At 71.0% G+C, this 55,130-nt stretch carries 56 protein-coding genes and 2 pseudogenes (2 of these 58 running past the window's edge); 35 read left to right on the top strand and 23 right to left on the bottom strand.

From position 1 onward, the window contains the following. On the bottom strand, positions 1 to 1,191 hold the 5' end (the start) of the coding sequence (locus tag ACSMTC_RS11150) for an ATP-binding protein (RefSeq protein WP_436559506.1). The gene continues 1,953 nt to the left of window position 1, outside the view; only the first 1,191 of its 3,144 coding nucleotides appear in the window; it begins with the start codon at positions 1,189 to 1,191; its stop codon lies off the left edge, out of view. Between the two features lie 101 nt (positions 1,192 to 1,292). Further along, on the bottom strand, positions 1,293 to 2,519 hold the full coding sequence (locus tag ACSMTC_RS11155) for a cytochrome P450 (protein WP_436559507.1): 1,227 nt from the start codon (positions 2,517 to 2,519) through the stop codon (positions 1,293 to 1,295). Positions 2,520 to 2,864: 345 nt separating this feature from the next. Here ACSMTC_RS11155 and ACSMTC_RS11160 point away from each other — a divergent pair, with 345 nt between their 5' ends. After that, on the top strand, positions 2,865 to 3,227 hold the full coding sequence (locus ACSMTC_RS11160) for a hypothetical protein (RefSeq protein WP_436559508.1): 363 nt from the start codon (positions 2,865 to 2,867) through the stop codon (positions 3,225 to 3,227). Between the two features lie 168 nt (positions 3,228 to 3,395). Here the strand turns inward: ACSMTC_RS11160 and ACSMTC_RS11165 are convergent, their stop codons facing one another. Next, positions 3,396 to 4,448 carry a hypothetical protein gene (locus ACSMTC_RS11165; protein WP_436559509.1) on the bottom strand — a complete coding sequence of 351 codons (1,053 nt, stop codon included), beginning with the start codon at positions 4,446 to 4,448 and terminating at the stop codon, positions 3,396 to 3,398. Positions 4,449 to 4,513: 65 nt separating this feature from the next. Further along, positions 4,514 to 4,870, bottom strand: coding sequence for a WXG100 family type VII secretion target (locus ACSMTC_RS11170; protein ID WP_436559510.1), 357 nt, complete (start codon positions 4,868 to 4,870; stop codon positions 4,514 to 4,516). Positions 4,871 to 5,112: 242 nt separating this feature from the next. Between ACSMTC_RS11170 and ACSMTC_RS11175 the strand changes: the two genes are divergently transcribed. Further along, entirely contained in the window at positions 5,113 to 6,537 is a 1,425-nt protein-coding gene (locus tag ACSMTC_RS11175; RefSeq protein ID WP_436559511.1) for an endonuclease/exonuclease/phosphatase family protein, read from the top strand. Positions 6,538 to 6,547: 10 nt separating this feature from the next. Continuing rightward, positions 6,548 to 8,518 (top strand): phosphocholine-specific phospholipase C, encoded by a 1,971-nt coding sequence (locus ACSMTC_RS11180; RefSeq protein WP_436559512.1) that lies wholly within the window; start codon positions 6,548 to 6,550, stop codon positions 8,516 to 8,518. A gap of 155 nt (positions 8,519 to 8,673) precedes the next feature. On the opposite strand, the gene ACSMTC_RS11185 is transcribed toward ACSMTC_RS11180, so the two are convergent. The 4 genes and pseudogenes from ACSMTC_RS11185 to ACSMTC_RS11200 all read right to left on the bottom strand — a co-directional run bounded on the left by ACSMTC_RS11185 (position 8,674) and on the right by ACSMTC_RS11200 (position 10,227). Next, on the bottom strand, positions 8,674 to 8,877 hold the full coding sequence (locus tag ACSMTC_RS11185) for a DUF397 domain-containing protein (protein WP_436559513.1): 204 nt from the start codon (positions 8,875 to 8,877) through the stop codon (positions 8,674 to 8,676). Beyond that, positions 8,874 to 9,488: a DUF5753 domain-containing protein gene (locus ACSMTC_RS11190; RefSeq protein ID WP_436564651.1), complete on the bottom strand. Its 615-nt coding sequence runs from the start codon at positions 9,486 to 9,488 to the stop codon at positions 8,874 to 8,876. Before ACSMTC_RS11190 ends, ACSMTC_RS11185 begins: the two co-directional genes overlap by 4 nt. A gap of 12 nt (positions 9,489 to 9,500) precedes the next feature. Next, positions 9,501 to 9,701: pseudogene (locus ACSMTC_RS11195) on the bottom strand (helix-turn-helix domain-containing protein); the annotation flags it as partial. 265 nt (positions 9,702 to 9,966) lie between these two features. Continuing rightward, a complete protein-coding gene (locus ACSMTC_RS11200; protein ID WP_436559514.1) occupies positions 9,967 to 10,227 on the bottom strand; it encodes a hypothetical protein in 261 nt (86 codons plus the stop codon). 32 nt (positions 10,228 to 10,259) lie between these two features. On the opposite strand from ACSMTC_RS11200, the gene ACSMTC_RS11205 reads away from it, so the two are divergent. The 8 genes from ACSMTC_RS11205 (at position 10,260) to ACSMTC_RS11240 (ending at position 16,440) form a co-directional block, all read left to right on the top strand. Further along, positions 10,260 to 10,634 carry a hypothetical protein gene (locus ACSMTC_RS11205; RefSeq protein ID WP_436559515.1) on the top strand — a complete coding sequence of 125 codons (375 nt, stop codon included), beginning with the start codon at positions 10,260 to 10,262 and terminating at the stop codon, positions 10,632 to 10,634. Positions 10,635 to 10,639: 5 nt separating this feature from the next. After that, positions 10,640 to 11,140, top strand: a complete 501-nt coding sequence (locus tag ACSMTC_RS11210; RefSeq protein ID WP_436564652.1) for an NUDIX domain-containing protein — start codon at positions 10,640 to 10,642, stop codon at positions 11,138 to 11,140. Positions 11,141 to 11,573: 433 nt separating this feature from the next. Then, positions 11,574 to 11,729: a hypothetical protein gene (locus tag ACSMTC_RS11215; RefSeq protein ID WP_436559516.1), complete on the top strand. Its 156-nt coding sequence runs from the start codon at positions 11,574 to 11,576 to the stop codon at positions 11,727 to 11,729. A gap of 439 nt (positions 11,730 to 12,168) precedes the next feature. After that, a complete protein-coding gene (locus ACSMTC_RS11220) occupies positions 12,169 to 12,405 on the top strand; it encodes a putative ATP-grasp-modified RiPP (RefSeq protein ID WP_436564653.1) in 237 nt (78 codons plus the stop codon). Continuing rightward, entirely contained in the window at positions 12,405 to 13,367 is a 963-nt protein-coding gene (gene tgmB / locus ACSMTC_RS11225; RefSeq protein WP_436559517.1) for an ATP-grasp ribosomal peptide maturase, read from the top strand. The genes ACSMTC_RS11220 and tgmB overlap by 1 nt, the downstream gene beginning before the upstream one ends. Further along, positions 13,364 to 14,506 (top strand): ATP-grasp peptide maturase system methyltransferase, encoded by a 1,143-nt coding sequence (gene tgmC / locus ACSMTC_RS11230; protein ID WP_436564654.1) that lies wholly within the window; start codon positions 13,364 to 13,366, stop codon positions 14,504 to 14,506. The genes tgmB and tgmC overlap by 4 nt, the downstream gene beginning before the upstream one ends. 103 nt (positions 14,507 to 14,609) lie before the next feature. Then, the gene (locus tag ACSMTC_RS11235) at positions 14,610 to 15,452 is read left to right on the top strand and encodes an IS5 family transposase (RefSeq protein ID WP_436559518.1); all 843 of its coding nucleotides are present in this window, start codon (positions 14,610 to 14,612) and stop codon (positions 15,450 to 15,452) included. A 139-nt stretch (positions 15,453 to 15,591) separates the two neighbouring features. Further along, positions 15,592 to 16,440 carry an IS5 family transposase gene (locus ACSMTC_RS11240; RefSeq protein WP_436557617.1) on the top strand — a complete coding sequence of 283 codons (849 nt, stop codon included), beginning with the start codon at positions 15,592 to 15,594 and terminating at the stop codon, positions 16,438 to 16,440. Positions 16,441 to 16,546: 106 nt separating this feature from the next. Here ACSMTC_RS11240 and ACSMTC_RS11245 read toward each other — a convergent pair whose 3' ends face one another. Continuing rightward, positions 16,547 to 16,840, bottom strand: coding sequence for a GntR family transcriptional regulator (locus tag ACSMTC_RS11245; protein ID WP_436559519.1), 294 nt, complete (start codon positions 16,838 to 16,840; stop codon positions 16,547 to 16,549). 156 nt (positions 16,841 to 16,996) lie between these two features. Here ACSMTC_RS11245 and ACSMTC_RS11250 point away from each other — a divergent pair, with 156 nt between their 5' ends. The 4 genes from ACSMTC_RS11250 (at position 16,997) to ACSMTC_RS11265 (ending at position 20,811) form a co-directional block, all read left to right on the top strand. Further along, positions 16,997 to 17,335, top strand: a complete 339-nt coding sequence (locus tag ACSMTC_RS11250) for a hypothetical protein (protein ID WP_436559520.1) — start codon at positions 16,997 to 16,999, stop codon at positions 17,333 to 17,335. Between the two features lie 326 nt (positions 17,336 to 17,661). Next, the gene (locus tag ACSMTC_RS11255; RefSeq protein WP_436559521.1) at positions 17,662 to 18,093 is read left to right on the top strand and encodes a DUF732 domain-containing protein; all 432 of its coding nucleotides are present in this window, start codon (positions 17,662 to 17,664) and stop codon (positions 18,091 to 18,093) included. A gap of 96 nt (positions 18,094 to 18,189) precedes the next feature. Further along, entirely contained in the window at positions 18,190 to 19,419 is a 1,230-nt protein-coding gene (locus tag ACSMTC_RS11260; RefSeq protein ID WP_436559522.1) for an alkaline phosphatase family protein, read from the top strand. A gap of 501 nt (positions 19,420 to 19,920) precedes the next feature. Then, positions 19,921 to 20,811: a nitroreductase family protein gene (locus ACSMTC_RS11265; RefSeq protein ID WP_436559523.1), complete on the top strand. Its 891-nt coding sequence runs from the start codon at positions 19,921 to 19,923 to the stop codon at positions 20,809 to 20,811. A gap of 20 nt (positions 20,812 to 20,831) precedes the next feature. On the opposite strand, the gene ACSMTC_RS11270 is transcribed toward ACSMTC_RS11265, so the two are convergent. Then, complete coding sequence (locus ACSMTC_RS11270; protein WP_436559524.1) at positions 20,832 to 21,899, bottom strand: Scr1 family TA system antitoxin-like transcriptional regulator; 1,068 nt, start codon at positions 21,897 to 21,899, stop codon at positions 20,832 to 20,834. 147 nt (positions 21,900 to 22,046) lie between these two features. Here ACSMTC_RS11270 and ACSMTC_RS11275 point away from each other — a divergent pair, with 147 nt between their 5' ends. After that, on the top strand, positions 22,047 to 22,295 hold the full coding sequence (locus ACSMTC_RS11275; RefSeq protein WP_436559525.1) for a hypothetical protein: 249 nt from the start codon (positions 22,047 to 22,049) through the stop codon (positions 22,293 to 22,295). A gap of 163 nt (positions 22,296 to 22,458) precedes the next feature. Then, positions 22,459 to 22,668, top strand: a complete 210-nt coding sequence (locus ACSMTC_RS11280; protein WP_436559526.1) for a hypothetical protein — start codon at positions 22,459 to 22,461, stop codon at positions 22,666 to 22,668. A gap of 167 nt (positions 22,669 to 22,835) precedes the next feature. Here ACSMTC_RS11280 and ACSMTC_RS11285 read toward each other — a convergent pair whose 3' ends face one another. From ACSMTC_RS11285 to ACSMTC_RS11305, 5 genes are all read right to left on the bottom strand, one after another. After that, the gene (locus ACSMTC_RS11285) at positions 22,836 to 23,516 is read right to left on the bottom strand and encodes a phosphonatase-like hydrolase (RefSeq protein ID WP_436559527.1); all 681 of its coding nucleotides are present in this window, start codon (positions 23,514 to 23,516) and stop codon (positions 22,836 to 22,838) included. Between the two features lie 14 nt (positions 23,517 to 23,530). Next, positions 23,531 to 24,652 carry a TIGR03364 family FAD-dependent oxidoreductase gene (locus ACSMTC_RS11290; protein ID WP_436559528.1) on the bottom strand — a complete coding sequence of 374 codons (1,122 nt, stop codon included), beginning with the start codon at positions 24,650 to 24,652 and terminating at the stop codon, positions 23,531 to 23,533. Positions 24,653 to 24,796: 144 nt separating this feature from the next. Next, positions 24,797 to 25,312, bottom strand: coding sequence for a pyridoxamine 5'-phosphate oxidase family protein (locus tag ACSMTC_RS11295; RefSeq protein ID WP_436559529.1), 516 nt, complete (start codon positions 25,310 to 25,312; stop codon positions 24,797 to 24,799). Between the two features lie 274 nt (positions 25,313 to 25,586). Beyond that, the gene (locus ACSMTC_RS11300; protein ID WP_436559530.1) at positions 25,587 to 26,237 is read right to left on the bottom strand and encodes a phosphatase PAP2 family protein; all 651 of its coding nucleotides are present in this window, start codon (positions 26,235 to 26,237) and stop codon (positions 25,587 to 25,589) included. Continuing rightward, positions 26,234 to 26,857 (bottom strand): DedA family protein, encoded by a 624-nt coding sequence (locus tag ACSMTC_RS11305; protein WP_436559531.1) that lies wholly within the window; start codon positions 26,855 to 26,857, stop codon positions 26,234 to 26,236. Before ACSMTC_RS11305 ends, ACSMTC_RS11300 begins: the two co-directional genes overlap by 4 nt. A 140-nt stretch (positions 26,858 to 26,997) precedes the next feature. Here ACSMTC_RS11305 and ACSMTC_RS11310 point away from each other — a divergent pair, with 140 nt between their 5' ends. The 4 genes from ACSMTC_RS11310 (at position 26,998) to ACSMTC_RS11325 (ending at position 31,230) form a co-directional block, all read left to right on the top strand. Then, positions 26,998 to 27,366, top strand: coding sequence for a BlaI/MecI/CopY family transcriptional regulator (locus ACSMTC_RS11310; protein WP_436559532.1), 369 nt, complete (start codon positions 26,998 to 27,000; stop codon positions 27,364 to 27,366). Further along, positions 27,363 to 28,343: a M56 family metallopeptidase gene (locus ACSMTC_RS11315; protein ID WP_436559533.1), complete on the top strand. Its 981-nt coding sequence runs from the start codon at positions 27,363 to 27,365 to the stop codon at positions 28,341 to 28,343. Before ACSMTC_RS11310 ends, ACSMTC_RS11315 begins: the two co-directional genes overlap by 4 nt. 297 nt (positions 28,344 to 28,640) lie before the next feature. Continuing rightward, entirely contained in the window at positions 28,641 to 29,657 is a 1,017-nt protein-coding gene (locus tag ACSMTC_RS11320; RefSeq protein ID WP_436559534.1) for a carbohydrate kinase family protein, read from the top strand. Positions 29,658 to 29,916: 259 nt separating this feature from the next. After that, on the top strand, positions 29,917 to 31,230 hold the full coding sequence (locus ACSMTC_RS11325; protein ID WP_436559535.1) for a helix-turn-helix domain-containing protein: 1,314 nt from the start codon (positions 29,917 to 29,919) through the stop codon (positions 31,228 to 31,230). Between the two features lie 10 nt (positions 31,231 to 31,240). Here the strand turns inward: ACSMTC_RS11325 and ACSMTC_RS11330 are convergent, their stop codons facing one another. Beyond that, positions 31,241 to 31,738, bottom strand: a complete 498-nt coding sequence (locus ACSMTC_RS11330) for an SsgA family sporulation/cell division regulator (protein WP_436559536.1) — start codon at positions 31,736 to 31,738, stop codon at positions 31,241 to 31,243. Positions 31,739 to 32,119: 381 nt separating this feature from the next. Between ACSMTC_RS11330 and ACSMTC_RS11335 the strand changes: the two genes are divergently transcribed. After that, positions 32,120 to 33,103, top strand: coding sequence for a hypothetical protein (locus ACSMTC_RS11335; RefSeq protein WP_436559537.1), 984 nt, complete (start codon positions 32,120 to 32,122; stop codon positions 33,101 to 33,103). Positions 33,104 to 33,211: 108 nt separating this feature from the next. On the opposite strand, the gene pepN is transcribed toward ACSMTC_RS11335, so the two are convergent. Beyond that, a complete protein-coding gene (gene pepN, locus ACSMTC_RS11340; RefSeq protein ID WP_436559538.1) occupies positions 33,212 to 35,725 on the bottom strand; it encodes an aminopeptidase N in 2,514 nt (837 codons plus the stop codon). 188 nt (positions 35,726 to 35,913) lie between these two features. Here pepN and ACSMTC_RS11345 point away from each other — a divergent pair, with 188 nt between their 5' ends. Both ACSMTC_RS11345 and ACSMTC_RS11350 read left to right on the top strand, forming a co-directional pair. Further along, entirely contained in the window at positions 35,914 to 37,041 is a 1,128-nt protein-coding gene (locus ACSMTC_RS11345) for a TerD family protein (protein WP_436564655.1), read from the top strand. Positions 37,042 to 37,215: 174 nt separating this feature from the next. Beyond that, positions 37,216 to 38,280: a protein kinase family protein gene (locus ACSMTC_RS11350; protein WP_436559539.1), complete on the top strand. Its 1,065-nt coding sequence runs from the start codon at positions 37,216 to 37,218 to the stop codon at positions 38,278 to 38,280. A 337-nt stretch (positions 38,281 to 38,617) separates the two neighbouring features. Here the strand turns inward: ACSMTC_RS11350 and ACSMTC_RS11355 are convergent, their stop codons facing one another. Beyond that, positions 38,618 to 39,517 carry an AraC family transcriptional regulator gene (locus ACSMTC_RS11355; RefSeq protein WP_436559540.1) on the bottom strand — a complete coding sequence of 300 codons (900 nt, stop codon included), beginning with the start codon at positions 39,515 to 39,517 and terminating at the stop codon, positions 38,618 to 38,620. Positions 39,518 to 40,031: 514 nt separating this feature from the next. Here ACSMTC_RS11355 and ACSMTC_RS11360 point away from each other — a divergent pair. Continuing rightward, positions 40,032 to 41,312 (top strand): VanZ family protein, encoded by a 1,281-nt coding sequence (locus ACSMTC_RS11360; protein WP_436559541.1) that lies wholly within the window; start codon positions 40,032 to 40,034, stop codon positions 41,310 to 41,312. A gap of 59 nt (positions 41,313 to 41,371) precedes the next feature. Here ACSMTC_RS11360 and ACSMTC_RS11365 read toward each other — a convergent pair whose 3' ends face one another. Both ACSMTC_RS11365 and ACSMTC_RS11370 read right to left on the bottom strand, forming a co-directional pair. After that, entirely contained in the window at positions 41,372 to 42,142 is a 771-nt protein-coding gene (locus ACSMTC_RS11365; RefSeq protein WP_436559542.1) for an ABC transporter permease, read from the bottom strand. Further along, positions 42,132 to 43,032 (bottom strand): annotated as a pseudogene (locus ACSMTC_RS11370) (ATP-binding cassette domain-containing protein). Before ACSMTC_RS11370 ends, ACSMTC_RS11365 begins: the two are co-directional and overlap by 11 nt. A gap of 170 nt (positions 43,033 to 43,202) precedes the next feature. Between ACSMTC_RS11370 and ACSMTC_RS11375 the strand changes: the two are divergent. Beyond that, complete coding sequence (locus ACSMTC_RS11375) at positions 43,203 to 44,417, top strand: sensor histidine kinase (protein ID WP_436559543.1); 1,215 nt, start codon at positions 43,203 to 43,205, stop codon at positions 44,415 to 44,417. Beyond that, entirely contained in the window at positions 44,414 to 45,067 is a 654-nt protein-coding gene (locus ACSMTC_RS11380; RefSeq protein WP_436559544.1) for a response regulator transcription factor, read from the top strand. The genes ACSMTC_RS11375 and ACSMTC_RS11380 overlap by 4 nt, the downstream gene beginning before the upstream one ends. Positions 45,068 to 45,383: 316 nt before the next feature. Here ACSMTC_RS11380 and ACSMTC_RS11385 read toward each other — a convergent pair whose 3' ends face one another. Beyond that, on the bottom strand, positions 45,384 to 46,106 hold the full coding sequence (locus ACSMTC_RS11385; RefSeq protein ID WP_436559545.1) for a class I SAM-dependent methyltransferase: 723 nt from the start codon (positions 46,104 to 46,106) through the stop codon (positions 45,384 to 45,386). Between the two features lie 66 nt (positions 46,107 to 46,172). On the opposite strand from ACSMTC_RS11385, the gene ACSMTC_RS11390 reads away from it, so the two are divergent. Next, positions 46,173 to 46,571, top strand: coding sequence for a hypothetical protein (locus ACSMTC_RS11390; protein WP_436559546.1), 399 nt, complete (start codon positions 46,173 to 46,175; stop codon positions 46,569 to 46,571). Further along, a complete protein-coding gene (locus ACSMTC_RS11395; RefSeq protein WP_436559547.1) occupies positions 46,546 to 47,064 on the top strand; it encodes a DUF6879 family protein in 519 nt (172 codons plus the stop codon). The genes ACSMTC_RS11390 and ACSMTC_RS11395 overlap by 26 nt, the downstream gene beginning before the upstream one ends. Before the next feature lie 222 nt (positions 47,065 to 47,286). On the opposite strand, the gene ACSMTC_RS11400 is transcribed toward ACSMTC_RS11395, so the two are convergent. Then, positions 47,287 to 48,213 carry a hypothetical protein gene (locus ACSMTC_RS11400; protein WP_436559548.1) on the bottom strand — a complete coding sequence of 309 codons (927 nt, stop codon included), beginning with the start codon at positions 48,211 to 48,213 and terminating at the stop codon, positions 47,287 to 47,289. A 295-nt stretch (positions 48,214 to 48,508) separates the two neighbouring features. On the opposite strand from ACSMTC_RS11400, the gene ACSMTC_RS11405 reads away from it, so the two are divergent. The 4 genes from ACSMTC_RS11405 to ACSMTC_RS11420 all read left to right on the top strand — a co-directional run bounded on the left by ACSMTC_RS11405 (position 48,509) and on the right by ACSMTC_RS11420 (position 50,273). Next, positions 48,509 to 49,318 carry a helix-turn-helix domain-containing protein gene (locus ACSMTC_RS11405; RefSeq protein ID WP_436559549.1) on the top strand — a complete coding sequence of 270 codons (810 nt, stop codon included), beginning with the start codon at positions 48,509 to 48,511 and terminating at the stop codon, positions 49,316 to 49,318. After that, a complete protein-coding gene (locus ACSMTC_RS11410; protein WP_436559550.1) occupies positions 49,315 to 49,566 on the top strand; it encodes a DUF397 domain-containing protein in 252 nt (83 codons plus the stop codon). The genes ACSMTC_RS11405 and ACSMTC_RS11410 overlap by 4 nt, the downstream gene beginning before the upstream one ends. Positions 49,567 to 49,644: 78 nt before the next feature. Continuing rightward, positions 49,645 to 49,866, top strand: a complete 222-nt coding sequence (locus tag ACSMTC_RS11415) for a type II toxin-antitoxin system VapB family antitoxin (RefSeq protein WP_436559551.1) — start codon at positions 49,645 to 49,647, stop codon at positions 49,864 to 49,866. Next, positions 49,863 to 50,273, top strand: coding sequence for a PIN domain-containing protein (locus ACSMTC_RS11420; protein WP_436559552.1), 411 nt, complete (start codon positions 49,863 to 49,865; stop codon positions 50,271 to 50,273). Before ACSMTC_RS11415 ends, ACSMTC_RS11420 begins: the two co-directional genes overlap by 4 nt. 27 nt (positions 50,274 to 50,300) lie before the next feature. Here the strand turns inward: ACSMTC_RS11420 and ACSMTC_RS11425 are convergent, their stop codons facing one another. Further along, a complete protein-coding gene (locus ACSMTC_RS11425) occupies positions 50,301 to 51,638 on the bottom strand; it encodes a cytochrome P450 (RefSeq protein ID WP_436559553.1) in 1,338 nt (445 codons plus the stop codon). 507 nt (positions 51,639 to 52,145) lie between these two features. On the opposite strand from ACSMTC_RS11425, the gene ACSMTC_RS11430 reads away from it, so the two are divergent. Continuing rightward, complete coding sequence (locus ACSMTC_RS11430) at positions 52,146 to 52,880, top strand: ABC transporter ATP-binding protein (protein ID WP_436559554.1); 735 nt, start codon at positions 52,146 to 52,148, stop codon at positions 52,878 to 52,880. Next, a protein-coding gene (locus tag ACSMTC_RS11435) for an ABC transporter permease (protein ID WP_436559555.1) crosses the window boundary here: on the top strand, positions 52,877 to 55,130 show its 5' portion. 50 nt of this gene lie beyond the right edge of the window; only the first 2,254 of its 2,304 coding nucleotides appear in the window; its start codon is at positions 52,877 to 52,879; the stop codon falls past the right edge of the window. Before ACSMTC_RS11430 ends, ACSMTC_RS11435 begins: the two co-directional genes overlap by 4 nt.

A 55,130-nucleotide genomic window follows, 5' to 3' on the forward strand; every position in this document is an offset into this window, starting at 1 on the left:
TTCCCTGCTCGTCGCCAGGATCCGCAGCCGCCGGCACTCCCCGAGCACCCGGTGGGCGAACACCGCCGCGGACTCGATCACGTGCTCGCAGTTGTCCAGGATCAGCAGCGTCTCCCGCTCGCGGATCGCGGCGATGAGCCGGTCGGTCAGCTCCGTGTTCGGGGCCCCGCCGAGCAGGGAGTCCCGCAGGCCCAGGCCGGCGAGCGCCGACTGCGCCACGTCGCCGTCCGCGCCGATGGCGGCGAGTTCCACCAGCCAGGCCCCGTCCGGCAGGTCGCCGAGCAGCGTGCGCGCGGTCTCCGTGGCCAGCCGGGTCTTCCCGGAGCCGCCCGGTCCGATGACGGTGGTGAGCCGGTGCTCGGCGATGAGCTCACGGACCGCGGCGACATCGGCGTCCTTGCCCACGAAGCTGGTCAGCTCGGCGCGCAGGTTGGTCTTGCGGCTCTCCTCGCGCCGCCCCAACTCCCCTCGCAGCAGCGCGACATGCAGAGCGGACAGCTCCGCCGAGGGGTCGACGCCCAGCGCGTCGGCCAGGGCCTCCCTCGCGCGCTGGAAGACCAGCAGCGCCTCGCTGTCGCGACCGGCCGCGGCGAGGGCGCGCATCAGCGCGGCGACGAGCCGCTCCCGCACCGGGTGCGCGGCCACCAGGTCGGTCAGCTCGGTGACCAGCTCCGCACCGTGCCCGAGGGCGAGCTCCGCGTCGAACCGCTCCTCCGTGGCGGTCAGGCGCAGCCCCTCCAGCCGGACGGCCGCGGCGTCGAACGCCTCGCTGTCCTGCAGACCGACGTCCTGCATGGCCGCGCCGCGCCACAGTTCGAGGGCCTCGCGCAGCAGTCGCACCCGCCCGGAAGCGTCCTCGGTGCGGGCCTGTCCCGCGTTGACCAGGCGTTCGAACCGCACGGCGTCGACGGCGTCGGGCTCCACCGTCAACCGGTAGCCGTCCGGCTGCCCCTCGACCGCACCGTCCGGCAGTGCCTTGCGCAGCCGGGAGACCAGGCGCTGCAGGGCGTTCGTCGCGTCGGCGGGCGGGTACTCCCCCCAGATCCAGTCGACGAGCGACGCTTTCGGGACCACGTGACCCGGCCTGAGCGCGAGGGCGATCAGCAGTCCGCGCAGCCGCGCCCCCGGCACCTCGGCCGCTTCCCCGTCGTCCGTTCGAACCTTCAGCGGCCCCAGTATCCCGATCTGCACCCGCCGATTTTGTCATGGCCGTTTGACGGTCAGCCAGTTGCCCGGGCGCTGGGGGCGGTTGTCGCGGCGATGAGCCCCTGTTCCGGCTCGCCGGTCCACTCCTACGGGGCCGTTTTGGTCCAGGTGACCGGCAGTTCGTGGACGCCGTAGATGTTCATGTCGGTCCTGAGCTTCACCTCGTCGGCGGGGACGGCGAGTTCGAGGGTCGGGAAGCGGCGCAGCAGTCCCCTGAAACCGGCGCGCATCTCGATGCGGGCCAGCTGCTGGCCGAGACACTGGTGGATGCCGTGGCCGAAGGACAGGTGGCCGCGGGCCTCGCGGCGGATGTCCAGGGTGTCGGGGTCGTCGAAGCGCCGGGGGTCGCGGTTGGCGGCCAGCAGCGAGACCACGACGGTCGATCCCTCGCCGATCGTCTCACCGCCGAGTTCGATGTCCTCCGTGGCGTAGCGGTAGAGGATGTCGACGACGGAGAGGTAGCGCATGAGTTCCTCGACGGCACCGGGCAGCAGATCCGGCTCGGCACGCAGTTCGGCCATCTGCCCGGGGTGCTCCAGGAGCGCGAAGGTGCCCAGCGCCAGCATGTTGGCGGTGGTCTCGTGGCCCGCGAGCAGCAGCAGGAAGGCGGCGCCGGTCAGCTCCTCGACGGTGAGGTCCTCGTGGCGGGCCAGGTCGGACAGTATGTCCTCGCCGGGGGTGGCCCGTTTGCGCGTGACCAGTTCGCCCAGGTACGTGGCCAGCGCACCGTACGCGGCCGCCTTCTCGTCCAGCGGGAGGTCCCTGACCAGGAACTTGGCGGAGTCGGCCTGGAAGCCCTCCCGGTCCTCGTAGGGGACACCGAGCAGTTCGCAGATCACCAGCGAGGGCACCGGCAGCGCGAACTCCCTGACCAGGTCGACCGGCGGGGCGAGGCGCGCCAGTTCCTCCAGCTGCCGCTCGACGATCTCGGCGATGTGCTCTTCGAGCTGCTTCATGCGCCTGACGGTGAAGGCGCCGGTGAGCCTGCGCCGCAGCCGGGTGTGGTCCGGCGGGTCCATCGCGATGAACATGCCCGGCACCTGCGGGGACGGTTCGGTGACGGCGGGCATGCCGGGGATCTCGTACGGCACGTGGAGGACGCCGATGTCCTGGCGGGAGCTGAACCGGGTGTCCGCCATGAGCCGGCGGACCGCGTCGTAGCCGGTGACGAGCCAGCCCTCGTGGCCGTCGGGGAAGAGCATGGGACTGACCGGGCGGGCCTCGCGCAGCCGGGTGATCCGGCGGGGCGGGTCGAAGGGGCCCGCATCGCGCTCCATGGGCAGGCCGTGCGGGACGGGAGCCGTCTGACTCATCGGATGTCCTTCCGTGGCGGTCGTTGCGACCACGTTCGCCGACGGACCTGACATACGACTGACACGGCTCTGACACCGGCCGTACCGAAGGCGTGGCCGGCCGTGGCCTCGCGACGGCTCGGCGCGGCTCGGCGGCGGACGAGTTCCGGGGGAAGGGGCCCGACGATCCGTCATATCTGCGCCATCGACAGGGAAAGTCCCGGTACACGAATCCCGTTAAAAAGTCCGTACAGGGATCATGTGCCGGATAGCGTTGGGCCGTCACCCGGACACCATGGGTGACATCTCCCCCCGACGAACGGATCCCGCATGCGATACCGTGCCATCCGGCTTGCTGTCATGGCCATGGCTACCGTTGGCCTTGCCGCCACCACCGCCTCGACGGCCGGCGCCGACCCCGCGAACGGCGAACTCACCTGCGAGAAGGGCTACTTCTGCCTCTTCGAAGGGCCGCACCAGAGCGGCCGGGTGCTTCTCGCCGAGGACGCGCACGTGACGAAGACCGGCTTCGGTCTCCGCGAGCTGGACGACCTCGGGCCGGCCGTGCGGCCGAAGTCGGTACGCAACCCGATCCCCGACGGCTTCGGCTGCATAGTCCGCCTCAACGACCGGCCGCACTTCGCCGGCGACGAGCAGGAGGTCTCCGGCTTCGGCGACCACGAGCTGGACGGCCGCCCGGTGGGCTCGCTCACCTCCGACTGCGGCTGAGCCCGCCGGGCCGGCCCCGTCCGGCGGTCACGCACGGCCGTCCGCCGCCGGGCGGCGGGCTCGCCCGGCGGCGGAATCGGCATCAGCGGCCCGTGGAGGACCAACCGGGTTGTGCGTCAGGTGACTTGAGCGGAACCGCGTCCGCCGGCGCCGCCGTGCGGGTGGCGGTCAGTACCCCTTCGCCGGCCGGCTGGAGTCCGCCTGCTGGACGTTGTGGGTGAGGTTCGAGCCGTCGCGCGAGACGTGGTAGGTGTCCATGATGTAGTTCATGGACGCACAGCAGTTGGCGACCGGGTCGTAGATGTCGGTCGACGTCCCCGGCTGGTGGTACGCGGCGAAGGTGGTCGGGATGCACTGCCAGCCACCGCGCGAGCAGTCGGCCGGTGCGCCGTCCGCCACCCGCTCGCCGCGGGCGTTGGTGTCCCAGGTGCAGATCTGCGAGTGCGGGGCGTTGTAGCTGGACTCGCGCTCGGCGATGGTGAGCATGCCGCGCATCCAGTTGGCCCTGGCCTGCGGATCGGTGATGCCCATCTTGTCCAGCGCCTGGTTGATGTAGTCCTCGGTGGCGTCCTTGCCGCCCTTCCACGAGCCCGCGCCGCCGTAGGTGACCTCGGAGACCTTGATCTCGCTGGCGGTGCTGACCTGGCCGTCCGGCGCGCCGTGGCCGCCACCGCCGCCGCTCTCGTGGCCACCGCCCTCGTGACCGCCCGAACCGCCGCTCTCGTGGCCGCCCGAGCCGCCGTGGCCGCCGGTGCCACCGCCCTCGTGACCGCCCTCGTGACCGCCCGAGCCGCCGCCGTGGCCGCCGGAACCGCCGCCGGACGGCTGCGGCTTCGGGGCGGCGGGCGGCTGGTGCTGCTGATCGTTCTTCTTGAGGTCTTCCTCGATCCGCTTCTCGGTCGCCTCGTACTCGGCCCGTACCGCCTTCATCCGCTCGGCGCCGTCGGCGATCTGCTTGGCCAACTGCTCCTTGTCGGCCTTCAGGCGGTTGGCCGCGGCCGCTATCCGCTTGACGTCACCGGCCACCTCGAAGGCGATTCCGAAGCCGGCTATCCCGGCCAACGGGCTCGCGGCGAGGTCGACCTCGGTCGCCCTGGCCAGCGTCTGCGAGATCTGTGCGAGCTGCTGGTTGAGCTGCTCCATCCGCTCACCGACCGAGCGCCAGTCCTGCTCGATCTTGGCGAGTTCCTGCATCTGGTAGCCGAACTGGTCATTTTCCATGTCGGACCGATACCCCCGTGATTTCTTCGTGCTGTTGCTGGAGAGAGAGTCCGCCGACCGCCGGCTCAGTACGCCTTGGCCAGGCGGTCGACCGACTGGCTCAGCGAGGACAGGTCGTCGGAGACCGTGTTCATCTCGCCGACCCGCGCCTGGGCGTAGCCGACGAAGGCGTCGGAGGCCGGTCCGTGCCAGGTCAGCTGGCCCAGGGCGGCGCCGATCTCCTTGGACAGCCCGTCCATCTGCTTGCTCAGCTCGGACAGCTCGTTCGCGATCCGGTGCAGATCGGCCTCACCGCCGCCGAACATCTGGGTCAGCGCCCAGTGCGCGATCTCCGCAGGTGCCATGACGATGTCCTCGCCGACCTTGACGGCGTCACCGGCCAGGCTCTTGGCATCGTTCCAGGCTTCTCCGAGGAAACTCATTTCCCACTCCCCCATACGTTCTCGGCTGATAGCGCGTCAAGAGGCTATCGAACACAAAACCGCTCGACGAGACCCCCCTTTCGCCTGGAATACGCACCGGCCACCGGCCGAGTTCCGCATCCTCCCGACGGCATGTCACGCCCTGTTCATGTGAAGGCCGCCGCGCTCGGAGTGAATTGGCATCAGTTGTACAGCCAACTCGACCCAGCCGCACCAGCGTTGGCGCGGCGGACAGGATCTCCGTGGCGACAGGCTCCACCCTCGTCCTCGGCACTTTGGCCAACCCCACCGAAGGCGACAGGCTCACCTTCCACTGGACCACCGACACGCCCGACCCCAAGAACTGGGTCGGGATCTACGACGGCACCCGGCAGCCCGGCAACGGCGCCTCGCTGGTGTGGAAGTACACCGCCGGTGACGCCGGTGACGTCCAGCTGGACACCTCCGCGCTGACCGGTGGCCCGTACACCGCGTACCTGCTGGCCAAGGACGGCTACGGCGTCCTGGCGCGGACCACGCCGTTCAGCTTCCGGCCGAAGCCCGTGCCCGTCCGCGGGCACCTGGCCGTCGACGCTCTGACGGCCACCGCGGTGACACCGGGCGCGGCGGTGGCCGCCAGGCTGGGCGGCCTGTGGACGCACGGCACGGGGGCGGTCGGGTACCGCCGTACGGGCGGGGACTCCTGGCTGGGCGTCGATCCGGACGGGACCGTCAAGGGCACCGCGCCGCACACCGCGCCCGCGCACCCGGGCACCGTCACCGTCCAGGCCAAGGACGCCTCCGGTGCCGTGGACACCCTCACCGTCCAGGTGCCGGTACGGGCCGCCGACCACCCGGTGCGGTTGAAGGTGGCCAGCTGGAACCTGTGGGACGCGGGCACCCACAGCACCGACGGCTTGGAGAAGCAGCTGCGGGTGATCCTCACCCAGGGTCTGGACGTGGTCTCGCTCCAGGAGACGGCGGGCACGGCGGCCAAGGCGCTGGCCGACGCGCTCGGCTGGTACGCGTACCAGAGCGCGGGCAGCATCGGCGTCCTCAGCCGCTACCCGCTGACGGCGGTCACCGGCACCACCGCCGAACTGCCGGCCGCCGCGGTCACCGTCCGGCTGCCCGGCCGGCGCGACGTCAGGCTGTGGGCCGCGCACCTGGACGAGAACGACTACGGCCCGTACGCGGTCCAGGACGGCAGGAGCGCCGCCGAGGTGGAGGCGGCCGAGACGGCCTCCGTGCGCGGCCGACAGGCGAAGACGCTGGCGGCCGCGGTGCGGGCGGACATCAGGGCCGGGCACCGGGTGATCCTGGCCGCCGGCCTCTCCTCCCCCTCCCACCTGGACTGGACGGCCGCCACCGCCGCGGCCCACTCCGGCGTCGGCCCGCTCAAGTGGCCGGTCACCGTGGCGCTTCAGGACGCCGGACTGACCGACGCCTACCGCCGGGTCCACCGTGATCCGGCGGCCTCGCCCGGCAACACCTGGTCGCCGACCCGCCGGCAGCGCGGCGGCAAGCCGGAGCCGCAGGACCGGATCGACCAGGTCCAGTACGCCGGAGCGCTCACCCTCGTCGAGGCGCACACCCTGGCCGTCGGCTGGCCGCAGGCCGAACCGAACGCCGCCGCCAACGAGTGGCCGTCCGACACCGCCGCCGCCGTCGCCACCTTCACCCTCTGAGAGGCAGTCCATGTCCAAGTTCAGCCGCCGCGGTTTCGTCGGCGCCACCGCGGCCGCAGGCGCGGCCGCGGTGGTCGGCCTCCCGTCCAACGCCTCCGCCGAGCCGGCCGCCGAGGCCGCCGCCAAGCGACACTCCGGCACCGTCAGGGACGTGAGGCACGTGGTGATCCTGATGCAGGAGAACCGCAGCTTCGACCACTACTTCGGCACCCTCGGCGGAGTCCGGGGCTTCGGCGACAGGCAGGCCCTCCAGTTCCCCGACGGCGGCAACGTGTTCCGCCAGCCCGACGCCGGGCGCGCCGACGGCGGCGTGATGCTGCCGTACCGGATGGACACCACCAGGTACAACGCGCAGAACGCCGGCGGTCTCGCGCACGACTGGGCCACCGGTCACCAGGCGATCAACAACGGCGCGATGAACAAATGGGTCGCTGCCAAGGGCGAGCGCACCATGGGCTACTTCACCCGCGCCGACATCCCCTACCAGTACGCCCTGGCGGACGCGTTCACGCTCTGCGACGCGTACTTCTGCTCGCTCGCCGGCCCGACCGACCCCAACCGGCTCTACCTGTGGACGGGTACCTCGGGCCCGGGCCGCGACGGCACCACCGGACCGTGGATCGACAACACCCCGGTCACCAACAACCCCGTCGCGGACTGGACGACCTACGCCGAGCGGTTGGAGTCGGCCAAGGTGAGCTGGCGCGTCTACCACAACCCGAGCGAGGACGAGCGGACCGGCGACTACGACGACAACGCGCTCTCCTATTTCAAGCAGTTCCACAACTTCCCCAAGGACGACCCGCGTTACCTCAACGCCATGACCAAGTGGGACCTCACCGCCTTCGACCGGCACTGCAAGGACGGCACCCTCCCCACCGTCTCCTGGCTGGTGGCGCCGTACCTGTTCTGCGAGCACCCCAACGCGAGCCCGGACTACGGCGCGCACTGGGTCGACACCGCGCTGCAGTCGCTGATGTCCAATCCGGACGTGTGGCGGCACACCGTCTTCCTGGTGATGTACGACGAGAACGACGGCTACTTCGACCACATGGTCCCGCCCGTCCCCGAGCCGGGCACGCCGGAGGAGTACACCCAGGGGCGGGCGATCGGGCTCGGCAACCGGGTACCGCTGTGGGTGGTCTCGCCGTGGTCGCGCGGCGGCTGGGTCAACTCGCAGGTGTTCGACCACACGTCGGTGCTGCGCTTCCTGGAGGTGGTGACCGGCGTGCACGAGCCGAACATCTCCGCCTGGCGCCGGGCCGTCTGCGGCGACCTGACCAGCTGCTTCGACTTCACCAAGCCGGACTTCTCGATACCGGGGCTGCCGGACACCGTCGCACTGATGGCCAAAGCGGACGCGGGGGCCTCGCTTCCGGCAGTCGCCCTGCCCTCACCCGGCGCCCAGGCTATGCCCGTCCAGGAACCGGGCAGCCGCCCGCACCGCAGGCTGCCGTACCGGCCGTCCGCCGACGCGGTGGTGGACCGCACGACCGGCGCGGTGACCTGCACACTCGCCAACTCCGGTACGGTGGCGTTCCCCTACACCGTCTACCCCAACATCGCGTACGCCTTCGCGGGCACCCCGTACACGGTCGCCCCCGGCACCACCGCCGGCTACACCTGGGACGCCTCGGCCACCGACGGCCGGTACGACTTCACCGTGCACGGGCCGGACGGCTTCGTCCGCCGCTTCGCGGGCAGCGTGGTACGGGCCGGACAGAACGACATCGCCGTCCCCTCCATCAAGGCCACCCTGACCGCCTCCGGCCTCGTCCTCCGGTTGAGCAACGACGGCGGCGCCGAGGTCTCCTTCACCGCCGCCCCGAACGACTTCGCGGGCACCGCCCGCACCGTCTGGGTGGCGCCGGGCGCCAGCGCCACCGTCAACTGGCCGCTGGACAAGGGGCGTTACGACGTCACCGTGACCGCCGCCACCGGCACCCGGTTCACCCGCCGCTACGCGGGCACCCTGCACTGAGGCCGCCGGACCGCCTGCCGGGCCCGCCCCACCGGGTCGGGACCGGCAGGCGCGGCCGTGCGGTGGACATCCTGACCGGCGCCGTCCGGCCGGGAGTCCTGACGATGTGTCGATTCGCCTTCCCCAGCCGGTGGGGTCTCGATGAGGGGCCGAGGTCAGACGGTGCCGAAGTCACCGCTCTTCACGCCCGCCACGAAGGCCGCGAAGGCCTCGGTGGAGAAGGTCAGGGCCGGGCCCTCGGGGTCCTTGGAGTCGCGGACGGGGACGGTGTTGGAGGCGACCAGGTTCCCCGCGACCTCGACGCACTCCCCGCCGTTGCTGCTGTATGAAGACTTGAACCAGTGAGGTTCGGCGGTCACGGTAGTTCCTCCCTTAGCTGCCTGATCAGGGCCACAGAGTCCGCCTGTGAGAGCGCGTGGGCCTGTAGCTGATAGTAGGCCGTGAGCGCGGGCAGTACCGCGCCGCTGTCACGCTCCAAGTTCCCCTGCTGCGCGCTTTCGGCGTAGGACATCAGCGAGCGATCCTCAAACGTGAGGATGTACACCGGAAGGTCGAACGCTCGGTCCTCGCCTATCGCGAGCGGGGCGATTTGCAGCACCGTGTGAGGCAGGTCGGCGAAGGCGATCAATGCGCCCAGCTGTTCGGCCATCACCGTTGGTCCGCCGACCGGTCGACGGACGCAGCTCTCATCCAGCACGGCATGAATTAGCGGCGGGGGTTCCCGGCGCAGGCTGGCCTGCCGACGTGCGAGGTAGGCCACCCGTTCATCGGCCTGTTCCTGCGCGATGCTTCCTCGACGTACCGCGCCCGCCGCGATGGCCCGCGCGTAGGCCAGGGTTTGCAGCGCTCCCGGCACAATGCCAAGCGTGAACAGGCGCACCTCTACGGCCTTCGACTCCCGTTCCACGTACTCCGGGAAGCCTTCGAGAAGCGCTGAGGACTTGAGATCAAGCGCCTTGCGGGTGAACACGCGGTCCAACCCAAATGCTTTGTCAAGTTGGCGAGTTAGGCGCGGCGTTGGGGAGCGTCGACCAGTTTCCACGGCTGACACGTGCGTGGGGGAGTAGCCAATGGCACTTGCCAAGTCTTCCTGCCGCCATCCCCGTTCCTCTCGTGAGCTGCGGAGAAACACTCCAAACTCGGCCTCAGGGGAGGCATCGGGGTCTAGCTCAACCTTGTTCATGGGCCAGTGTCCTTACTCTCCGAGCACATCTGACAGGTTGAAGACACTTGGACTGTACGGGACAGTGAGTCGCCCCGGTAGTGGGATCGCTACAGAGAGGAGCGGCGGTGGCGACGCGTAGAAGGGTCCCGCAGGCGCTATACCAACCCCAAGTCGGCGAGATTGTTGAGGACTTGGCGCACGGGGGCGTACAGGGCGTCTACATGGGGACCGAGGAGGGTAAGGTCTTCCTTCGTCCCCGGGGTGGCGGGCAGGAGTGGGAGACCTACCCGAGCGAGATCGAACCGCTCGGGACCGCATCGTGAGCACGACCAGCGCCCTCGATACCTACCGGATCGGCCGGGGTGGCGCGGTAGTTGAGCGCGCATCCCAGACCCCCGGGGCGGTGATCGGCAGTGGGCTTGATGGTCAGTACGTCGTCGCCCTGGTCGGTGGACCCGTTTGCCGGGTCAGTCGCGAAGAGATCCGCCCGGCCGACACCACGGAGCAGCTGCGCGTCGCCATGGCCGCTCAGCGTGTCGTCCACCGCATCCGCCACGCCGGAACGGGGGATGCGCGGTGACCGACCCCGCCAAGTTGGTTGAGCGGGACTCCCTGTTCACCGCCGACGACGAGGAGTTCGTATTCGGCGCGGGAGGCTGCCAGTGTCCCCAGCGGAGACAGGGCGGGTGCGTCGAGTCTCTCGGCACGCTGATGATCGGCAAGCTCGTGACTGACCATCAGCGGCGCGTCGGAAAGCTGATCGGCATCAGACGGGCCACCGACCCGGTGACCGGCGTCATCCGCGCGACGATCATCCTCCTCCGGTCCGTCAGCAAGTCCACGGGCAGGAACACGACGTGGGCGATCCGGTGTGCGGGAGTCGCACCCATGAAGCCCAACCGCCGACCCGGGGGGCGACCGGCCAACGGCGAAGGAGAAGAACGAAGTTGAGCGAGATGACCAAGCCCGAAGCACCGACCCACCCCAACCCCCTCATGGTCAACCCGCCCCCGCGCCGAATCGGCTGTCTGGTGATCGCCTTCAACGACGCGGGCGAAGTCCTCATGGTCGACCCCGATTACAAGGACAGCCTGATCCTGCCCGGGGGGAGCGCCGAACCCGGCGAGGCGCCCAACGAGGCCGCCGCCCGACACTTCGTGCTCGAAACCGGGCTCGTGCTCGACCTGTGGCAGATCGTCGCCGTGGACTACGTTCCGGCGGGCGAGTACCCCGAGGGAATCAACATCGTCTTCTCGTGCGGCGTTCTTACGCCCCGCCAGATCGAGCGGATCAAGCACTCTGAGGGGACCCACCTTCGCGGCCACAAGTTCGTGCCCATGGCAGAGCTGCACAAGCACACGTCCCCGCACACCCGACAGCGCATCTCGCAGGCGTGGCACGCCCGATACGACGGGCAGGGCATCCCGCTCCTCGTGATGGGCGAGCCGGTCAACTGACGATGAGCAGTCGTGCGAGGCGCGCTATCGGCCGTCGCCACCGGCGAACAGGGCACATCCTGAGTCAAGTTGCCCGTGCCCGGCGGATCGCATGGCAGAGCAGGAAGTCCGACGACGCACCGCAGCACCCCGGCGTGAAGCAGGGCCGGTGGCGCACGGGCGAGGACCCGCCGACCGAGTAACCCCCACAGACCCCCGTCGACGCTCCCCCTGCCGTCGGCGGGCGCTCCGGAGCGCTCCCATCCGCTCCGTGGAGCACCCCGGCCCAACCCCCGCACAGGGTGGGCCGGGACCAACACTCCCGCTGCGCCGGTTGTGCCACGTCCGGCGCAGCGGGCGCCCCACCCCCGGGGGAACCGTGATCACAACGGGGCGGTGGTGGGCACTCCAACCCCAACTTGGAACGGAGCAACAGCCCATCCCTGAGGTCAAGTTGACCCAGCCTTCCGGCGACGAGTACCGCGGAGCCGCGAAGGCCAGCACCGAGGGGGCGCACATGCTCCACGACAAGGGCGAGTCCGCGCACACGGCCATCCAGGGCGCCAACCTGGCCAACACGAAGGCCGCTGAAGCGGACCGCAAGGGCTGAGCCCAACGACTCCCGCCGGAGCACCCCGACGGCGGGATGTGCTCCAGGGCGAATGCAGCCGGCCCTGTTGAGCACCCCGGCCCAATTCCGGTAAAAGCATGCCGAGTTGGGCCGGGCACAAAGACCCCCGCCCCGGATCGCTCATTCACACCGTCCGGGGCGGGCACCAGACCCCCGCCCTGGTGCCGGGCAACCGGTCAGACCGGACGACCAGGGCGGGCCCCAGATCTCCCGTCCCGGGGGTTGGTTGAGGTCCATTCCGCCCGGGGCGGGGCACCAGCTCCCACTCCGACCATCTCAGTTCTGGACAAGTCGAGTCAGTCGGGGTGGGATTGCACAACTTGGCTACTTAGCCAAGCTGTTGAACTGTCGGCACCGCCAAGGAAACGGAGGCGCAGAACAGATGAAACAGACGCCCGCACCGTGGGGCACGAAACGAATGGGACCGTACGCGGCTACCACCACGGTCCCGAAGTACACGCCCGTGATCGACCCCGAAACGCAGATCGCTGTGATCGTGGACGAGAACGGCCGTACGATCGAGATGGGAAGCCACGGCACCAGCACCAGCGGTCTCACGCCCACTACCACCACCCCCGGTGACGGGGCCGGTCCCGGTGGGCCGACCGATGCCGACAGTCACGAGTCCTACGACCAGGACCAGAGTTCCGGCTGATGAATGACAGTAGGTCGGTGCTGGTGTTGACCAACCCCTACGACGTGACCACGGATGTGGTGTTGCGGTTGCTCGCCCAACGCCGGGTTCCCGTCGTCCGTCTCGACCCCGGTGCCGACCTGCACACGGGTGCCTCGTTGACTGCCGCGTACAGCACGGGCGATCAGCGGGGCACCCTGCGCACGGCAAGTCGGGATATCGACACCAGCCGGATTCGGTCCGTCTGGGTTCGCAGGCCCTCGCCCTACGAGGGGCCACCGGGGTTGAGCGACCAGGATCGCCGGTTTGCCGCTGAACAAGCCCTGTGGGGCGCCGGGGGCATCCTCGCGTCGCTGCCGGGCGCGCACTACGTCAACCACCCATGGAACAACCGGGCTGCCGAGTACAAGCCGACACAGCTCTCGACCGCTCGGCGCTGCGGGTTCCTGCTGCCCGACACGGTGATCACCAACGATCCCGAAAAAGCACGGGAGTTCGCGACCTACCAACACGGCGGGATGATCTACAAGCCGCTGTGGAACACGCCGTACCGGGTGGACGACCAGCCACATAGCGTTTGGGTTCGTGAGGTGCACGGGCACGAGATCACTGACGCTGTGTCGGTCTGCCCTCACATGTTCCAAGCCAAGGTGGACAAGGCGTTCGACGTGCGGGTGACCGCCGTAGGTGACCGCCTGTTCGGTGTCCGAATCGACAGTCCGGATCTTGACTGGCGCCACCGGCAGGACTTGATGACCTGCACGCCGGTCGAGATCCCCGAATCGGTTGCGCGTGCGGTCGCCGCCTACATCGCCGAACTTCGTTTGACATACGGCGCGTTCGACTTCGCCGTGACCGCCGCGGGTGACTGGTACTTCCTTGAGTGCAACCCGAACGGCCAATGGGCGTGGCAGCCGGCGGAGACCACTGCGGCAATCGCTCGCGCCATCGCCGACCAGCTAGAGAAAGGACCCGACACGTGAGTACATCGGCTCAGCTCCGCGCCGCCATGGCGGACGGACTCACCGAGGACGACAAGGTCACCGATCCGGCGTGGATCGGTGCCGCCAGGGCGGTGCCCCGGGAACTGTTCGCGGGGTCGTACTTCGTACCGGTGGCGGGCAGCGTCCCGACCAGCTACCGCCCCGTGCGAGAGGGCGCGTCCGGATGGCTGGAGGGGATCTATACCGACCAGACACTCATCACCCAACTCGACGGACATACCAGGCCCGACGATGTGGCAGAGGGCACCGTGACCGGTTCCCCTTCGTCGTCGTCCACCCTGCCGTCACTGGTCCTGAGGATGTGGCAGCAGCTCGACGCGCGACCGGGACACAGGGTGATCGAGATCGGCACGGGAACCGGCCTCTCGACCGCTTACGGTGCGCACTGCCTCGGGGATGCCAATCTCACCAGCATCGAGTATGACCCGGTGGTAGGCGGGGCGGCTGCCGAGGCAATCAAGGCCGCCGGATACGCGCCCCGCCTGATCATCGGCGACGGACTTCGCGGAGACCCCGACGGGGGGCAGTACGACCGGCTCATTGCCACATGTTCGGTCCGCTACATCCCGCTCCCGTGGCTGTATCAGGTGAAGCCGGGCGGAAAGATCCTGGTCACCCTGTCGGGGTGGAGCTACGCGAACGCCCTTGCGCTGCTCAATGTGACCGACCCCGGGGAGGCTACGGGCCGGTTCCTGCCCGGCTACACGAGTTTCATGATCGCCCGGTCCCACGACCGGCCGCCCCGTCCGACGCTGGCCTTGCTGCCCGGGGAAGAACGCCCGAGCCGGATCGACCCCGCGACACTCGACACCTGGACCGGTGGTTGGGTCGCACAACTCGCAGCGCCCTCGGCGGAACGGATGGGGGCCGGCGGGCAACAGGTCCTCTCCGACGTGGCCACCGGCTCACAGGCCCGCACGGCCCCCGACCCCGACGGCGGATGGACCGTGACCCAACGGGGCCCGCTGCGCCTGTGGGACCGGGTCGAGGAGGCGATGCAGGTCTGGCAGGCGGCCGGTGAGCCGCACCAGGAAGGGTTCGGCATCACGGTCTCGGCTGCCCGACAGCGCGTATGGATCGGGACCGAGGACGGACCGGGCTGGAATCTGCCCATCTAAGAGGCTGCGCAGATAGGCGGTTGGTGGGACCAGTCGGCGGACGAGACAGGCACAGGTTCCTTGATCATGGAGTTGCGACGCTCTGTGATCATTGGGGAGACCTGTGCCTGTGCTGCCATTCTGGCTGACCGAACCGCTCTGGGACCAATTCGCCGCCCTGCTGCCGCAGCGGCCACAGTTCGATCCAGCCCACCCGCTGGGCTGCCACCGACGCCGGATCAGCGACCGGATCGTCTTCGACAAGCTGCTCCAAGTCCTGCGGTCCGGTTGCTCCTACGAGGCGATAGCGGACTCGACCTGCTCGGCCGCCACGATCCGAGGCCGCCGCGACGAGTGGATCGGCCTGGGCCTGTTCGCCCGCCTGAAGCAGATCGCTCTCCAGGCCTATGACCGCGTCGTCGGCCTCGTCCTCGACCAGATTGCCGTGGACGGCGCCATCACCAAGGCCCCCGGCGGCGGCGAAGCGGCCGGACGCTCACCCGTCGACCGGGGCAAGCAGGGCATGAAACGGTCCGGGATGACCGATGGCTACGGCATCCCGCTCGGCCGCGTCCTGGCCGGCGCCAACCGCCACGACTCGCCGCTCCTGGCGCCAACTCTCGATCTCCTGGAGGGACTTGGGCCGTTGCCCGACGAGATCACCGTCCACCTCGACGCCGGCTACGACTCGGACAAGTCCCGTGCCGTGCTCGACGAGCGGAAGCTGTGCGGTCAGATCGCGCGCAAGGGGACCAAGGCGCCGGTCCAGGCCACCCGGCGATGGCATGTCGAGCGCACCCACGCCTGGCAGAACGCCTTCCACCGCCTCGCCCGCTGCTACGAGCGCCGCACCAGCGTCATCGAAGCCTTCTTCGACCTCGCCGACACCGTCATCACCGTCCGCAGTCTGATCCGCCGAGCCTGGACCACCCACCGCTGGGACACCCGCCCCCGACGCCGCCCATGACCAGCCGCCTATCTGCGCAGCCTCTAAGAGGGTGTTCGATAGGGGATTCCCCCCAACTGTCCGGCTTTGGTTCTTGCGGCGCGGACTCGGTTCCAGGATCTCGTGGCGGCCGGGTCCGTGTCCGCGATATTGATCAACTGTGACGGAACGACGCCGGTATCCCTCGGACCTGAAGGACGATCAGTGGGAGCTCATCGAGCCCATGCTGCTGGAGTGGCGACGCACCCGCGCCGAAGGACGTGAGCCCACGACCGGGCTGCGCGAGGTGGTCAACGCGATCCTCTACGTCGCGCGGACCGGCATCGCATGGCGCTACCTTCCGCACGACTTCCCACCCCACACCACCGTCTACGGCTACTTCAAGGAATGGGAACGAGACGGCACCACCGAGCGGATCCACGACACACTCCGTGACCAGCTCCGGGCGAAGAAGGGCCGCCGCATCCTGCCCAGCGCCGCGATCATCGACGCCCAGTCCGTGAAAGCCTCACCGAACGCCCCGGCCGACAGCCAGGGCTACGACGGCGGCAAGCGGGTCAAGGGCCGCAAGCGCCACATAGCCACCGACACCCTCGGCCTGCTCCTGGTTTTGATCGTCACCGCCGCCGGCGTCCAGGACTCCGCCGGCGGCAAGCAGGTCCTGGACACCCTCGCCGCCCAGTGGCCCACCGTGACCAAAGCGTGGGTGGACGCCGGCTACAACAACGCCGTCGTCAAGCACGGCGCCGCACTCGACATCGACGTCGAGGTCGTGGCCCGGGACAAGGAGCAGAAAGGCTTCGTCGTCCAGCCGATCCGCTGGCGCGTGGAGCAGACCTTCGGGATCATGTCCCGGTACCGGCGGCTCCACCGTGACTACGAGGAACTGCCGGACCGGTCACGCTCGATGATCCAGTGGGCCATGGTGAACTCCATGACCGACCGCCTGACCGCCAGCCCGGACAGAACCGGGCAATACCTCCGTCCGAAACCGCCTGCGGCAGCCTAAATCGGTATCGAACACCCTCTAAGGCCCCGATAGGCTCGCTCAGGGCGTAGGCATCCAATCCAGACGATCCATGCCTAACCTGCGCCCCTCGGCCCCGTCTTGCTAGCTACTCGCTGGCGGGGCGGGGCTCTGTCGTCTCGTCGCCCTGGTGCTCGCGCTCCTCAGGCGGGACCACGCGCGACCCCTTGCCCCATCGGGTCTCGATCAGCCCCTGGTCCCGCAAGACCTCCAGAGCCCGCCGAATGGTCATCCGCGCCATGTCGAACCGGGCAGTCAACTCGGACTCGGACGGAAACGGCCGGTCGTCGTACATACCCGACCTGATCTCGTGAGCCAGCTCGGAGGCGGCAAGCCGGTACGGCGGTACTCGCCTCGGACGCTGAGTCGAACTCTCGGACATGCCCAAAGACTAGATAGCCGATTTGAGCGGAGCTACTTAGACGAGTAGACGTGTGGACAACTTAGACAAGTGCTACTACCGTCGAGCACACAAAAAACCCCGGCGACGGCGGCAACCGTCCCGGGGCATGGCCCACAGCTTGAAGGAGCTGGAGACATGCGCCACCTTATCGCCCTCGCCCTTCTGCGGATCCTGCGCAGGGTCCTGCCGGCCCGAGGGGCACACCGCGCCCCCACCCGGCCCGCGCCTGGACCAATCCGCATCGAGCTGGCTGGGCAGTACTGCGCCCCGTGGGCCCAGGGAGAGGCCCCGTACCACCAAAACGCCTGCGCCCTGGTCCGGCCGTACATCGACCGCGAAGCCTGGCGCGCGGAGCTGGACGAGATGCAGCGCCAGTTCGCGCGACGTGAGGCTCTGCGCGCCGCAGGCGCCGGACTGCCCGATCCGGGCTACACCTACCCCGGTGCACACACCCTCGCCGGGGCGGTGGTGTGATGTCGCGCGCGTACGTCAAAGAGCTGTCGGACGGCACCCGCAAGGGCAATGCGCGCGGGCCGCTGCGGTGCCAGCGGGAAGGCTGGCTGATCCTGGGAGGCGACCGCTGCGAACTTCGCTACGCCCCCCGGAATCTGAGGGACTGCCGTCCGTGGACCGACGGAGTCGCCCGGTACCGCGCACTGGACTGCTGGGCAGTACCCCCGCACCGCCTCAGCAAGCCCGCGAAGTAAGACCCCTCGCCCCGTCCGGACCACCCCGGACGGGGCTTTCGCATGTCCCGGGCCTGTGATACCCATGACCGATCACCAAGAAATGATCAAGGGGTGGGCATGGGCAAGAAAAAATGGCTGGTCATCGGTGGTGGGGTGCTTGCCCTCGGCGGCATATTGAGCCTGTTCGAGGACAAGCCCGACAAGACGACCGCCGAGGCCCCGAAGTCCTCGGCTAGTGCCCCGGCCGAACCGGCTGCACAGGCGAGCACCGAGACCCCGAAACCGCCATCGGGGATACCGTCACTTAACGCATCACAGATCGTGCTGCTGCTGAAGTCTCTGAACGAGATTGACCCCGCCCTGATCGCGAAGGACGACCACGCCATCTCTCGGTCCCAAGACACCTGCCTAGACCTTCGCGAGGGCAAGGACCCCGCAACGGTCCAGAGGAACACTCGGATCCGGTTCACGGGCGGCTCGGTGACCGTGACGGACGACCAGGCCGACGAGATCGTCAAGGCGGTGCGGGCGTTCTGTTCCTGACGCACCCACTGAGCGCCCCGTCCGACCCATGTCGGGCGGGGCGTCCTGCTCCCCCCTCCACAAGCGGCACCCCAACCCGTAAACTACGCACAAGGGATGTACGCGCTCTCCTATTTCAAGCAGTTCCACAACTTCCCCAAGGACGACCCGCGTTACCTCAACGCCATGACCAAGTGGGACCTCACCGCCTTCGACCGGCACTGCAAGGACGGCACCCTCCCCACCGTCTCCTGGCTGGTGGCGCCGTACCTGTTCTGCGAGCACCCCAACGCGAGCCCGGACTACGGCGCGCACTGGGTCGACACCGCGCTGCAGTCGCTGATGTCCAATCCGGACGTGTGGCGGCACACCGTCTTCCTGGTGATGTACGACGAGAACGACGGCTACTTCGACCACATGGTCCCGCCCGTCCCCGAGCCGGGCACGCCGGAGGAGTACACCCAGGGGCGGGCGATCGGGCTCGGCAACCGGGTACCGCTGTGGGTGGTCTCGCCGTGGTCGCGCGGCGGCTGGGTCAACTCGCAGGTGTTCGACCACACGTCGGTGCTGCGCTTCCTGGAGGTGGTGACCGGCGTGCACGAGCCGAACATCTCCGCCTGGCGCCGGGCCGTCTGCGGCGACCTGACCAGCTGCTTCGACTTCACCAAGCCGGACTTCTCGATACCGGGGCTGCCGGACACCGTCGCACTGATGGCCAAAGCGGACGCGGGGGCCTCGCTTCCGGCAGTCGCCCTGCCCTCACCCGGCGCCCAGGCTATGCCCGTCCAGGAACCGGGCAGCCGCCCGCACCGCAGGCTGCCGTACCGGCCGTCCGCCGACGCGGTGGTGGACCGCACGACCGGCGCGGTGACCTGCACACTCGCCAACTCCGGTACGGTGGCGTTCCCCTACACCGTCTACCCCAACATCGCGTACGCCTTCGCGGGCACCCCGTACACGGTCGCCCCCGGCACCACCGCCGGCTACACCTGGGACGCCTCGGCCACCGACGGCCGGTACGACTTCACCGTGCACGGGCCGGACGGCTTCGTCCGCCGCTTCGCGGGCAGCGTGGTACGGGCCGGACAGAACGACATCGCCGTCCCCTCCATCAAGGCCACCCTGACCGCCTCCGGCCTCGTCCTCCGGTTGAGCAACGACGGCGGCGCCGAGGTCTCCTTCACCGCCACCCCGAACGACTTCGCGGGCACCGCCCGCACCGTCTGGGTGGCGCCGGGCGCCAGCGCCACCGTCAACTGGCCGCTGGACAAGGGGCGTTACGACGTCACCGTGACCGCCGCCACCGGCACCCGGTTCACCCGCCGCTACGCGGGCACCCTGCACTGAGGCCGCCGGACCGCCTGCCGGGCCCGCCCCACCGGGTCGGGCCCCGGCAGGCGCGGCCGTGCGGTGGACACCCTGACCGGCGCCGTCCGGCCGGGAGTCCTGACGATGTGTCGATTCGCCTTCCCCGGCGGAGTATCGGAATCCATGACGGCGCGGATACCCGTGGCCGCGCCCCGGGCGTCCGGTCCGTTGGTCCCTCCCCGACGGGCCCTTCGGCCCGGGGCCCGGGCGGCGGACCCGGCCTACCGTGGGGTTACCGGTGAGTCCGACGGCCGTCAGCGGCCGCCGCTGGTCGGGCAAGGAGATGCGGATCATGACCGAGCCGATCCTGACGGCCGAGGAACTGCACCTGCTGGCTGCGGCCGGCGGCGCGGCACCCTCGCTGCACAACAGCCAGCCCTGGCGCTTCCACTGGTCACCCGGCACCGGGGAGCTGCGGGTGTACGCGGACCGGGAGCGCGTTCTGCCGCTCACCGACCCGGACACCCGGGCGCCATCTCGGTGGGTGCCGCCCTGTTCAACCTGCGGGTCGCCGCCCGCCGCCTCGGCCGGCGGCCGATGGTGCGGCTGCTGCCCGATGACGGGGACCGGGACCTGCTCGCCGTCCTCGACCTCTCCCGTGCCGCCACCGCCCCGCGCGCCCTGGACCTCGCTCTCGGCCACCACGCCAACCCGTCCGGTCGCGATCTGTACCCGGCCGTCGCCGGCCGGCACTCCAGCCGCCAGCCGTTCAGCAACCGCGACGTGCCGGAGGCCGTGCTCGGCGAGCTCATCGCGGCGGCCCGCGCCGAGGGGGCCGTGCTCTCCGTGCTGGAGGAGGACGGCGTCCGCCAGGCCGGCTCGCTGACCGCCGAGGCCGAACGGCGCACCGCCGACGATCCGGCCCGCCAGGCCGAGGTCAGGGACTGGCTGCGCCTGGAGGCACCGGAGCCGGTACCCACGGGCGGCGGCACCGCACCCGCACCGTCCTCCGCCTCCGCCTCCGCCTCCGCCTCCGCCTCCGACGGCATCCCGCAGTACGCGCTGGGACCGCAGGACCACGACGCCCACGTCCCGATGCGCAGCTTCACCGGCCATCCGCCCCGGCCCGCCGTGCCCTCCCGGCGCTTCGAGGCGCTGCCGCAGCTGTGCACCATCGCCACCCTCGGCGACCTGCCCGTGCACTGGCTCCGGGCGGGCCAGGCACTGGAGCACGTCTGGCTGCTGGCGACCGTCCACGGCGTCCGGCTCTCGGTCCTGCACCAGGCACTGGAGTGGCCCGACACCCGCTGGGCCCTGCGCGACCCGGCCGCCGGCCCCGGCTACGCCCAGCTGGTCGTCCGCCTCGGCTACGGCCCGCCGGGACCGGCCACCCCGCGCCGGGCGGTGGCCCAGACCCTGACGGCCGGCTGACCTGGCGGGGCCCGGGCCCGTCAGACCTCGCCGAACTCGCCCCGGGCCGTGGCAGCGGCGAAGCTGGCCCACGCCTCGGTCGAGAAGTGGAGCTGCGGCCCCTGCGGGTCCTTGGAGTCGCGCACGGGGACGACGGACGACGAAAGCAGATCCGCGGAGACCTCTATGCAGCTTCCGCCGTCGCCGTCGGAGTAGGAGGACTTGAACCAGGAGGGGGAGGCGGAGCTGGATTCGAGCGGCTTGACCAAGTTGATCAACTCTTCCATCGTGCGGCGGATCAGCTGCCGGGAGTCGGGCACTGAAAGCGCGTGCGCCCTGATTTGATGGTATCGCTGACGACGCCTCCGGACCTGGGATGGATCATTTACGAAGTGGCCCCTGCTGAGGCTTTCCGAGTAGAGCCATTCCTGGCCGTTGGGCAGGCGAAGGATGGTCATAAGTGACGCGATAGCGGTGCGACTGGTGTCAACTCCCATGGGCAGCACCTGAATGCTCACATTGGGACGGGTGCCGACCCTCAACAGGTGGGCGAGCGCGCCGGCCTGGATCGAAGGGCTGCCGACCACCCGTCGGATCGCGGACTCGTCGATGACCTCGACCAGGTTGCACCCCCCGGGAAGGGAGAGCCTGACCTGACGCGCCAACCGTGCCTGCACCCACTCCTCCACGGTCTCGGCGTCCTGCGCCATGCCACCGTTCTCGATGAGCGCACGTGCGTAGTCCTCGCTCTGGAGCAGACCCGGCAGACGGTACGGCTGCCAGTCCCAGATCTCCTCGGCCTCGGCCTCCAGGACGAGGTAGCGCCGGAACCAGTCCGGAGCGTGCTCGTCCCCGACGCGCTCGATGTAGCGGTAGGTGCGGAGCAGGACTCCCCTGCTCATCAGCACCTCGTCGCAGAGTTGTGCGGTGCGCTGCGAGGGGGCCGATCTGCCGCTCTCCAGGATCGATATCCAGGACGGATCGCAGTGCACCCGCTGGGCCAGCTCCCTCTGCGTCAGCCCCGCGGCGGTCCTCCAGTACTCGAGTTCCTGCCCCCACAGCGCCGCCGCGCTGCCGGCCGGGTCCTGCACGGGCTTCCGGCGCGCCATTGGTTCCCCCGGTCATGAGTCCTCGGAAAGGTCATCACCCGGCCCCTGGCTGCCGAGCGAGCCGAGGCCGACACTCATTGTGCAGGCGCGAGAGCCGAAATTCCCGGTTCCCCGGATTTGTCACGCTGTCAAGCACAGGAGCTGACGTTGACCGAGACCAAGAGCGAGGAATCACTCCCAGAACGGCGCCACGCGGAGGACGAGCAGGCCTCCCTCGCACTGCGAACGGCCCTGCGGATGACCGGACTTCCACCGCTGGCCGTACTGGAGGCCGTCTCCGCGCACCAGGTGTCCGAGGCGGTCGGCGAGGTCAACCTCGGCCGGTGCAGCGCTCGTACCGCCCGGGCGATCGCGGACACGCTGATGGACCACGCCCGGCTCAACAGCCGCCGTTGAGCCGTAACGCTGCATCGGAAGCGGGAATTCGGCCCCCCTGGCCGCCGTCATCTCACCGTCGCGATCACAAGTGCGGCCGGCGAAGACACGGGAAAAGACTTCTCACCTACTTGGTAGCGGTCGGATTCGTGTGCCGGGACCGGTACGCAGGAATACTTGGCGCATGAGCGAAGGCCAGCATCGAACCAGATCCGTGACGTTCAAGGTGACGTGCCCGTACTGCGCCGACGGGGTGCGCTACCGGGTGCGGATGGGCATGCGCGGCGCCACCTCGGGGAGCGGCACGGTACCGGAGACCTGCCAGTGGTGCTTCGGGCGCGGCTGGCTGGCGATGGACGGAAAGGCCTGGCGGGAGCGGCCGCAGAACGGCTGACCACCTCGGCCGGACGCGGACGCCGTACGCGGACTCCGGTACGACGCAGCGACGGTGCGGCGGTGCGGCGGTGCGGCGGTGCGACGGTGCGGCGGTCCGCCCGTAAGCCAGTGCGCCGGCCCGCCGTGCGCGGGGCACAGCGGACCGGACACCTACGGCTGCCGCTCTCAGCCCGCCAGCAGCGCGGGCAGCTCCGCGATCGAGCCGAGGACGTGGGTGGCACCGTCGGCGCGCAGGCGCTCCTCGCGGTGGGCCCCGGTCAGCACGCCGGCCACCACGCTCGCGCCGGACCGTGCGCCGGTGAGCATGTCGTAGCCGGTGTCCCCGACCACCGCGAGCTGCCGGACCGAGTCGACGCGGGTGCGCAGCAGCGCGGTGAGCGGCATGTCCGGGTACGGACGGCCGCGTCCGGCGTCGGCGGGGCAGAGGGTGAGGTCGGCGATGTCCTGCCAGCCGAGGGCGGCGAGGATGCGGTCCTGGGTGGCCCGGGAGAAGCCGGTGGTGAGCGCCACCGCGCGGCCGTCGGCCCGCAGTTGGCCGATGGCCTCGGCGGCGCCGGGGAGCGCGGCGCAGTGCCCGGCGTCGATCAGGTCGTGGTAGGCGGTCTCGAAGGCGACGTTGGCGCGCTGGGCGAGCTCCTCCTCCCCGAAGAGGTGGCGGAACACCGAGATCTTGGACTCGCCCATGGTGGCGCGGACGTAGTCCAGCATCTGCTGGTGGCGCTCGGTGCCGGCCTCGACGCCGAGTTCGTCGGCGGCGGCCAGGAAAGCCTGCTCGACCAGGCCGTCGTCGGCCACGGTGGTGCCGGCCATGTCCAGGACGACCAGGCGGATGTCAGCGAAAGTCATGTGTACGACTGCCTTTACAGGTTGCAGAGTCGGGCGGTGGTCTCGGCGATCGCCGGGGAGCAGGTCATGCCGCGGCCGCCGGGTCCGGTGACCAGCCAGACGCCGTCGCGGACCTGCTCGCGGTGGACGACCCTGGTGGTGTCCACGGTCTGGGCGTAGACCCCGGCCCAGCGGCGGTGGATGCGCGGCAGCGGGCGGCCGAGCAGCTCCTCGGCCACGGCCGACAGGTGCTCGTACGGCTCCTCGACCACGTCGAAGCCGAACGGCTGGTCGTACTCGTGGGTGTCGCCGATGGTCAGTCCGCCGTCCTTGCGCTGGACCATCAGCAGCTGCATCTTGTGCTCGGCGGCGACCGGCGGCTGCGGCTGGACGGCCCGCAGCTCGTCGAGCGCGGTGCCGGCGAAGGCGGGGTAGTAGCGGAAGCTGTCGCCGTCGGCCACCGAGGTGGTGAGCGGCTCGCCCAGCGGGTCGGTCTGCATCATCTGCAACCGCACCCGGCGGACCGGGAGTTCGGGGGCCAGCTCGCGCACCAGCCCGCCGAGCCAGGCGCCGGTGCAGAGGATGACCAGGTCGCCCTGGTGCACTTGGCCGTGGTCGTCGCGGACCGCGTTCTCGCCGATCACGTCGCGGACCTCGCGGCCGGGGAGGAAGGTGTAGCGGCCGCTGGCCTCGAGTGCCGCGCGCAGCGCGGGCTGGGCGACGCGGGATTCGACCGCGCCGTCCCTGGAGCACCACAGGGCGCCGAGGTACTTCCCGCGCAGCGCGGGGTTCTTGGCCCGCGCCTCGGCGGCGTCGAGCAGGCGGTATCCGCGCTCGGCCGCGTCGGGCAGGGTCAGCGCCTGCTCGGCGACGGCCAGTTCGGCCTCGGTGCGGATCATGGTGAGCGAGCCGTTGGGGCGGAAGTGCAGACCGGGCACCTTCTCCCCGATCTCGGCCCACAGGTCGCGGGCGCGCTGGGCGACGGCCAGTTCCTCACCGGCGGCCCGGCCGCTGACCCAGACCAGCCCGAAGTTGCGCACGGAGGCGCCGCGCGCCTCGCTCTCGCGCTCCAGGTGGACGACCTCATGGCCGCGCTCGACGGCCTGCCAGGCGTGCATGGTGCCGAGCACGCCTGCTCCTACGACGACGATTCTCATGCCGCCAGGCTGCGGCGCCGAGGTGTCGCTCTGGCGTCCTCCCGGCTGCGGGGAGATGAACCGATCGCAAGAGTTGTACATACAACGCAGCCTAAGATGTATAGCCAACTCTGCGCCAGAGTGACGCTCGGATTCCTGCCGCGGTCAGCCGCGCAGCACCCGTGCCCGCAGGTAGTTGCGGCGCCCGAAGTGCGGCTCGTCCACCACCGTCAGGTGCTCCACCTGGAACCGGTACAGCGCCGCCGCCCCGCCGCCGGTGAGGAACTGCTGCCGCACCTCGGGGTCCTGGGCGAACGCCGGATAGCGCCGCCGGTACGCCGCCAGCGCCGCCTGCGCCTGCGGGCCGCGCGCCTCGCCCGCCCCACCGGTCAGCTGGATGCCGCGCAGCCGCTCGCCGAAGGCGGGTGGGGGCAGGAACACCGTGGCGGCGGCACGGGCGTCCGCGGCCAGGTGCCGGCTGTGCCGGGTGGAGCGCTCGCTGACGAAGTACAGCACCAGGTCCTCGTCCTGGGCGTAGAAGGCGAGGTTGGCGTGCGGGCCCTGCTCCGGGCCCGTGGTGGCGAGGCTGAGCACCATGCTCTCCGCCAGCAGCCCCTCGACCCCCTCGGCCAACTCCTCGGCGGGCCGGTCGCCCTGGGTGACTTCGAGCCGGTATGCCATCGGACATCCCCCTTCGGGCCGCTCACCGCCCACCACCACGGGGCGGCAACGACTGAGCCGGGCAGGGGTCCTCCCCTGCCCGGCTCACCATGCTGTCCCCGCCGGCCCCAACCCTCAAGGGGGGCGCCGCACTCCGGTGTCCGACCGGCCGTACGACGGCAGGGGCGCGGGGAACCCCGCCGCGACCACGCACCTCACAAGAGGGCAGGTCGCGCGGTTCCCCGCGCCCCTGGCCGGTGCGTTCACCGCACCCCTGAACGGACGACCGCCGGCGTCAGTACCGGTGCTGCCACTGCACCGCGGGCACCGCCGGTCCGGAGCCGAGCACCGGCGCCAGCGCCCCGCGCCGCAGCCCGTCGACGAGCGGCCCCAGCCGCCCCGCCAGCAGCGCGAGCGGGATCCCGACCACGAGGCCCACCAGCGCGCCGACCGCGACGTCGTGCGGGTAGTGCACACCGACCCAGACCCGGGAAACGGCCATCAGAGCGGCGAAGACCATGGCGACCTGGCCCAGCCTCCGGTAGGCGAGGATCAGCGCGGCGGCGGCGGAGAACGCGATCACCGAGTGGTTGCTCGGGAAGGACCAGTCACCGGTGGCCGGGCAGGTCTCCAGCGTGATGCTGGTGGGCATCTGCTGGCAGGGCCGGTTCTCGTGCACCAGGCTCTTCAGTCCGGAGTTGACCGCATAGGCCGCGATCACGACCAGCGGCGAGGCCAGCACCCGCGCCATGACCACCGAGTCGTCGGAGCGGGCCTTCCACCAGCCGTAGACCATGAAGACCGCGAACAGGCCGAGGCCGACGGCCGACCAGACCTTCACCAGCTGGTCGAACCAGTTCGGCGACGAGTGCGCCCACCCGATCACCTGGGTGTACAGGCCGCCGTCGATACCGCTGCCGTCGTAGGCGAGGAGGGAATGACTCACTGGGTTGCACCACCGGAACGTCGAGCACGAAGGACTTCAAGGACAACTGGGATCACGGAGACAACTACTACCAGACCGATGATCGGCAGCAGATACTTGTCGATACCGCTCACCGTGGAACCGAGCCCGTACCCGGCCAGCACCACGCCGACCGACCAGACCACACCGCCGAGCAGCTGCCAGCGGAGGAAGACCCCGGCGGGCACCTCGAGCACCCCGCAGAGCGGGTTGAGCACGGTACGGACCACGGGGATGAACCGGGCGAGCACGATCGCCTTGCCGTGGCCGTACTTGGCCAGCAGCTCCTCGGCCCGCTCGGTGCCCTTGCGCAGGCTCCTGTTGGTACTGCGGGCGAGCAGGGCCCGTCCGCCCCGGCGGCCGATGAGATAGCCGACCTGGGCACCGATCAGCGCCCCGGCCAGCGCGGCGGGGATCACCTGGACCAGGTGCAGCTGGGGGCCCTTGGTGGCGCCGGGCACACAGAGCAGCCCGGCGGTGAACAGCAGCGAGTCGCCGGGCAGGAGGAAACCGACCAGCAGACCGGTCTCGGCGAACAGGGTGACGGCGATGCCCAGGGCACCGAAGGCGGAGAGCAGCGACGAGGCGTCGAGCACATTCACCGCTAGATGGGCGGACGACTGGACCAAGACTGGCGGACCTCCCGTACGTTGGGACGCGGCCCCGCACGGGGGCACCCGACTGTCTACAATCACGTAGACGGTCGACAGGACTGTAGACGATAACTCGGAGGGTGTGCGACATGACCGACGGAGCGCAGTCACGTCGCAGTGCCGGAGAGCTGGAGGCCCAGGTGCTCGCCGCGCTCTGGGCCGCCGGGCGGCCGCTGACCCCGCAGGAGGTCCAGAGCGCCCTCGGCGACGGGCTGGCCAGAACCACCGTCGCCACCATCCTCGGCAGACTCCACGACAAGGGGACCGTCGAACGGACCAAGGCGGGACGGGCCTTCGCCTACACCGCCACCGTCGAGGATCAGGCCGGGCTCGCCGCCCGCCGGATGCGCAGCGAACTCGACCGGGGCGACCGCAGCACCGTGCTCGCCCGGTTCGTCTCCGACCTCTCCGCCGAGGACGAGCGCCTGCTCCGCGAACTCCTCGGGGAGAACTCGTGATCGTCGCCGTCTGGGCGCCGCTGCTGCTCCCCTTCCTCGCCGTTCCGCTCGCCCGCCGGGTCGCCGAGGCGGTCGGCCCGCGCCTCGCCGCCTGGGTCCTGGCCGGCACCGCCGTCACCACCGCCGGAGCGAGTGCCGTCTCCCTCGGCCTGCTCGTCTCCACCGGACTGCTGCGCCTGCCGCCCATCGCAGCACTCGGGCACCTGGCACCGCACCGGCTGCCCGGCGGCCCCGCGTACCCGGCCGTCGCGGCCGCCGTGCTGCTGACGCTCGCCGCCGCGCTGCTGCTGCGCACCGGCCACCGCCAGCTCGCCGACCTGCGCCGCGCCCGCACCGCCGCCGACGCCGGCCACCGCGCCGCCCCCGGCCACCCGGACGGCACCGAGGCGGCCCGCACCGGAACGCTCACCGTCCTGGACGACGACCGCGCCGACGCCTTCGCACTGCCCGGACCGCTCGCCCGCCCCGCCGAACCGGGCCGCATCGTGGTCACCACCGGGATGCTCCGCGCCCTCACCGCCCCCGAACGCGCCGTCCTGGTCGCCCATGAGCGGGCCCACCTCAAGGCCCGCCACCACCTCTTCCTCGCCGCCACCGAGTACGCCGCCGTGCTGCACCCCGCCCTGCGGCCGCTGCGCGAGCCGCTCGGCTACCAGCTGGAGCGGTGGGCCGACGAGGCGGCCGCCCAGGCCACCGGCGATCGCACCCTCACCGCCCGCGCGGTCGGGCGCGCCGCTCTCGCCGCCGCCGGGGCACCCCGGCCGCACCGGCCCCGGCTCGCCTCCGCCGCCCACTCGGGACCGGTCCCCCGCCGGGTCGCCGCCCTGCTCACCCCGCCCCGCCCCCGTCACCGCACCGCGGGCCGCACCGCCGCCGTCCTCGCCCTGACCGCCTGCCTGACCCTCACCGCCACCGCCTCCGTCGAGGCCACCGCCGACCTCCACGACAACGTCGAGGCCGCCCAGACCCACCACTGAACCGCCCCGAGCGCGCGGTGGACCACGATCCCCAAGTACCGCGCGGGCCAAGCGACTTCACGGGGGAGCGGGGAGCCGTACGGCCGACCGCGCACCGCCGTCCGGCCCTCACGCGCCCGATGGCGTCGCACCGCCTCGGGGATGCGCGGCCGCGCGAGAAGCCGGGCAGGTCGGCACGGGGCCGGCTCCCCGTGTCCCCGTGTCCCCCGGGATGGTGCAGGATCGGGTCGGCGAAGCCCGGCACGTCGGTGGCGGGCAGCGCGCGCAGTTCCCAGCGGCATCAGCAAGGGAGATCGCATGCCCGTCCAGCCGATCACCGTCCTCGGCGAGTGCGTTGCCGACGCCTTCGTCCAGCCGCCCGCGCCCGGCGGACCGGCCGCACCCGGTGAGCTGACCCTCCGGGTGCACGCGGGCGGCGGCCCCGCCAACACCGCCGTCGGCCTGGCCAGGCTCGGCACCCCGACCCGCTTCGTCGGCCGCCTGTCCGAGGACGCCTTCGGCAAGCTCTTCCGCAGCCACCTGCGCACCTCCGGCGTGGACCTCTCGCTGAGCGTCAGCGCCACCGAGCCCAGCACCCTCGCCGTCGCCGAACTCGACCCGGACGGCCGGGCCTCGTACTCGTTCCACGCCGAGCGCACCGCCGACTGGCAGTGGCGGCCCGAGGAACTCGCCGCCGTACCGCTCACCGGCACCGCCTGCGTCCACACCGGCTCACTGGCACTGATCCGCGAACCGGGCGGCCGCGCGATCGAGGACTTCCTCGGCCTGCTCCACCGCGCCCCGGACCGCCCGACCGTCTCGATCGACCCCAATGTGCGCCCGCTGCTGGTGGATCCGGCCCGCTACCGCGAACGGCTGGACCACTGGTGCGCGGCCGCCGACCTGCTCCGGCTCTCCGCCGACGACCTCGGGCTGCTACTGCCCGGCGTCCCGCCCGAGGAGGCCTGCGACCGGTGGCACGCGGCCGGGGTCCGGCTGGTGGTGATCACGCTCGGCGCGGACGGGGCGCTGGCCTCGCTCGACGGCACCCGGGTGAGCGTCCCGGCCGTCCCCGTCCGGGTGGTGGACACCGTCGGCGCGGGCGACGCCTTCACCGCCGGACTGCTGCACCACCTGGGCAGCGGCGGCCTGCTCGGTGGCGGGCTCGACCGGCTGACCGTGCGTGACACCGCCGAGGCCTGCGGCTACGCGGCCCGGGTCGCGGCCCTCACCTGCGCCGTCCCCGGCCCCAACCCGCCCCGGGCCGACCAGCTCACGCCGGCGGCGAGCGGCATGACGGGCCGCACTCCGGCCCTCGGTCAACCGATGATCTGATCGGATGTCAGTCCTCGGGGTGACGGCCGAACGGATGAAGCCGAACTGACGGAGTGAATCAGGTTCACCGAACCGTCTCCCCCTCCCGCCGGTCGCACCGCAGCCGCCACCGCCGGGCCCCAGGTGCGCCCCGCCAGAGCACCGTACGAATATCGGGCAACCCCGTCACCCGGTGAGCTCCCCGCCGTACCCTGTGTGCGGGCATCCGGGTGACACGACAGGGCGGCGTCAAACGGCGACCCGATGGGGGGAGAGCGCGGTGCTGGAGAGCCAGAGCACGGCCGACGCGGGCCCGGTCTCACCCGGTGAGATGGCCAGGGTGCACGAGCTCGCCCTCGCCGGCGACATCCCCCCGGTGCTGCCCAGACCCGAGATCGGCGACTCCTGGGAGCGGCTGCGCCGGCTCGGCCTCGATCCCGAGCGCGGCCGCAACGCCCACCGGATCAGCTCCGCCGAGATCGAGCACCGCCGCCGCGAGACCCGGCTCGCGGAGGTCCTCCCGGTGCTGCGCTCCACCCTGCTGCTGCCCTCCACCGGCAGCCCGCTGCTGTTCGCGGTCGCCGACGCGGAGGGCCATGTGCTCTGGCAGGAGGGCGCCCGCCACCTGCGCCGCAACGCCGACGGGATCGGCTTCGACGCCGGCGCCCGCTGGTCCGAGGACGCGGTCGGGACCAACGGCATCGGCATGACCCTGCGGGTCCGCCGCCCGATGCAGGTCCACTCCACCGAGCACTACCTGCGCAGCCACCACACCTGGACCTGCGTCGCCGCCCCGATCCACGACCCGCGTACCGGACGGCTCACCGGTGTGGTCGACCTCAGCGGCCCGGCCCGCACCACGGCCCCCTATCTGCTCCAACTCGCCGCCACCGCAGCCAGGTTGGCCGAGGCCGAGCTACGGGCCCGCCAGCTGGAGGCACTGCACCAGCTGCGTACCGTGGCGGCCCCGCTGCTCGCCCGGGTCACCGAACCCGCCATGGTGGTGGACAACGACGGCTGGACCGCCGCCACCCTCGGCCTGCCACCCGTCGCCCGGCTCCGGCTGCCCGCCGACGGCTGGGGCTCCTCGGACATCCACTGGCTGCCCACCCTCGGCGAGTGCGCCGTCGAACCCATGGCGGGCGGCTGGCTCATCCGCCCGCTCTCCGGCTCCACCGGCGCCGTCGCCGAGCAGCTCGAACAGACCGCGCTCCGGCTCGACCTGAGCCGGCCCTGCCATCCGAAACTGCTGGTGACCGGCGCGGCCGGCAGCTGGTCGCACGCCCTCAGCCCACGGCACGCCGAGCTCCTGCTGCTGCTCGCCGTCCACCGCGAGGGGCGCAGCGCCGCCCAGCTCGCCGACGCACTCTTCGCCGACCCGGAGCGCACCGTCACCGTACGCGCGGAGATCTCCCGCCTGCGCCGCTACCTCGGCGGCCTCCTGGAGCACCGCCCCTACCGGATCACCCACTCCGCCAGCGTCTCGGTGACCGCGCCCACCGACGCCTACGACCTGCTCCCGACCTCCTCGGCCCCGGCCGTACGCGGGCTCCGCACCGCCCTCCTCACGGGAACGTACCGGCTGCCGGTCTGACCCTCGGCGGCTAGAAGCCCGCCAGCTCCGCGAGTTGCTCGTCAGTGGGCCCCATCGCCAGCTCCGCCGCCTCCGAGACGCAGGCGTAGGTCCTCAGCAGCCACGACTTCACCTCGGACTTGGAGACCTCCAACAGCGCGCTGCCGTGCGGCGATTCCAGCGCGAGGTGCAGCGTCGAGCCGTGGCAGGGGCAGTACGCGGGCCAGAGCTTCACATCGCCCTGACCGCTCAGCCCTTCGAGCCCTTCGCGCAGCAGCTGCCGTGAGAAGACCCAGTCCGCCTCGTCCGCCCGGCCCAGGTGGAAGGTGAGCTGCACCTCGTACGGCCGCTCGGGGTCGTAGCGGAAGCGCGTGCGCACCTCACCGACCATGTCCTTCTCCAATGCGATCCGCATGGTGAGGACCTCCTCCACCGGCGCCGGAGCGGCGACGGATCTGCCCGCCTCGTCGCCCGTGGGGGTGGCGGCGAGCGGCGGGTTTGCGGAGGCTGACAGCGGGTCGCGCGGCATGACGATCTCTCCGAGGCGGCTGGGGTTCAGGCCAGCGTGCTGCACGGTGCTGTGTCGGGCAAGAGTTGCAGAGGGTTGCAACCGACCGTTGACCGGCCGGGCCGCGGTTCACTCCCGGTCCACGGAAGCCCATGACGGACGCCTCGTCAATTATCGGACACGTCATACCAGTAAGTGTCACCAGTCCTTTCCATTTCAGGGCTGGCGTGGCAGCGGTTCGCCGCTGATACCCTCGTTCTCCAGCCCGGATGTGGCGGGGAGAGGACACGGCAGGGGGACCGGGAAGGGCGTCCGACCATGAATGCGAAGCTTCGCGACCAGCCGCGTGCAGCGCGGCAACGCGCCGGTGACGCGGCACCGTCCGACGGTGACGGAACAGCAATGGGCTCGTCCCCACGTCCGTACCTCGGCCTGGAACGTGCGGGCGCACGCTCCGGGCGGCACGGCCGGCCCAGACCGTTCCGCGGCTTCCGACTGCCCAGTCTGCGCTTCTCCGGCGCGGCCATGGCGATGTCCACGGTGCTGGGGATCAGCGTCGCCACCACCTGGCTGCTCACCGAACAGCAGAACATCGGACGCAGCCCCGGGATGTCCAACGTCGGGGCCAGCCCGCCGCTGCCGAGCCCGGACGCGGCCGGCACCACCGACCGGCCCGCCACCCAGGCCCCCGCTCCGCGGCCGACCTCGACCGCGTCGGCCGGTGCCGGGGCGGTCGGTACGCCCAGGACGTCGCCCCGGACCACCACGGCACCGTCCGCCACCGCACCGTCCACCATCGCCCCGTCCGCCACCGCCCCGTCCACCATCGCCCCGTCAACCACCGCCCCGGCGCCCGGCAGCCCCTCGGCTTCGCCCTCCGCCTCGGTCGGCGTCCGCCCCTCCGCGAGCGCACCGGCACCCACCGTGCCCCGGCCCACCGCCGGCACCGCGGGCCCCGGCACTCCGAGCGGCAGCCCGGCGCCCGGCTCCAGCCCGCAGCCGGACCATGCGCTCTCGGGCCTCGGCAGCTACGACGCGGTCGGCACCACGGGTGTCCGGCACACCCTGGCGCTGACCGTCGGCGAGAACGTGACCGCGCTCCAGGTCGAACTGCGCCTGGCCCGCCCCGAGACACTGCCCGGCACCACCCCCTGGAGCAGCGTCCCCGGTGCGGTGGTGACGGTCACCCAGGACCGCACCACCCTGATCTACCGCTTCACCGCACCGGTCGGCCTCGACCTCACCCCCGGCAGCTACACCTTCGGCGTCCGCGGCGCCCGCCCCGCCGACACCCCGGACCGCCTGCCCCAGGAGAGCTGGGCCGCCTCCGCCTTCGCCCTGGACAACCCCCGCGCCCTCGCCGTCCGGGGCACCTTCGCCCCCTGAACTGCCGGGAACCGCCCGGCAGTCCGGGAGCACGAGGGGCCATGAGCCGCCCGGGCCGGCCGCTCAGCGCGAGCGCACCCGCCCGGGCCTGCCGTCCGGGCCGGCCACTCAGCGCGAGCGCACCCGCACGGCCCGCCGCAGATCGTCCACCTGGTCGGCGAGCACCCGCCGCAGCGAAGGCGTCAGGTCCTCCCTGCCCAGGCACTCCTCCGCCAGCCGTACCGTCTCCGCATCCGTGCGCCCCGCGGGGAACAGCGACTGGCCCAGCACCCTGGCCACGGTCTGCGCCTGCTGCGCCGCCCCCGGCAGCTCGGCGAAGTACCGCCGCGCGTACTCCTCCTGGAGCCGGTCCTCACCGGACTGCCAGAACCCCTGCGCCGTGGCGGTCATCAGGTGGTTCGAGAGGGCGCCGTCGGCGAACAGCTGCCGCCACGCCGCTTCCTTCGCCTCCGGCTCCGGCCGGGCGGCCCTGGCCCGGGCCGCGCCCTGGTGGGCGCTGCTGCTCGGGTCGGCGGCCAGCTCGGCGGCGATCCGGGACTCGTCGGCCAGCCCCTCCGCCGCCAGCCGGGCCAGCGCGGCCCAGCGCAGCTCGCAGCTCAGCTCACCGACCGGTCCGCCGTCGGCCAACCAGGCTTCCAGTTCCGCGAGTTGCCGCTCACCCTCGGCGTTCTCGATCGCACCGCGCAGCGCGGCGAGCCGCAGGCCGTCCCCGGCCTCGGGGCGGGCCAGCAGCCGGCGCGCCACCTCGGCCAGGCGCGCGGCGGCGGCCGGCCGCTCCTCGGGTGCCAGGTACCCGGCGACCAGCTTGGTCCGGGCGAAGGCGAGGACGGCTTCGACCACCGTGTCCTGGTCCTCGGCGGGCAGCTGGGTCTCGACCAGGTCCAGGTAGTCGGCGGGCGCCAGCTCGCCGTCGCGGACCAGGTCGCGGGCGTTCTCCCAGAGCAGGGCGCGGGCCAGCGGGTCCTCGATCCGGGAGAGCGATCCGGAGACGGTGCGCCAGGAGTCGGCGTCCAGGCGGATCTTGGCCCAGGTGAGGTCGCCGTGGTTGGGCAGCAGCAGGGCGGCGCGCGCGGCTCCGGTCAGCTTGGGCAGCGGGGTGCGCCGGCCCGGTTCGACCTCGACCTCGAAGCGGTCCCGCAGCGCGAGGGCGCCGTCGGCCCGCAGGTCGTACACGCCGATGCCGACCCGGTGCGGCCGGGTGCCGTCCGGGACGAGTTCGGCGGCGGTGACCCGGTCGGCCTCGTCGTACCGGACGTCCAGCCGCAGCGTGTCCACACCACTGGTGCGCAGCCAGCGCTCGGCCCAGCCCTGGACGTCGCGGCCGCTCGCCGTCGCCAGCGCGTCCAGGAACTCGGCGAGTTCGGCGTTGCCGAAGCGGTGGCGGGCGAAGTGCTCGTTGATCCCGGCGAAGAAGGCCTCGTCCCCGAGCCAGGCGACCAGCTGCCGCAGGGCCGAGGCGCCCTTGGCGTAGGCGATGCCGTCGAAGTTGACCATGGCCTCGGCCAGGCTCTCGACCCCGGTGGCGGCGATGGGGTGGGTGGTCTCGCGCTGGTCGGCGTCGTAGCCCCAGCCCTTGCGCTTGACGCCGAAGCTGGTCCAGGAGCCGGTGAAGCGGGTGGACTCGGCGGCGATCCGGTAGCCGAGGTACTCGGCGAAGGACTCGTTCAGCCACAGGTCGTCCCACCAGCGCATGGTGACCAGGTCACCGAACCACATGTGGGCCATCTCGTGGGCGATCACCATGGCGCGGAGCTCGCGGTCGGCCTCGGTCGGGGTCGAGTGGAACAGCATCTCCTCGCGGAAGACCACGCAGCCGGGGTTCTCCATCGCGCCCCAGTTGAACTCGGGTACGAAGGCCTGGTCGTAGCGGCCGAAGGGGTACCGCTCGTCGAAGAGCTGGTGCAGCCGGTCGAACGAGGCCCGGGTGACCTCGAAGATCTCCTCGGCCTCGCGGTCCAGGTCGGCGGCGAGCGAGCGGCGGGCGTGCAGGCCGAGCGGGATCCCGTCGTGCTCGGCGTGGACGGAGTGCAGCGGGCCCCCGACCACGGTGAACAGGTAGGTGCTGATCGGCTGGGTCGGCCCGAACTCCCAGCGCGCCGCGCCCTCGGCCGGATCCGCGCCCGCGTCCGTACGCTCCCCCGCGCCGTTGGCGACCAGTGTCCAGTCCGCCGGGGCGGTGGCGGTCAGCCGGATCGGGGCCTTGAGGTCGGGCTGGTCGAAGCAGGGGAAGACCAGCGGTGCGTTGTCGGGGCCGCAGGTCGCGTAGACGTAGACCGCGCCGTCGGCCGGGTCGGTGAACCGGTGCAGGCCCTCGCCGACCCGCGAGTAGCGCATCGCGGCCTCGACCAGCAGCTCGTTCTCCGCGGCCAGGCCGGTCAGTTCGAGCCGGTTTCCGTCGAGTGCCGCGGGGTCGAGCTCGCGGCCGTTGAGGACCACGCGGTGCAGCGCGGCGGGCTGCAGGTCGAGGAAGGTGGCGGCGCCGGGCTCGGCACAACCGAAGCGGATCACCGTGGTGCTGCCGAACACCTCCTCGCCCCGGGTGAGGTCCAGATCGATCCGGTACTCGCGGACCTGAAGGAGTCGGGCACGGCTGCGCGCCTCGGTACGTTGAAGAGCTGGCATCTGTGCATGCTCACCCGGGCGGGCACCGGTGGGCAAGACCTTTCCCGGTCGGCCCGGATCACTCCGGTTCTGGCCGGGCCGGGCGCCCGGGGCACCAGGTCACGGACCGTCAACAGACCTGGTATGGCTACTGTGGGGCCTCGAACCGCCTCAACCACCAGCTCAGGAGGAGAACCGTGCCGACGGACCTGACCCCAGGCGGCAACGCGCCGCTCACCGCCACCCGCGTGACGGTCGAGGTGACGGCCCTGAAGCCGCTGAACGTCTCGGGCCTGCTGCTGACGGAGGCCGGAAAGGCCCGCTCGGACGCCGACCTCGTCTTCCGCGACGCCCCCAAGGGCCCAGGTGTGGCCCACCGCCCGGCCGCCAGGAACGCCCCGGCCGCGATCACCGTGGACACCGCCGCACTGCCGCGCGAGATCGGCAAGGTCGTGGTCACCGCCAACCTGGACCACGCCTCGGACACCTTGGCCGGCACCGAGCCGACCGCGACGGTACGGGACTCGATCACCGGGGCGGTCCTGGTCACCTTCACCCCGCGCCGGCTCTCCCGGGAGACCGCGCTGGTGGTGGTCGAGCTCTACCGGCGCGGCGACGCCTGGAAGGTCCGCGCGGTCGGCCAGGGCTATGCGAACGGCATGGCGGGCATCGCCGGCGACTTCGGCGTCTCGGTGCCCTCCCGTGCCTCCGCCGCTCCCCCGAAGCCCGTCGGCCCGCCCGCCGCATCGCCCCCACTGGCCAAGGTCACCCTGGACAAGGGCAAGGTCAGCCTGGTCAAGGGCGGCTCGGTCTCCCTGGAGAAGAACGGCAAGCCCCTGCTCTCCTCCGTCCGGATGGCCCTCGGCTGGGAGCCCGCCCGACAGGGCCGCAACATCGACCTGGACGCCTCCTGCATCGCCTACGACGCCCAGCGCGAGCGGATCGAGACCGCCTGGTTCATGAAGCTGAACGTCTTCGACGGCGCGATCGCCCACTCCGGCGACAGCCTCACCGGCGAGGGCAGCGGCGACGACGAGTCGGTCACCGTCCACCTGGACGGGCTGCCCTCGGAGGTCTGCGGCCTGGTCTTCGTGGTCAACTCCTTCTCCGGCCAGAAGTTCACCGAGATCAGGAACGCCTACTGCCGCCTGCTGGACGCCGGTTCGGGCCAGGAGCTGGTCCGCTTCGACCTCACCCACTCCGAACCGATGACCGGCGTGGTCATGTGCAAACTGGTCCGCCAGTACTCCGGCGAGTGGGTGATGACCGCTCTCGGCGAGTACGTCGACGCCAAGACCGCCCGGGGCATGGTCAAGCCGGCGGCCGCGATGCTCTGACCGCGCCCCGGGCGCGTACCGTCCGGAGCCCGGGCCGTCCGGAGCCCGGGCCGTCCGGAGCCCGGGCCGTCCGGGGCTCAGGCCGTCCCGGTGCCGGTCGAGGCGGCCGCCGGGCTCCGGGTCCACGCCGAAGTGATCACAGAGGCCCCGGTCCGGGGCACCGAGGAGCCGTCGATGCGCCATTCCGAATCCCCGTTCGCCGCACGGCTCGCCGCCTACGGGACGGTGGCCACCCGGCTGTCCCTGCTGAGCGACCGGCGGCTCGGCGAGGCCGTGGCGTCCGCCGCTCCGGTCGGGTCCGGCATCGGCGGCAGATCCGTGGAGCTGGAGGTCGACGGGGCACGGGTCTTCGTCAAGAAGGTGCCGCTGACGGACATCGAGACCCGGCCGGAGAACGTACGGTCGACGGCGAACCTCTTCGGCCTGCCGATGTTCTACCAGTACGGGCTGGGCTCGGCGGGCTTCGGCGCCTGGCGGGAGCTGGCCGTGCACACCATGACCACCAACTGGGTCCTGGGGAGGGAGTACGAGGGCTTTCCGCTGCTGTACCACTGGCGCGTCCTGCCCGACTCCCCTCCGGAGGGGTTCGCCGACGAGTTCGGGGGCATCGACGGCGCCGTCGCGCACTGGGAGGGCTCACGGGCCGTCCGTGAGCGGCTGGAGGCCATCGGCTGTTCGTCCGCCAGCCTGGTGCTCTTCCTTGAGCACCTACCGCAGACCCTCGCCTCCTGGCTGCACGAGCGCCGGGACGCCGCGGCCCCGGCCGAGGACGGAGCCCCGTACACCTGGGTGGAGGAGGCCCTGGCGCGGGGTACCGCGTTCATGAGCTCCCGCGGACTCGTGCACTTCGACGCCCACTTCCGCAACATCCTGACCGACGGCCGGCTGCTCTACTTCGCGGACTTCGGGCTCGCCCTGAGCTCGGGATTCGAGCTCTCCGCAGCCGAGGAGCGGTTCCTCGCGGACCATCTCGCATACGACCGCCACTACACCGCGAGTCATCTGATCCGCCATCACCTCGTCGCCCGCCTGCGAGCCGAGAAGGAGCCCCGGACGTTCCTGCGGCGCTGGACCGAAGGCCACCGGCCCGACGGCGTCCCGCCCGGGATCGCCGCGATCATCGAACGGCACGCCCGACCCGGCGCCGTCCTGGACGACTTCCACCACCGACTGCTCACGGAGACCAAGCGGACACCGTTCCCGGCCGCCGAGCTCAGCCGGGCCGCCGCCCTCCTGTAGAGCCGGCGCCGCCGGTCGCTACGCGTTTCCGACGCGGACCGTGTTGCCTGCCCCGGCCCGAGCGGCGGTGGCCCAGGGCAGGCACACGTCGGCGGGCCGGGTCGGCTCCGGCCCGCCGGTGCACGGCATGTCGATCCCCCGTCATGCCGGTCCCCCGCCTTCGCGTGGTTCCCTCGGTCAGGTACTGCCGGGGCAGCCGGCCTGACCTGGGAGATCCCCGCGTCACCGGTACAGCTTCGCGGAGCGACGATTCTGCAGCTATCCACTTTCGGACGCCGACTCCGCACGTTTGCGGATAACCGACGGGCGGGCGCCTCCGCCGCCGGGGTTCGCTCCGTCACAGGCCGCGGCGCAGCGTCTGGGACGGTGACTGCCCGTAGGTCCGCCGGTAGTCCGCGCTGAATCGGCCGAGGTGGGTGAAGCCCCAGCGGGAGGCGATCTCGGTCACCATGCCGGTCGCCTGGCCGCGAGCGACGGCGATCAGGTCACGGCGGGCGTGGTCGAGCCGCACGCTCTTCAAGTACGCCAGGGGGCTGGTGTTCAGATGGGCCCGGAAGCCTTCCCGCAGCGTACGCACGCTGACGCGGGCGGCCTGCGCGATGTCGGCGACCGAGATCGGTTCATGCGCGTGCTCGGCGCAGTAGTTGGTCGCTCGGCGCAGGGCGCTCGGCAGTACGGCAGGGCCGCGGCCCGCTGTCGCGTCGCTCCACGAGTGGGGCTGCGCGTCGAGAAGGCTGTCGATCAGGAGGTTCTCGAAATGCCGCATCCCCAGGACGGATCGGCGGCTCAGTGGCGACTCGGCGAACGAGTTGAAGGACCACGCCAGCTCGATCCAGGAACGTACGGCCGGATTCCGGTCGTCGAGCACGTGACTGAAACGCAGCGGCCCCGGCGGGAGTTCACCCAGCCGCACGGCTACGGCCTGCTCGATCGCCTGGGCCGGAATGATGAGTATTCTGTTGAGAGCCTCGCTGTTCCAATTCATCGACAGCCGGTTCCCCGGTCCGACAATGCTGAGCGAGGATGTCAGCGGTGTGCCGTCCACCGTGACGGTCCCGCTACCGGACAGCGGAAGCTGGATATTGTAGAAGTCGGGCAACTCCCCCGGGTACACGCTGACATCAGCGCCGTAGCCAAGCTCATAGAGCGCTACCGGCCCCTCGTGGAGACACCGGAACCGCCCGTTGACCTGCTGGTTCTCCATCACCGTCAGGCGATGCGGGGAGAAACGGTCCATTACCGCCTGGTGGAGCCTCTCAATGCTGGCCCCCTGATACAGGAGAGTCGGATCACTCCCGCTGCCATCACGAGGCAGCTCATCGGCCGTCGGCACAGGAACCCCTTTCTCACAGGAAACGACCGGCTGACAGTACTGAGCTGGGATCCAGGGAACAACAGTCGGCCCAGCGTTCAGCGATGAACCGGAGATACGTTCTGACCTGGGGCGATGCGGCTTGTCCTCCTTGGATTCCTTATCACGAATCCCCCCCGGCCACCCCGCTGGCAGCCGGAGGATCCGCCGGCGCATCCGCTCCGGTCCTCCTGCGGAGTGTGCGGGATGCCCGACCGCACGGCGCACGAGAAGACCTGTGCCCCGGATAGTCGGCATTCCGGCTGTGAGCGAACAGGGCAACTTCCGGACACCCCGGTCCACATGTGCTAGAGCAGGAGAGCCGACTCCGGCGGTCCGCGTCTCCGAGGCAGCGCACGGACCGCCAGTACATCAACTCACGACTCCTGGAAGAGTTCTGATGATCCGCGCAATCCTGAAGGCGAACACCGGCCTGATGCCGGCCTTCCTGGTGATGGCCGCTCTGCTGTGTTCGCCGGCCTGGTGGGGCGCGCGTCGCCGTGCCGTCCCTCTCTGGCCGGCGGTGCTGTTCGCCGCGTCGTTAGCGGGCGAGTTCACCGCGACGCTGCACCCCACCGGTCGCCACGCCGCCGCATCCCATGTGTGCTCCTACAGCAGGGACGTCGCGGCCGCCTTCGCCGATCAACAGGGCCTGATGAACGTGGCCATGTACGTCCCGGTCGCACTGTTCGCCGTGCTCGCGTTCGGCCGTCCCCTGATCGTGCTGGCGGGATGCTGGCTGCTGTCCGCCGTCACCGAGACCCTCCAGGCACTCATCCCGCACATCGGGCGTGCCTGCGACTCCCAGGACTTCGTCACCAACGCCACCGGCGCGGCGATCGGCGTCGCGCTGGCATGCGCGTGGCGCGCGATCCGCAGGTCCCTGCCCATGCCGACGAAGCGCGAGGCGGTCTGGAGCATCGCACCGCTCCTGATCGGCGCCGCCGTCCTCCTGACGGTGCACCGCGACGCCATCAGCCCGGAATGGGCGGACGCTCCCCTGACCGTCAGCCACTCCCCGGCTCAGCGGAGGCTCGCAGACCAGGACGCCAGACTCCTGTTCGGCCCTTCAGCTCACGTCGTCAACGTCCAGGACCAGGCCGCTCTCCGTGAAACCCCTGAACTGGTGATCGTCACGACCGCAACGGGCAACTTCACCATCGAATGGCCTTCCGGGCAGCTGTACGACGGCTTCGATGGACCCGTGAGCCTTCCACCGGACGGCGGCTCCGACCAGGAGGCCCGCGGCGCCGCCGACGCCTTCGCCCGCCGGTGGTTCCCCCGCAGCCTGCCCGGCAGCACCGTCACGGTCCGCAAGCCCCACCCGGCCGAAGGCCGGCGGACCGTCGAGTACCGCCGCTACACCGGCGGCCTCCTCGAACCCATGCGACTGGACATCGAGGTCGACCCCGGCGGCCGCATTGTGCGGTTCCTCTCCCGCGACATCCCCGACCCGAAGCTGCCCGCCGCCACCGTGACCCGCGAGGGCGCCATCGCCACCGTCACCGCGCTGCACCCCGGAACAGTGCGGAACGCACTCCTCCTCGCTGTACGGGTCGACCGCCAGTGGCGCCCCTGCTGGTCCGTGACCATCGCGACGAGCAGCAGCCCCGACGCCCCCGGCGTGCCCTACCAACTCGACGCGGTGACGGGTCGACCGGTGATGGCAAGCGCCAACTAGCCAGGGCGTGAGGTGACCGTACCCGCCGTCGCCACCCCCGGGTTCTCCCGATGACTACCTCAGGCGTCCCGCCGTCCGATCAGGAAGAGCGCGAGCGCGAACGCGACGACCGCGTAGGCCGCGCAGACCAGGATCGACACCGTCGGCGAGAAGGTGTCCACTTGGGAGTGGATCGAGACCGCGCTGGCCGCGGCCCGCTGCAGGCCGAAGCGCGTGAGGTCGTGGCGCAGATCCGGTGGGAGATGGTCCAGGACCTGGGGCACCAGGAAGACCAGGGTGAACAGCACGGCGATCGCACCGGCGGTGGCCCGCATGATCGCGCCCAGCGAGGTCGCCAGCACCGTGACGATCACCAGGTAGAGCACCGCGTAGGCCAGGGCCCGGAAGACGCCGGGCTCGCTCAGCGAGACCCCGCCGCGGCCGTTCGCCATGATGCTCTGGCTCAGCAGGAAGGACACGCCGAGGATGGCCACACCCGCCACCAGTGCGAGCGCCGTGGTGACCGTGACCTTGGCGACCAGCACCCGCCGTCGCTGCGGCGTCGTCGCGAACGTCGTCCGGATCAGCCCGGTGGTGTACTCGGAGCTGATCGAGAGGACGCCCAGCACACCGATGACCAGTTGCGCGAAGATCGCGCCGAACAGCGGCGCCGAGACCGGGTCGAAGGACGAACGCCCCTGCGGGTTCATCGTCGGCCAACTGTTCGCGGTCGAGGTGGCGACCGAGTAGGCGACGACGACGACCAGCACGGCAGCCACGGCCAGCGACAGGTAGGTCGACCGCACCGAACGCAGCTTGATCCATTCGGAGTTGAGCAGTTCAGATCCCATCGTGTGTCCCCTGGTACTCGACGGTGTCCCTGGTCAGCTCCATGAATACGTCCTCCAGTGAGGCCTGCCTGGCCACCAGCTCGTGCACCGGCAGGCCGTGGCCGGCCGCCAGGTCGCCGATCTCGTCGACCGTCGGACCGGTGACGATCAGCGTCTGGGCGCCCTCGTACTCGACGGTCGCACCGCGCGCCCGGAGCACCTCGGCCAGCGAGCTGCGGGCGGAGGAGCGGACGTGCACCTGGCTCGTGGTGTGCTCCTCGAGGAACTTCTCCACGCTGCTGTCAACGATCAACCGTCCGCGGCCGATGACGACGAGGTGGTCGGCGGTCAGCGCCATCTCGGACATCAGGTGGCTGGAGACGAAGGCGGTCCGGCCCTCGGCCGCGAGTGACTTCATCAGGTTCCGGATCCACAGGATGCCCTCGGGGTCCAGACCGTTGACCGGCTCGTCGAACATGACGACGGGCGGATCACCGAGCAGCGTGCCGGCGATGCCGAGCCGCTGCTTCATGCCGAGCGAGAACTGCCCGGCCCGCCTGTTGCCGGCCCGGCCGAGGCCCACCTGCTCAAGTACCTCCGTCACGCGCCGCCGGTCGATCCGGCTGGCCACGGCCAGCGCGGTCAGATGTGCGCGCGCCGAGCGGCCCGGGTGGACTGCGCCGGCGTCGAGCAGTGCCCCGACGTGGTGCAGCGGATGACGCAGGGCCTGGTACCGGCGGCCGTCGACCAGGGCCGTCCCGCTGTCCGGTGTCTCCAAGCCGAGGATCGCGCGCATGGTGGTGGACTTGCCCGAACCGTTCGGCCCGAGGAATCCGGTGACCCGTGAACGTAAGGTCGTCGACCGCAGTGATCCGGCCGAATCTCTTGGTGAGTCCTGTGACTTCGATCATCGTTCCTCCCATCGGCGTTCCACGCTGCCAGGCGGGCGCTCACGCGGCGTCGGATCGCAGGCCGCTTTCGGGCGTACGGCCACGGCATGACCGGGCGACGTACGTACCCCCACGGGATGACGGCTTCGCGGGCGATGTCCCGCACCACGACACCCGGCTACCTTCGGGGAATGACCACCGCCGCCCTACCGCCCCTGACCAGACGTCTGCGTGTGCGCGACCTGATCGCCATCGACACCCTGACCGGCGCGGTCCTGGGTGTACTCGCGCTGTGGTACGGCTTCGGGCCGCATGAGGCGGTGGTCTCGCTACCGGTCGTGGTGATCGTCGCGCTGGCCGTGGTGCTCGCCGCAGCGGTCGCACTGCGGCGGGTGTTCCCGTGGCCGTCGCTGTGGGCCGTCGCGCTCGCCGCGCCGGCCATGTCGCTGGAGTCGCTGTCCCTCCCGGTCCAAGTCCCGCTGGCGATGGCCCTCGTGCTGTACACGCTCGCCATCCGCGTGCCGCGCGGATCGGCCGCCGGCGGCCTGGGCGCCATGCTCGGCTGCTTCGCGCTCGGGCTGCTCGCGGCGCAGCTCGGCCTGATCGGGCCGAAGCTTCCGAACCCGGTCGTGTTCCACCACGGGTTCCGCCTGGAGGTGCTGGGCCTGCTCCTGATGGCGCTGCCGCTGTGCGGGGTATGGATGATCGGTGTGGCGGTCGGTGCCAGCCGCGCGTACACGGCGGGTCTGCAGGCGCAGGCCGAGCAGCGCGCACGCGAGCAGGTCGTCGAGGAACGCCTGCGGATCGCCCGGGAGTTGCACGACATCGTCGCCCACAGCATGTCGCTGATCACCATGCAGGCCTCGGTCGCCGGCTATCTGGGCGACACCCGTCCCGAGGAGGCCGTCAAAGCCCTGGCCTCCATCGAGGGGACCGGGCGCGCTGCCCTGCACGAGATGCGACGGCTCCTCGGTATGCTGCGCGACAGCGACGGGAACCCCCAGGCCCCGGAGCTGCTGCCCTCCCCCGGGCTGGCGGACCTCGACGGTCTGGTCGCGCGGACGGCCGAGTCCGGGCTACGGGTGGAGCTGAGTATCCGGGGCGAGCGGCGCGGACTCTCCGCCCCGCTCGAACTCACCGTCTACCGGATCGCCCAGGAGGCTCTCACCAACGTGATCAAACACGCCGATGCCGGCCGGGTACGCGCCGTCCTCGACTTCGGATCGGACGCCATCGGGATCGAGGTCGTCGACGACGGCCACGGCGCGGCCGACCTGGTGCCCGGTCACGGCCTGGTCGGCATGCGCGAGCGGGTGGCCGCCTACGGTGGCGAGTTCGAGGCCGGGCCGCTCGCCGACGGGGGCTTCCGGGTCGCCGCGCGGATCCCGCTGGAGGCGTCGCGGTGATCCGGGTGCTGATCGCGGACGACCAGACGCTGCTGCGCGGGACCCTGCGCCTGCTGCTCGACTCCCAGTCCGACATGACGGTGGTCGGCGAGGCCGCCGACGGGAACCAGGCCGTCGAGCTCGCCGCGGGACAGTCGCCCGACGTCGTCCTCATGGACATCCGGATGCCGGAGCTCGACGGGCTGGAGGCCACCCGCAGGATCGCCTCGGCGCACCCGGCCGTACGGGTGCTGGTGCTGACCACCTTCGACCTCGACGAGTACGTGTACGGCGCCCTGCGAGCCGGAGCGAGCGGCTTCCTCCTCAAGGACACCCCGCCGGGCGACCTGATCGCGGCGGTCCGGGTGGTCGCGGCAGGCGAGGCGCTGCTGGCACCCGGTATCACCAAGCGACTCATCGCGGAGTTCGCCCGGACACCCGAGCTGGGGCGGCGCCCGACCGCGAAGCCCCTGGCGATCACCGATCGGGAGCGGGAGGTCCTCGAACTCGTCGGACGGGGACTGTCCAACCAGGAGATCGCGGTACACCTGGTCCTCAGCCCGGCCACGGTGAAGACCCACATCGGACGCCTGCTCGCCAAGCTCGACGCCCGCGACCGGGCCCAACTGGTCATCGTGGCCTATGAGAGCGGCCTGATCGTCCCGCGCTGACGGCGGCAGCGGCCTCCGTCCGGACGGCGGTCAAGCCCGCGCGACAGCGGGGCCTCCCGCCACTCACAGATTCGCACCGCGTGTGCTGAAGAGGCCCCGCCTCGTCATGGTCGGCCGCCGAGGGTGGCGGCAGCGGAGCAGTGCCGATGGGCACTTCACCCGGTCCGGCAGGCCGACGGCGAGCACGTGTCCCCGCCGCCGGGATCAACCAGGCCGCAGCTGCCGCCGGAGCAGCGCTCCACTGAGGATGCGCGATCGGTGGAACGCGCCCGCCCCGCCGGGGCACGGTACGGACCCGGTGGGTACCGGTCCGAATTCAGCTGAGGCAAGCGCGGATCGCGAGGAACGGAGGCAGTCCGTGCCTCCGCGGCTGCTCGGCCGCCACTTCGGCGCTCGGGGCCGGCTCGGCGACGGCCTCCACGACGAAGGCGTGCCGAAGCAGTGCGGTCAGGTACGTGGCGAGCGTCCGGTGGTGGTTACCGGCCCGGCGAACGGCCTCGGGGTTACCGGAGCGCCAGAATCCCTCGGCGAGGTAGTCGCCGACCACGCGTCGGGCGGCACCGTCGGCAGCCTGCGTCCAACCGGCGTGCGGCGCCTCGAAGCAGGGATGCGGGATCGTGAGGACGAGCGAACCCCGCGCCGCCAGCACGCGCCGCACGGCCGCGAGAGCGGCGTCGAGGTCAGGCACGTTGTTCAGGGACAGTCCGGCAGTCACCCAGTCGACCGAGCTGTCGGCGACCGTCCCGAGTACGCACCCGTCATCGACCTCGTAGACCACTGTGCCCGCCCCGCCTGTTCCGGCGGCCCGCGCGTGCTCGATCATGCGCGGTGACGGGTCGATGCCCAGGACGGCGGCCCCTCGGGCGGCCACCGCCCGAGCGATGATCCCCTCGCCGCACCCGAGATCGAGGACGCGACAGCCGCCGAGCCGGTCAGGGAGGAGGTCGAGCAGGATGTCACGGTTGAAGTCGTTCAGCGCGGACCCGGTGCGCAGGAGTTCCACGTACCAGTCGGCGATGGTGTCCCAGGAGTCAGTCATCAAAGCATGCAAGCTACTTGGCTCCATCAGACCGCCACCACTGGTTTTCACCACAACCGTCCGCAGGTGGCTATCGACGTGCCCCAGGCAGAGCTGGGCACTCACCAGAGCGTCACGTGTGTCCCACGGGTGACGAATTCGTCGGCTGCCTCGCATCACACCGTCTGCAGCATCACCACGGAAGGCGAGCGCGAGATCTCGCAACCTTTGACCTGGGGAGCAAGCATGCCGCTACGGTTCATCGCGAAAGACCCCGACAGCCCGGACGGCGACTCGCCTACGGTGTGGGTCGACGAAGAGACTTCGGACTTGGTGATCCAGGGCTGGAAGATCGACGACAGTACAAAGGCCGAGTGCCTGGCGGTCGGCAACATTCCGGAGCACGAGGCCGTGGTGCGGGTACCTGCGCGGCTGGCGCGGGCGTTGAGGGAGGCATGCGATGTCGCTGAACGCGGCACGGATTGACGAACTGCTGAAGAACACCCACCGGACCGCGGTGCACCTGGAGATGCGCGACGGCTACATGCAGGACGATCCCGCCCTGCACGCCTGGAGGGCGGGCCACCGCTTGGACCCAGCAGACCGGTCCTCGTGGTGGCGGCCCTGGCTGGACGTCGTTGCCGAAGCGGTCTCGCGGGGCGTGGAGATCCGCCGGGCCCGCATCGTCTCCGAGCCCGTCAGCGAGTACATCCGCTACGAGTACGACGTCACGTTCCCGAACATCGAAGCCGGTGAACAGGTTCGGTGGCTGCCTCGGCGGAACGCTTCCGAACTCGCCCTCCCCGGGAACGACTTCTGGCTGTTCGATGGCCGGCTGGTCCGCTGGGGCCATTTCTCCGGTGACGGTGACTCGCTGGGCGGCGAACTGACGGAAGACCCGGCAGCTGTCCGTCTGTGCGCCGATGCCTTCGAAACGGTGTGGGACAGGGCTACTCCCCACGAGCAGTACCGGATCTGATCGAAGAGGACACTGGATCAGCGGGCAACAGATCGCCGCCAAGGCAGGCTCCTGCCGGGTGAGCGATGACTCCGCGCTTCGCTGGCAACAGCGCGTGGCCTGACAAGCGAATCGCTGACCAGTCGGTGCAGGCGCGAGTCAGTCGGGCTCCGAGGAGGAGATCCCGCCATGAGAACGCACGAGCGTTTACGGTCCTCGCCCGCCCATTGGGGCAACCGGACGTCAACCTCGCGTGACCCGGGCCACCCGTTCGCGCCAGCCGACTCTGGTGCCGTTCCCGTCCGCCCGGGCGGGGGCTGCTTGGGCCGCCGCCTGTTGGCGGCAACTACCGCAAAGGGGCTCGTCGTTGAGCGGACGGAAGGCGCGGTCGCAGCCCTCGCAGGCCCTCAGTGCGACGACCCGTACGGGCGCGGGCATCTTGTCCCGCAGGCGGGAGCGGAGCAGTGCCGACGGGCATTTCACCGGGTTCGGCAGGCCGGAGGTGAGCGCGTGCTGCATCCCCGTCGAACTCACGCCTCTGGCCAGCCACTCGGCGGCCAGCGGCAGCAGCCGCCGGACCTCGGACGCGCCGAGCACGAGTCTCGGGTCGGCACGCCGCAGCGAGAGCAGGACCCGCTCGGCCTCCGCGAGCAACGCCGGGTCGGCCTGGCCGATCTCCGGCTCCCGCCCCTGCCCCGTCGGTTCGGGCGACGGGACCGGGAGGGGGGAAGTATCCCCCTCGGTAAGTCTTTCTCCCTCTGGGAGGGCGGTGCCGGACTCCTGCGCTGCGGGCCCACCGGATCCCCGTTTCCCGGCATCCGGGCCGCCCTTGGCGAAGTGCTCGGCGAACAACCGCTCCGCCTCGGCCTCGTCGATCGGCACGCTGGAGACCAGGGACTCCGTCCGCACCTGGCCGGTGGCGTTGCGCCACCGCGCACAGTGCAGCAGCCCGGCCCCGGAGAGCTGGCGGCGAGCCCGGTCCGCCGTGATCCGTCCGCACGGCAGCCCGGCCGCCAGCTCGGTGACCGTGGTGCCCCGAGCGCGCGACGGCGGCAGCGCCAGTGACCGCACCAGCAGCCGGAAGGCCGAGTCCGAGAGATTGTCGTCCCAGACATGCGTGTTGGAGATGGGCGTGTAGTCGCGCGAGGGCGCGATAGCATTCCTGAGCATCCTTCAGTGGCCCTTTTCCACTCGGCGGGTGAAGAGCCCGACCCGGTGCGCCTAACACCTGGCCGGGCTCGCCCCTTTCCGTCGGGGCGACCCGTTCTCGCGGCCACCGTACACGCATCGTGGCAAGCCAACTACATTCTGCCATCAGTCGTACTTTATGCATGATGGCACTGGGCGACCCCTCAAGTGTCACTCGAACGTGGTCAGTTCGCCGATTTCCTCTCCTGTCGCACGGCTCGGACCCTAGCCTCGGGAACGAGCGGGGGATACCCGAAGCAGACCGGGGGTGTACCGGATGACAAGCGAAACGGCCCAGCCGCCGATGGCGTGGCGGTACTGCGGCAACCAGATCAAGCTGTGGCGCACCCGCGCGGGCGTGAGCCGCGAGGAGTTGGGCAAGGCCGCGCACTACGGCGAAGAGAGCATCAGGTCGATGGAGCAGGGGCGGCGGAGACCAACGCTCCAGCTGCTCGAAGTCGCGGACGACCTCTGCGGCGCGCAGGGGATGCTGGTCGCCGCGACGGCCTACCTGAAGCCGGAGAAGTTCGAGTCATTCGCCATGGACTTCATGCGGTACGAGGCTGAGGCCATCGTGCTCAGCTCGTACGAGAGCCAGCTCATCCCCGGCCTGCTGCAGACGGAGGCAACGGCACGGGCTCTTCTCAACGCCCACTGGCCGCCGCTGGATGACGAGACCGTCGAAGAACGGGTCACCGCCCGGCTCGGGCGGCAGTCCCTGCTGTCGAAGCAGACCAAGTCGTTCAACTTCGTGATCGACGAGGCCGCGCTGCGCCGTCCCGTCACCGCCCCGGAGACGCATGCCGACCAGCTGCGCCATCTGCTGGCCGCCGGAGAGCCCCGCCATGTGACCGTCCAGGTCGTGTCTGCCGTTGGTGCCCACCCCGGAGTCAACGGCCCGTTCGTCCTGCTGGAGACACCCGACCACGAGCACCTCGCCTATGAGGAGGGGCAGGCAACAGGCCTGCTCTACGCGGACCGTGAAAAGGTGAGCCTGCTGACTCAGCGCCATGCAATGATCCTGCGGAGGGCTCTCAGCCCCGAGGAGTCTGCGCAGTTCATCAGCAAGTTGGCGGAGGAGCTATGAGCACCGAGCTGGTGTGGTTCAAGTCCAGCTACAGCGGCACCGGGGGCGGCAACTGCATCGAGGTCGCCCTCTCCTGGCACAAGTCCAGCCACAGCGGCACCCAGGGCGGCGACTGCATCGAGGTGGCCGCCTGCCCCGGCACCGTCCACGTCCGCGACTCCAAGGACAAGGACGGCCCCCAACTCGCCTTCACCCCAGCCGCGTGGGCCGAGTTCGTCGCCTACGCCGCCCGACAGAGCATCGACTGAGCTCCGCCGCGCGGTCGCCATTGTTGGCGACGTACAGTGGGACGTATATAGCCAACATCGATCGCCGGGAGGTGCCGGATGTCCGTGACACAGATCGACATCGACGAAGAGGCGCTGGAGCGTGCGATGGCTCTCGCCGGCGTGCGGACCAAGAAGGACGCCGTCAACCTCGCCTTGCGTTTCTACGCCGAGCAGCAAGAGCGTGCGGCTCGCATCAGCCGACACTTCGAGCGGGCGCAACGGTGGGAAGCTGTCGAGCACGCTGAGCGTCTGCACCAGGCCGAGAAGGACACCCGGTGATCTATCTACTAGACACCTCTGCCCTTTTCCGGCTGCTGCGCGAGCCGAAGCTGCAGGCCATCTGGCGCGACGCGATCGACGCGGGGTCTATCGCGTCGTGCTACCCGCAGCGCGCCGAGTTCCTCTACAGCGCACGCGACGGCCGGGAATACGATGAGATCTCCGAGATGTTCGCCGACCTCTACCCGGACGTATCAGTACCGAAGAGTGCGGGACGTTGGATCGACACCGTACAGCGCCGCATGGCTCTCGCCAGCCAACATCGAAGCGCCTCCGCAGTCGACCTCTTGATCGCAGCGACAGCCGCACACCACGGGCTCACCGTTCTCCATGACGATGCGGACTACCGAACCGTGGCACGCCACGCCCCCGACCTCAGCGAGCACAGCGTCCTGGACCACGCCTGACCCAGCCCCGCCCGGCCGGGCGGCTCCTCACCCCCGCCCGCCAACCTCCCGCCGCTCGACGGTCATGCGCAGTGACGAGGGCATCAGCGTGGTGCGCAGGACCGGGCGGACGGGGCGTGTGTCCACGGGTCTGAAGTGCCAGCGGGCGGTGATCGTGGCCAGGGCGATGGCGGCCTCGATCAGGCCGAACGAGTCGCCGATGCACTTGCGCCGCCCGGCGCCCAGGGGGAAGAAGCCCTTCCGTTGGGCGGGGGTGACCCGTTCCGGGAGCCAGCGGTCCGGGTCGAAGACCTCCGACTCCGCGAAGACCTGCGGGTCCCGGTGGAGCGAGTAGGTGCAGAAGAGTACGTCGCTGCCGGCGGGGATCGGTGTCCCGGCCAGTTCCACGTCCTTGGTGGTGACCCTCGACAGCAGGGCGCCGGGCGGGTAGAGGCGCATGCTCTCGGTCAGCACGCGTTTGCAGTAACGGAGTTGGGTCAGGTCCCGGTAGGTCGCGGTCCGGCCGCCGTCCAGGACCTCCCCCACCTCCGCCACCAGTTTCTTCCTGACATCGGGGTGCCGGGACAGCAAGTGGAAGGTCCAGGAGAGCAGGCTGGCGGTGGTCTCGATGCCCGCGAGCAGCACCGACATGATCTGGTCGTGGATCTCGGCGTCGCTCAGGCCCGTCCCGTCCCCCTCGCTGCGGGCCGCCATGATCAGGGACAGCAGGTCCCCCTGGTCCACGCCACTGCGCCGGTACTGGGCGATCACCTGGTCGACGGAGGCGCGCAGGCCGGCCTGGGTCCGTTCGAAGCGCCGGTTCCCGGGCGTCGGCAGCCGGTGGACCCAGTTCACGGGTATGAGGACTCGCCGGTGCAGCGCGGGCAGCAGCAGCGGCAGCGCGCGGGCCACGTCCGCCGCGGCCTGGGCGCCCTCCTCGGAGGTCATCAGGGTGCGGGTCGCCACCAGGGAGGTGAGCCGCCGCATCTCCTCGTCGAGCTCCAGGGTGCCGCCCGGCCGCCACTCCCCGGTGACCTCCTCCACGCAGGCGCCCATCACCTCGGTGTAGCTCGGCAGCACGGACGAATGGAACGCCGGTTGCATCAAAGGGCGTTGACGCATGTGGTCCTGTGCCGAGCAGGTCGCCAGCCCGTTGCCGGCCAGGGACCGGACGGCGTCGAAGTACGACCCGCCCTTGTCGAACTCGCGGTAGCCGCCCACCAGCATCTCCCGGACCAGGTCCGGGGCGGTGACCAGGTACGCCGTGCGCGGGCCGAGCCGGATTCCCACCACTGGCCCCAACTCCCGTGCGACGGTGAAGAATTCCATGGGGTCGCGCAGGATCCGGCCCAGATGGCCGAGCACGGGCAGCGCTCCGCGTGCCATGACGGGTGGTGAAGACGGCACTCTGCCTCCTGAACCGAGTCGGGAGTGGTCAACCGGTCCGGCAACGCGCGAAGGACCGGCCTGCGGGGTCTGCCGGCCTCAACCGGCGGCCCGGCCCACTGCGGCCGGGCGACGGGTCCGCCGGGCACAGGCGCACGGCGGCCATGGCGCGCCCCACCGTTCACCACCGCGCATCCAGCCCCGCAGAACGTCAACGTAGCGCCCGAGCGCGCGCCTGTCCGGCGCTTTGACGAGGTCGTACAACTCTGTCATCTGCGAGCCGCCCTCTGTTGGCCCGCGACCTCACCTTGGACACCACGGGCTTCTGAGCGGTCGGCTTCCGGCGGCCGGAACCCGGGCGGAGCGGCGTGGACCGCGGAACGGCGTGGCCCGCAGAACGGCGTGGACCGCTGAGCGGCTCGTCGGTACATCCCCGGTACTACCGCCCTGCCGAACTACATCCGGGGTGGGACGCCGGAACCGGCCCGTGACCTCTAGTTTCGTGGCATGACCACTGATCACGACGGGACCACCGGGCCCGGGCGGGACGGCACGGCGTCGCCCGTCGTCCAGCTGTCCGGGGTGCGCAAGGAGTTCGGCGACGCCAAGGCCCTGGACGGCGTCGACCTGACGATCCGGGCCGGCGAGGCGGTCGCCGTGATGGGCCCCTCCGGCTGCGGCAAGTCCACCCTGCTGAACATGGTGGCCGGGCTGGACCGGCCGACCTCCGGCACGGTCCGCGTCCACGGCCAGGACCTCGGCCGGCTGAACGAGACCGGGCTGGCCCTGTTCCGGCGCCGCAACATCGGCATGATCTTCCAGTTCTTCAACCTGATCGACGACCTGCCGGCCCTGGACAACGTCGCGCTCGCCGCCCAGCTGACCGGCACCTCGGCCCGCCAGGCCCGCCGGCGCGCCCTCGAACTCCTCGACGAACTGGGCATCGCCCACCGCAAGGACACCTACCCGGCCACCCTCAGCGGCGGTGAACGCCAACGCGTCGCCGTGGCCCGGGCGCTGATGAACCGCCCGGCGCTGCTGCTCGCGGACGAGCCGACCGGCGCCCTGGACAGCAAGTCCGGCGAGCAGGTGATGGACCTGCTGATCGACCTCAACCAGATCGGCCAGACCCTGCTGATCGTCACCCACGACCCGCAGCTGGCCACCCGCTGCGCCAGCCGCCTGGTCGAGTTCGCCGACGGCAGGGTCGCCCGCGAGTCCGCCCTGGAGTCGACGGCATGACCGGGGCCGTGTGGCGGGCCTCCCGCGCGGCCGTCAAGCGCCGCAGGATCCAGACCATCGTGATCGGCCTGGTCGTCTTCTGCTCGACCACGACCATCCTGCTCGCGCTCGCGGTGATGAGCGCCGCCCGGGCGCCGTTCGACGCCGCCTTCGACGCCCAGCGCGGCGCCCAGGTGGTCGCGACCTTCGACGCGGTCAAGGCCCCGGCGGAGCGGCTGGCCGAAACCGCCCACCGTCCGGGCGTCGAGGCCGCCGCCGGACCGTTCGCCCAGGTCGTCCTGGACATCCCCACCAACTGGCTGGGCCACCCGCCCAGCCCGCTGACCGTGGTCGGCCGGGCCGACCCGGCGGGCCCGGTGGACCGGCCCGAGCTGGCCGCGGGCCGCTGGGCCGCCAAGCCAGGTGAGATCGTCCTCCAGAGCGGCGGCCACCCCGACGGCCTGCTGGGCCGGCGGATCACCTTCGGCGAGGGCACCACGCTCACCGTGGTCGGTTTCGCCGACAGCATGAGCAAGTCCGCGGGCGGCTGGGTCACCCCCGAGCAGATGGCCGCCCTCCACCCCACGGGCGAGCAGATGCTCTACCGCTTCGCCGGCTCCTCGACCGACCAGCAGCTCAGGGCGGGCCTGGCCGGGGCCACCGAGGGCCTGCCCGAGGACGCGCTGACCAGTACGCAGTCCTACCTCGTCCTCAAGCAGGCGTTCTCCGTGTCGGCCGACTCCTACCTGCCGTTCATGTCGGTCTTCGGCGGACTCGGTCTTGTGGTCGCCGTGCTGATCGTCGGCAATGTGGTGAGCGGCGCGGTGGTGTCCGGCTACCGGCACATCGGCGTGCTCAAGGCGATCGGTTTCACCCCGCGTCAGGTGGTCACGGTCTACCTCACCATGGTCTCGGTCCCCGCGACCGTCGGCAGCGTCCTCGGCACCGTGGCCGGCTGGGCCCTGGCCCAGCCGCTCATCGACGTCGCCTTCAGCGGGGTCGACGTCGGTACCGCCACGCTCGACCCCCCGGCCTGGCTGCCGGTTCTCTGCCTGGTGGCCGTGCCGGTGCTGGTCGCCCTGGCCGCGTTCGTCCCGGCCTCGCGCGCCCACCGGATCTCCGCCGCCGAGGCGATCACCGCCGGCAGCGCGCCGCGGACCGGGCGCGGGCTGCGGGTCCAGCGCTGGCTCAGCGGCACCCGGCTGCCGCGCTCGGTCAGCCTGGGCCTCGGCCACCCCTTCGCCCGTCCCGCCCGGACGGCGCTCACCATGTCGTCCATCGTTCTCGGCGTGGTCACGGTGACCTTCGCCACCGGCCTGAGCAGCACCCTGGTCGCCTCCGCGGAAGCACCGGCCGACAGCGGCCGTACCCACGTCAACGTCCAGCTGGGCAAACCGGGCGGGCTCCAGAGGGTGCCGAAGCTGACCACCGCGAAGATCGACGCCCTGCTGCGGTCCACGCCCGGCGCCGAGCAGGTCACCTCGCGCTCGCTGGTGCGGGTCGGCCTGGTCGGCTACACCCAGCCCGTCTTCGGCGACTTCTACGGCGGCGACGACGTCTCCCGCCCGCTCCGTGTCATCAAGGGCCGGATGGCGACCGGCCCCGGCGAGGTGAGTGCCGGACCGGCGTTCCTCGCACAGCACGGGCTGGGGCTCGGCGACCGGCTCACCCTGGACCTGGACGGCCGCAGGACGTCCGTGACCATCGTCGGCGAACCCGTCGAGGCCAACGCCCAGGCGGTGCAGTCCAACGCGGCGACCCTGGCCGAACTCACCTCGAAGCCGTACGTGGTCGAGTACGACGTCCGGCTCGCTCAGGGCGCCGACGCCGGCGCGTACACCAAGGCGATCAGCGACGCCGACCCGGGCCTCTATCCGTCCGTGGTCACCCACGACGCCGGCGGCCCCGTGGCGTCGGTCATCACCTTCTCGACGATCTTCACCGTCCTGCTCTGCGTGGTCGCCTCACTCGGTGTCTTCAACACCGTGCTGCTGACCGTCCGGGAGCGCCGCAGGGACCTGGGCATGCTCAAGTCCATCGGCATGACGCCGCGTCAGGCCGTCGCGATGACGGTGACCTCGGTCGCCTGGCTGGGCGTGGTCAGCGGGATGATCGGCATCCCGCTCGGGATGGTCGCCCACCGCCTGATCGTCGAACACGTCCCGATCATGGTGTTCTCGGACCGGATGATCCATGTGTTCCACGCCCCGCAGCTGGCCCTCCTCGGGCTGGCGGGTGTGTTCATCGCCGTCCTCGGCGCGCTCGTCCCGT

Source organism: Kitasatospora sp. HPM-01-4 (assembly GCF_051374625.1).
Taxonomy (GTDB): Bacteria; Actinomycetota; Actinomycetes; order Streptomycetales; family Streptomycetaceae; genus Kitasatospora.

Bases quoted from the DNA above. Each gene is read 5' to 3' on its own strand.
- ACSMTC_RS11155 (WP_436559507.1), bottom strand. From the start codon at position 2,519: ATGAGTCAGACGGCTCCCGTCCCGCACGGCCTGCCCATGGAGCGCGAT.
- ACSMTC_RS11160 (WP_436559508.1), top strand. From the start codon at position 2,865: ATGGCTACCGTTGGCCTTGCCGCCACCACCGCCTCGACGGCCGGCGCC.
- ACSMTC_RS11165 (WP_436559509.1), bottom strand. From the start codon at position 4,448: ATGGAAAATGACCAGTTCGGCTACCAGATGCAGGAACTCGCCAAGATC.
- ACSMTC_RS11170 (WP_436559510.1), bottom strand. From the start codon at position 4,870: ATGAGTTTCCTCGGAGAAGCCTGGAACGATGCCAAGAGCCTGGCCGGT.
- ACSMTC_RS11180 (WP_436559512.1), top strand. From the start codon at position 6,548: ATGTCCAAGTTCAGCCGCCGCGGTTTCGTCGGCGCCACCGCGGCCGCA.
- ACSMTC_RS11210 (WP_436564652.1), top strand. From the start codon at position 10,640: ATGACCAAGCCCGAAGCACCGACCCACCCCAACCCCCTCATGGTCAAC.
- ACSMTC_RS11220 (WP_436564653.1), top strand. From the start codon at position 12,169: ATGGGACCGTACGCGGCTACCACCACGGTCCCGAAGTACACGCCCGTG.
- tgmB (WP_436559517.1), top strand. From the start codon at position 12,405: ATGAATGACAGTAGGTCGGTGCTGGTGTTGACCAACCCCTACGACGTG.
- ACSMTC_RS11245 (WP_436559519.1), bottom strand. From the start codon at position 16,840: ATGTCCGAGAGTTCGACTCAGCGTCCGAGGCGAGTACCGCCGTACCGG.
- ACSMTC_RS11250 (WP_436559520.1), top strand. From the start codon at position 16,997: ATGCGCCACCTTATCGCCCTCGCCCTTCTGCGGATCCTGCGCAGGGTC.
- ACSMTC_RS11260 (WP_436559522.1), top strand. From the start codon at position 18,190: ATGTACGCGCTCTCCTATTTCAAGCAGTTCCACAACTTCCCCAAGGAC.
- ACSMTC_RS11270 (WP_436559524.1), bottom strand. From the start codon at position 21,899: ATGGCGCGCCGGAAGCCCGTGCAGGACCCGGCCGGCAGCGCGGCGGCG.
- ACSMTC_RS11280 (WP_436559526.1), top strand. From the start codon at position 22,459: ATGAGCGAAGGCCAGCATCGAACCAGATCCGTGACGTTCAAGGTGACG.
- ACSMTC_RS11285 (WP_436559527.1), bottom strand. From the start codon at position 23,516: ATGACTTTCGCTGACATCCGCCTGGTCGTCCTGGACATGGCCGGCACC.
- ACSMTC_RS11290 (WP_436559528.1), bottom strand. From the start codon at position 24,652: ATGAGAATCGTCGTCGTAGGAGCAGGCGTGCTCGGCACCATGCACGCC.
- ACSMTC_RS11295 (WP_436559529.1), bottom strand. From the start codon at position 25,312: ATGGCATACCGGCTCGAAGTCACCCAGGGCGACCGGCCCGCCGAGGAG.
- ACSMTC_RS11310 (WP_436559532.1), top strand. From the start codon at position 26,998: ATGACCGACGGAGCGCAGTCACGTCGCAGTGCCGGAGAGCTGGAGGCC.
- ACSMTC_RS11320 (WP_436559534.1), top strand. From the start codon at position 28,641: ATGCCCGTCCAGCCGATCACCGTCCTCGGCGAGTGCGTTGCCGACGCC.
- ACSMTC_RS11330 (WP_436559536.1), bottom strand. From the start codon at position 31,738: ATGCCGCGCGACCCGCTGTCAGCCTCCGCAAACCCGCCGCTCGCCGCC.
- ACSMTC_RS11335 (WP_436559537.1), top strand. From the start codon at position 32,120: ATGGGCTCGTCCCCACGTCCGTACCTCGGCCTGGAACGTGCGGGCGCA.
- pepN (WP_436559538.1), bottom strand. From the start codon at position 35,725: ATGCCAGCTCTTCAACGTACCGAGGCGCGCAGCCGTGCCCGACTCCTT.
- ACSMTC_RS11350 (WP_436559539.1), top strand. From the start codon at position 37,216: ATGCGCCATTCCGAATCCCCGTTCGCCGCACGGCTCGCCGCCTACGGG.
- ACSMTC_RS11355 (WP_436559540.1), bottom strand. From the start codon at position 39,517: ATGGACCGTTTCTCCCCGCATCGCCTGACGGTGATGGAGAACCAGCAG.
- ACSMTC_RS11360 (WP_436559541.1), top strand. From the start codon at position 40,032: ATGATCCGCGCAATCCTGAAGGCGAACACCGGCCTGATGCCGGCCTTC.
- ACSMTC_RS11365 (WP_436559542.1), bottom strand. From the start codon at position 42,142: ATGGGATCTGAACTGCTCAACTCCGAATGGATCAAGCTGCGTTCGGTG.
- ACSMTC_RS11375 (WP_436559543.1), top strand. From the start codon at position 43,203: ATGACCACCGCCGCCCTACCGCCCCTGACCAGACGTCTGCGTGTGCGC.
- ACSMTC_RS11385 (WP_436559545.1), bottom strand. From the start codon at position 46,106: ATGACTGACTCCTGGGACACCATCGCCGACTGGTACGTGGAACTCCTG.
- ACSMTC_RS11395 (WP_436559547.1), top strand. From the start codon at position 46,546: ATGTCGCTGAACGCGGCACGGATTGACGAACTGCTGAAGAACACCCAC.
- ACSMTC_RS11400 (WP_436559548.1), bottom strand. From the start codon at position 48,213: ATGCTCAGGAATGCTATCGCGCCCTCGCGCGACTACACGCCCATCTCC.
- ACSMTC_RS11405 (WP_436559549.1), top strand. From the start codon at position 48,509: ATGACAAGCGAAACGGCCCAGCCGCCGATGGCGTGGCGGTACTGCGGC.
- ACSMTC_RS11410 (WP_436559550.1), top strand. From the start codon at position 49,315: ATGAGCACCGAGCTGGTGTGGTTCAAGTCCAGCTACAGCGGCACCGGG.
- ACSMTC_RS11415 (WP_436559551.1), top strand. From the start codon at position 49,645: ATGTCCGTGACACAGATCGACATCGACGAAGAGGCGCTGGAGCGTGCG.
- ACSMTC_RS11425 (WP_436559553.1), bottom strand. From the start codon at position 51,638: ATGGCACGCGGAGCGCTGCCCGTGCTCGGCCATCTGGGCCGGATCCTG.
- ACSMTC_RS11430 (WP_436559554.1), top strand. From the start codon at position 52,146: ATGACCACTGATCACGACGGGACCACCGGGCCCGGGCGGGACGGCACG.